At 56.3% G+C, this 56,387-nt stretch carries 54 protein-coding genes, 2 tRNA genes and 1 pseudogene (2 of these 57 cut by a window edge); 19 read left to right on the top strand and 38 right to left on the bottom strand.

What is annotated here, in order from left to right; genetic code table 11:
* The 3 genes from KCG46_RS03425 to KCG46_RS03435 all read right to left on the bottom strand — a co-directional run.
* A protein-coding gene (locus KCG46_RS03425; protein ID WP_218403924.1) for an SH2 domain-containing protein crosses the window boundary here: on the bottom strand, window positions 1-930 show its 5' portion. Its footprint begins 24 nt before the window's first position; the window shows 930 of its 954 coding nt (coding positions 1-930); the start codon lies at window positions 928-930; its stop codon lies off the left edge, out of view.
* 64 nt (window positions 931-994) lie between these two features.
* Entirely contained in the window at window positions 995-1,390 is a 396-nt protein-coding gene (locus KCG46_RS03430; RefSeq protein ID WP_218403925.1) for a hypothetical protein, read from the bottom strand.
* Window positions 1,383-2,084, bottom strand: coding sequence for an EI24 domain-containing protein (locus KCG46_RS03435; protein ID WP_218403926.1), 702 nt, complete (start codon window positions 2,082-2,084; stop codon window positions 1,383-1,385). The genes KCG46_RS03430 and KCG46_RS03435 overlap by 8 nt, the downstream gene beginning before the upstream one ends.
* Window positions 2,085-2,216: 132 nt before the next feature.
* On the opposite strand from KCG46_RS03435, the gene KCG46_RS03440 reads away from it, so the two are divergent.
* Window positions 2,217-3,209: an adenosine kinase gene (locus KCG46_RS03440; RefSeq protein WP_218403927.1), complete on the top strand. Its 993-nt coding sequence runs from the start codon at window positions 2,217-2,219 to the stop codon at window positions 3,207-3,209.
* A gap of 181 nt (window positions 3,210-3,390) precedes the next feature.
* On the opposite strand, the gene KCG46_RS03445 is transcribed toward KCG46_RS03440, so the two are convergent.
* Window positions 3,391-3,753, bottom strand: coding sequence for a hypothetical protein (locus KCG46_RS03445; RefSeq protein WP_255551741.1), 363 nt, complete (start codon window positions 3,751-3,753; stop codon window positions 3,391-3,393).
* 44 nt (window positions 3,754-3,797) lie between these two features.
* Complete coding sequence (purD, locus tag KCG46_RS03450; protein ID WP_218403928.1) at window positions 3,798-5,075, bottom strand: phosphoribosylamine--glycine ligase; 1,278 nt, start codon at window positions 5,073-5,075, stop codon at window positions 3,798-3,800.
* Here purD and xseA point away from each other — a divergent pair.
* The 4 genes from xseA to KCG46_RS03470 are packed head-to-tail and all read left to right on the top strand — an operon-like array spanning window position 5,074 to window position 8,697.
* Window positions 5,074-6,576 (top strand): exodeoxyribonuclease VII large subunit, encoded by a 1,503-nt coding sequence (gene xseA, locus KCG46_RS03455; protein WP_218403929.1) that lies wholly within the window; start codon window positions 5,074-5,076, stop codon window positions 6,574-6,576. The two genes, purD and xseA, sit on opposite strands and share 2 nt — an antisense overlap.
* 24 nt (window positions 6,577-6,600) lie before the next feature.
* Window positions 6,601-6,804 (top strand): DUF2093 domain-containing protein, encoded by a 204-nt coding sequence (locus tag KCG46_RS03460; RefSeq protein WP_218403930.1) that lies wholly within the window; start codon window positions 6,601-6,603, stop codon window positions 6,802-6,804.
* Window positions 6,805-6,809: 5 nt separating this feature from the next.
* On the top strand, window positions 6,810-7,724 hold the full coding sequence (locus tag KCG46_RS03465) for a M23 family metallopeptidase (RefSeq protein ID WP_218403931.1): 915 nt from the start codon (window positions 6,810-6,812) through the stop codon (window positions 7,722-7,724).
* Window position 7,725: 1 nt separating this feature from the next.
* The gene (locus KCG46_RS03470; protein WP_218403932.1) at window positions 7,726-8,697 is read left to right on the top strand and encodes an esterase-like activity of phytase family protein; all 972 of its coding nucleotides are present in this window, start codon (window positions 7,726-7,728) and stop codon (window positions 8,695-8,697) included.
* A gap of 84 nt (window positions 8,698-8,781) precedes the next feature.
* Here KCG46_RS03470 and rpmB read toward each other — a convergent pair whose 3' ends face one another.
* Window positions 8,782-9,069: a 50S ribosomal protein L28 gene (gene rpmB, locus KCG46_RS03475; RefSeq protein ID WP_218405278.1), complete on the bottom strand. Its 288-nt coding sequence runs from the start codon at window positions 9,067-9,069 to the stop codon at window positions 8,782-8,784.
* Window positions 9,070-9,234: 165 nt separating this feature from the next.
* Between rpmB and KCG46_RS03480 the strand changes: the two genes are divergently transcribed.
* Together KCG46_RS03480 and KCG46_RS03485 are read left to right on the top strand one after the other, a co-directional pair.
* Window positions 9,235-9,690, top strand: a complete 456-nt coding sequence (locus tag KCG46_RS03480; protein WP_218403933.1) for a nucleoside deaminase — start codon at window positions 9,235-9,237, stop codon at window positions 9,688-9,690.
* Between the two features lie 2 nt (window positions 9,691-9,692).
* Window positions 9,693-10,310 carry a T6SS immunity protein Tdi1 domain-containing protein gene (locus KCG46_RS03485; protein ID WP_218403934.1) on the top strand — a complete coding sequence of 206 codons (618 nt, stop codon included), beginning with the start codon at window positions 9,693-9,695 and terminating at the stop codon, window positions 10,308-10,310.
* A gap of 58 nt (window positions 10,311-10,368) precedes the next feature.
* Here the strand turns inward: KCG46_RS03485 and KCG46_RS03490 are convergent, their stop codons facing one another.
* The 18 genes and pseudogenes from KCG46_RS03490 to KCG46_RS03575 all read right to left on the bottom strand — a co-directional run bounded on the left by KCG46_RS03490 (window position 10,369) and on the right by KCG46_RS03575 (window position 26,044).
* Entirely contained in the window at window positions 10,369-10,779 is a 411-nt protein-coding gene (locus tag KCG46_RS03490) for a phosphate-starvation-inducible protein PsiE (RefSeq protein WP_218403935.1), read from the bottom strand.
* 89 nt (window positions 10,780-10,868) lie between these two features.
* Window positions 10,869-11,624, bottom strand: a complete 756-nt coding sequence (locus KCG46_RS03495; RefSeq protein ID WP_218403936.1) for a SpoIIAA family protein — start codon at window positions 11,622-11,624, stop codon at window positions 10,869-10,871.
* 55 nt (window positions 11,625-11,679) lie between these two features.
* Window positions 11,680-12,396, bottom strand: coding sequence for a ribonuclease T2 family protein (locus KCG46_RS03500; protein WP_218403937.1), 717 nt, complete (start codon window positions 12,394-12,396; stop codon window positions 11,680-11,682).
* On the bottom strand, window positions 12,393-12,824 hold the full coding sequence (locus KCG46_RS03505; RefSeq protein WP_218403938.1) for a hypothetical protein: 432 nt from the start codon (window positions 12,822-12,824) through the stop codon (window positions 12,393-12,395). The genes KCG46_RS03500 and KCG46_RS03505 overlap by 4 nt, the downstream gene beginning before the upstream one ends.
* Before the next feature lie 97 nt (window positions 12,825-12,921).
* Window positions 12,922-13,353, bottom strand: coding sequence for a hypothetical protein (locus tag KCG46_RS03510; RefSeq protein WP_218403939.1), 432 nt, complete (start codon window positions 13,351-13,353; stop codon window positions 12,922-12,924).
* Window positions 13,350-14,210 (bottom strand): carboxylating nicotinate-nucleotide diphosphorylase, encoded by an 861-nt coding sequence (nadC, locus tag KCG46_RS03515; protein ID WP_218403940.1) that lies wholly within the window; start codon window positions 14,208-14,210, stop codon window positions 13,350-13,352. The genes KCG46_RS03510 and nadC overlap by 4 nt, the downstream gene beginning before the upstream one ends.
* 93 nt (window positions 14,211-14,303) lie before the next feature.
* Window positions 14,304-15,101, bottom strand: coding sequence for a LytR/AlgR family response regulator transcription factor (locus tag KCG46_RS03520; protein ID WP_218403941.1), 798 nt, complete (start codon window positions 15,099-15,101; stop codon window positions 14,304-14,306).
* Window positions 15,102-15,103: 2 nt separating this feature from the next.
* The gene (locus KCG46_RS03525) at window positions 15,104-16,333 is read right to left on the bottom strand and encodes a sensor histidine kinase (RefSeq protein WP_218403942.1); all 1,230 of its coding nucleotides are present in this window, start codon (window positions 16,331-16,333) and stop codon (window positions 15,104-15,106) included.
* A gap of 105 nt (window positions 16,334-16,438) precedes the next feature.
* Window positions 16,439-17,431, bottom strand: a complete 993-nt coding sequence (locus tag KCG46_RS03530; protein WP_218403943.1) for a M48 family metalloprotease — start codon at window positions 17,429-17,431, stop codon at window positions 16,439-16,441.
* Window positions 17,431-18,120, bottom strand: coding sequence for a DsbA family protein (locus tag KCG46_RS03535; RefSeq protein ID WP_255551742.1), 690 nt, complete (start codon window positions 18,118-18,120; stop codon window positions 17,431-17,433). Before KCG46_RS03535 ends, KCG46_RS03530 begins: the two co-directional genes overlap by 1 nt.
* Window positions 18,121-18,185: 65 nt before the next feature.
* On the bottom strand, window positions 18,186-19,565 hold the full coding sequence (locus KCG46_RS03540; RefSeq protein ID WP_218403945.1) for a M48 family metalloprotease: 1,380 nt from the start codon (window positions 19,563-19,565) through the stop codon (window positions 18,186-18,188).
* A gap of 10 nt (window positions 19,566-19,575) precedes the next feature.
* Window positions 19,576-20,526 carry an alpha/beta hydrolase gene (locus tag KCG46_RS03545; RefSeq protein WP_218403946.1) on the bottom strand — a complete coding sequence of 317 codons (951 nt, stop codon included), beginning with the start codon at window positions 20,524-20,526 and terminating at the stop codon, window positions 19,576-19,578.
* 14 nt (window positions 20,527-20,540) lie between these two features.
* Window positions 20,541-21,650, bottom strand: a complete 1,110-nt coding sequence (locus tag KCG46_RS03550) for a phosphatase domain-containing protein (RefSeq protein WP_369410155.1) — start codon at window positions 21,648-21,650, stop codon at window positions 20,541-20,543.
* A 1,428-nt stretch (window positions 21,651-23,078) separates the two neighbouring features.
* Window positions 23,079-23,669 (bottom strand): annotated as a pseudogene (locus tag KCG46_RS12585) (PAS domain-containing protein); the annotation flags it as partial.
* A gap of 193 nt (window positions 23,670-23,862) precedes the next feature.
* Complete coding sequence (locus KCG46_RS03560) at window positions 23,863-24,255, bottom strand: DUF2141 domain-containing protein (protein ID WP_255551743.1); 393 nt, start codon at window positions 24,253-24,255, stop codon at window positions 23,863-23,865.
* Window positions 24,256-24,296: 41 nt separating this feature from the next.
* Window positions 24,297-25,052, bottom strand: coding sequence for a sterol desaturase family protein (locus tag KCG46_RS03565; RefSeq protein ID WP_255551744.1), 756 nt, complete (start codon window positions 25,050-25,052; stop codon window positions 24,297-24,299).
* Between the two features lie 54 nt (window positions 25,053-25,106).
* Window positions 25,107-25,598 (bottom strand): MmcB family DNA repair protein, encoded by a 492-nt coding sequence (locus KCG46_RS03570; RefSeq protein WP_255551745.1) that lies wholly within the window; start codon window positions 25,596-25,598, stop codon window positions 25,107-25,109.
* A 44-nt stretch (window positions 25,599-25,642) separates the two neighbouring features.
* Entirely contained in the window at window positions 25,643-26,044 is a 402-nt protein-coding gene (locus KCG46_RS03575; RefSeq protein ID WP_218403951.1) for a hypothetical protein, read from the bottom strand.
* Window positions 26,045-26,187: 143 nt separating this feature from the next.
* Here KCG46_RS03575 and KCG46_RS03580 point away from each other — a divergent pair.
* From KCG46_RS03580 to KCG46_RS03605, 6 genes are all read left to right on the top strand, one after another.
* Window positions 26,188-26,264, top strand: a tRNA-Arg gene (locus KCG46_RS03580).
* A gap of 676 nt (window positions 26,265-26,940) precedes the next feature.
* Window positions 26,941-27,573, top strand: coding sequence for a tyrosine-type recombinase/integrase (locus KCG46_RS03585; protein ID WP_218403952.1), 633 nt, complete (start codon window positions 26,941-26,943; stop codon window positions 27,571-27,573).
* Window positions 27,574-27,983: 410 nt separating this feature from the next.
* Entirely contained in the window at window positions 27,984-28,736 is a 753-nt protein-coding gene (locus tag KCG46_RS03590; protein ID WP_369410156.1) for a response regulator, read from the top strand.
* Window positions 28,733-29,929, top strand: coding sequence for a CHAT domain-containing protein (locus tag KCG46_RS03595; RefSeq protein WP_218403953.1), 1,197 nt, complete (start codon window positions 28,733-28,735; stop codon window positions 29,927-29,929). The genes KCG46_RS03590 and KCG46_RS03595 overlap by 4 nt, the downstream gene beginning before the upstream one ends.
* Window positions 29,930-30,308: 379 nt before the next feature.
* Complete coding sequence (locus KCG46_RS03600) at window positions 30,309-32,657, top strand: TonB-dependent receptor (protein WP_218403954.1); 2,349 nt, start codon at window positions 30,309-30,311, stop codon at window positions 32,655-32,657.
* 31 nt (window positions 32,658-32,688) lie between these two features.
* Window positions 32,689-33,453 (top strand): SDR family NAD(P)-dependent oxidoreductase, encoded by a 765-nt coding sequence (locus KCG46_RS03605; protein ID WP_218403955.1) that lies wholly within the window; start codon window positions 32,689-32,691, stop codon window positions 33,451-33,453.
* Window positions 33,454-33,463: 10 nt separating this feature from the next.
* Here the strand turns inward: KCG46_RS03605 and KCG46_RS03610 are convergent, their stop codons facing one another.
* Genes KCG46_RS03610 through KCG46_RS03620 form a run of 3 tightly spaced genes read right to left on the bottom strand, consistent with a single transcriptional unit; the run spans window position 33,464 to window position 37,054 of the window.
* Window positions 33,464-34,189, bottom strand: a complete 726-nt coding sequence (locus KCG46_RS03610; RefSeq protein ID WP_218403956.1) for a TetR/AcrR family transcriptional regulator — start codon at window positions 34,187-34,189, stop codon at window positions 33,464-33,466.
* Window positions 34,155-35,150 (bottom strand): VOC family protein, encoded by a 996-nt coding sequence (locus tag KCG46_RS03615; RefSeq protein WP_218403957.1) that lies wholly within the window; start codon window positions 35,148-35,150, stop codon window positions 34,155-34,157. The genes KCG46_RS03610 and KCG46_RS03615 overlap by 35 nt, the downstream gene beginning before the upstream one ends.
* Window positions 35,151-35,203: 53 nt before the next feature.
* Window positions 35,204-37,054, bottom strand: a complete 1,851-nt coding sequence (locus KCG46_RS03620) for an outer membrane protein assembly factor BamB family protein (RefSeq protein WP_218403958.1) — start codon at window positions 37,052-37,054, stop codon at window positions 35,204-35,206.
* A 52-nt stretch (window positions 37,055-37,106) separates the two neighbouring features.
* Between KCG46_RS03620 and KCG46_RS03625 the strand changes: the two genes are divergently transcribed.
* The gene (locus KCG46_RS03625) at window positions 37,107-38,156 is read left to right on the top strand and encodes an alpha/beta fold hydrolase (protein WP_218403959.1); all 1,050 of its coding nucleotides are present in this window, start codon (window positions 37,107-37,109) and stop codon (window positions 38,154-38,156) included.
* Between the two features lie 251 nt (window positions 38,157-38,407).
* Here KCG46_RS03625 and KCG46_RS03630 read toward each other — a convergent pair whose 3' ends face one another.
* From KCG46_RS03630 to KCG46_RS03650, 5 genes are all read right to left on the bottom strand, one after another.
* Window positions 38,408-41,296, bottom strand: coding sequence for a M16 family metallopeptidase (locus KCG46_RS03630; RefSeq protein ID WP_218403960.1), 2,889 nt, complete (start codon window positions 41,294-41,296; stop codon window positions 38,408-38,410).
* A 190-nt stretch (window positions 41,297-41,486) separates the two neighbouring features.
* Window positions 41,487-45,008 (bottom strand): TonB-dependent receptor plug domain-containing protein, encoded by a 3,522-nt coding sequence (locus tag KCG46_RS03635; RefSeq protein ID WP_218403961.1) that lies wholly within the window; start codon window positions 45,006-45,008, stop codon window positions 41,487-41,489.
* Between the two features lie 137 nt (window positions 45,009-45,145).
* A complete protein-coding gene (locus tag KCG46_RS03640) occupies window positions 45,146-46,327 on the bottom strand; it encodes a FecR family protein (RefSeq protein ID WP_218403962.1) in 1,182 nt (393 codons plus the stop codon).
* Window positions 46,324-46,794 carry an RNA polymerase sigma factor gene (locus tag KCG46_RS03645; protein ID WP_218403963.1) on the bottom strand — a complete coding sequence of 157 codons (471 nt, stop codon included), beginning with the start codon at window positions 46,792-46,794 and terminating at the stop codon, window positions 46,324-46,326. Before KCG46_RS03645 ends, KCG46_RS03640 begins: the two co-directional genes overlap by 4 nt.
* A 283-nt stretch (window positions 46,795-47,077) precedes the next feature.
* Entirely contained in the window at window positions 47,078-47,275 is a 198-nt protein-coding gene (locus tag KCG46_RS03650; RefSeq protein WP_218403964.1) for a hypothetical protein, read from the bottom strand.
* Between the two features lie 336 nt (window positions 47,276-47,611).
* Here KCG46_RS03650 and KCG46_RS03655 point away from each other — a divergent pair, with 336 nt between their 5' ends.
* Window positions 47,612-48,037, top strand: a complete 426-nt coding sequence (locus KCG46_RS03655) for a terminase small subunit (RefSeq protein WP_255551747.1) — start codon at window positions 47,612-47,614, stop codon at window positions 48,035-48,037.
* Window positions 48,038-48,051: 14 nt separating this feature from the next.
* Here KCG46_RS03655 and KCG46_RS12710 read toward each other — a convergent pair whose 3' ends face one another.
* The 5 genes from KCG46_RS12710 to KCG46_RS12590 form a co-directional block, all read right to left on the bottom strand.
* Complete coding sequence (locus KCG46_RS12710) at window positions 48,052-48,894, bottom strand: helix-turn-helix domain-containing protein (protein WP_369410157.1); 843 nt, start codon at window positions 48,892-48,894, stop codon at window positions 48,052-48,054.
* Window positions 48,895-49,120: 226 nt separating this feature from the next.
* Window positions 49,121-49,309, bottom strand: a complete 189-nt coding sequence (locus KCG46_RS03665) for a helix-turn-helix domain-containing protein (RefSeq protein ID WP_218403966.1) — start codon at window positions 49,307-49,309, stop codon at window positions 49,121-49,123.
* A gap of 101 nt (window positions 49,310-49,410) precedes the next feature.
* Window positions 49,411-50,142 carry a hypothetical protein gene (locus tag KCG46_RS03670; protein ID WP_218403967.1) on the bottom strand — a complete coding sequence of 244 codons (732 nt, stop codon included), beginning with the start codon at window positions 50,140-50,142 and terminating at the stop codon, window positions 49,411-49,413.
* Window positions 50,139-50,996: a tyrosine-type recombinase/integrase gene (locus KCG46_RS03675; protein ID WP_255551748.1), complete on the bottom strand. Its 858-nt coding sequence runs from the start codon at window positions 50,994-50,996 to the stop codon at window positions 50,139-50,141. Before KCG46_RS03675 ends, KCG46_RS03670 begins: the two co-directional genes overlap by 4 nt.
* On the bottom strand, window positions 50,983-51,300 hold the full coding sequence (locus KCG46_RS12590) for a hypothetical protein (RefSeq protein ID WP_255551749.1): 318 nt from the start codon (window positions 51,298-51,300) through the stop codon (window positions 50,983-50,985). Before KCG46_RS12590 ends, KCG46_RS03675 begins: the two co-directional genes overlap by 14 nt.
* 92 nt (window positions 51,301-51,392) lie before the next feature.
* Here KCG46_RS12590 and KCG46_RS03680 point away from each other — a divergent pair.
* The 4 genes from KCG46_RS03680 to KCG46_RS03695 all read left to right on the top strand — a co-directional run bounded on the left by KCG46_RS03680 (window position 51,393) and on the right by KCG46_RS03695 (window position 53,285).
* Window positions 51,393-51,475 (top strand) — tRNA-Leu (locus KCG46_RS03680).
* Window positions 51,476-51,675: 200 nt separating this feature from the next.
* Window positions 51,676-52,173: a helix-turn-helix domain-containing protein gene (locus KCG46_RS03685; RefSeq protein WP_218403968.1), complete on the top strand. Its 498-nt coding sequence runs from the start codon at window positions 51,676-51,678 to the stop codon at window positions 52,171-52,173.
* A 9-nt stretch (window positions 52,174-52,182) separates the two neighbouring features.
* Window positions 52,183-52,497, top strand: a complete 315-nt coding sequence (locus tag KCG46_RS03690) for a hypothetical protein (protein WP_218403969.1) — start codon at window positions 52,183-52,185, stop codon at window positions 52,495-52,497.
* A complete protein-coding gene (locus KCG46_RS03695; RefSeq protein ID WP_218403970.1) occupies window positions 52,497-53,285 on the top strand; it encodes a hypothetical protein in 789 nt (262 codons plus the stop codon). The genes KCG46_RS03690 and KCG46_RS03695 overlap by 1 nt, the downstream gene beginning before the upstream one ends.
* Window positions 53,286-53,354: 69 nt before the next feature.
* On the opposite strand, the gene KCG46_RS03700 is transcribed toward KCG46_RS03695, so the two are convergent.
* A protein-coding gene (locus tag KCG46_RS03700) for a GMC family oxidoreductase N-terminal domain-containing protein (RefSeq protein WP_218403971.1) crosses the window boundary here: on the bottom strand, window positions 53,355-56,387 show its 3' portion. The gene runs 798 nt beyond the window's last position; only the last 3,033 of its 3,831 coding nucleotides appear in the window; its start codon lies beyond the right edge, outside the window — the gene reads right to left on this strand; its stop codon occupies window positions 53,355-53,357.

Here is a 56,387-nt window from a genome sequence, read left to right on the forward strand (position 1 = left end):
GATCAGGCGCGCTTCAATTGCGTCGATCTGTCCGTCTTTTTTAAGCTGACTTTCCAACCAGGACCGTTCGTTCTCGGTCACAATGTCGCCTGCCTCGAAATCTGCGGAATAGTCATTCTGCGGTCCATCTTCGCCGCGCAAGTGCTTGAACGCTTCCGAGACATTGGAACCGATGTTTGGCGTTTGACGGATCATGCGTCCGAAAAAAGCTGCATGATTGGCGGTGTTGTTCTCTACGAACTTCATCAATTCCAACTTACGCGCATGGCTAAGTTGTGCGTTATCCAAAGCGAAGCCGCGTATGTAATTCGCAATGGCATCCACAAAGAGATCGGCCCAGCCAGCATCGTTTTCGTCTTCCAGGGTCGCGTCTTTCAGACGGAACAGCAATTCGGCATCGAACCGGGTGACCGCCGCAGGGCCATAACCGCCACTTGAGAAAATCACGCGGCGCAAAATCCGCACTTCGGCTCCAGTGATATGTGTCGCTGAAAGCTCACCGCCGCAGCGTGTCGGGCCGGTGCCGCTCATCACTTCGCGCTCGACCTGTTCGAGGATGTAATTCTTAAGCGGGTCGGGCACATTTTCGGCGCGCTCGACAATCCGAACCAGTGTTTCGAGTTCCACTACGCTTTCAACTACGCCGTCATGGTCGACCTGCTGGATAAGCCATTCGGCTTCGGCTTTGTTGCATTGAAGGCGCGGCTGGGTGCCGTTGAGTACATATTCGCCGATGGCCTCGACAAAAAAGTCGCACCATTCATTGTCGCGGTCATCCAGCACGTTGTTGATCGCAAACAGTGCTTCGGCTTCTTCACGGGTGATGATGCCATCGCCCCAACCCTGACGGCGCAGGCCAAGCAATTCTTCAGGCGATACGACGCCGTCGGCTGCGGCGCGCTGCGCCAGTTCGGTGAAATGTGTGGTCATAGAACTGCGTCAAACCTCTTAAAGACTTGAGACAGGCTATGGCACGAATGTGCTTAAGACCCGGTTACCGTGCTTCGACTTCGCCCAGACATTGACCTTTATCGATCGCGGCCCCGCCGGAGCGTTGCCTGGCTTCGATATGGGTGGCGACCGGCTCCGCGCCAGCGGTTAGCGGGTAAAGATAGATATCGAGCACGCAGCTCGTCCCGGCAAACTGGAGCTTCCGGGAATCGCCCTCGGATAAATCGATCCGGGCCTTTCCTAAACGCGACAAGAGCCGGGAGGCCGGTGCGCCAATGATCCCGTCAAGGCCGGCGCGGTCAACTGTCGGCGCACGAAATGTCCCTGTTGGCTGCGCGCTTGGCGTTGCCGACGCGCTAGGCGGTACATACGTCGCACTTGAGCCTGCTGAGCAAGCGGAGAGCGAAATCAAAGCTGCTGGCAGGATGAAGCTACGCATGAGCAGCCTCCTGCCGCCGCATCGCATCATGCGCAAGGTGTGTTCCCGCTGCTGCACCGATTACCGGGGCGATCAGGTTCAAAAACGGCACGAGCATCATGGCTGCGATCACTCCGCCCAGCATCAGGCGCTCGGTGCCCGAAACGGGGCTGGGCAATGGCTGGCCATCGGTATGTCGCAGCCAAGCCATATCGGTCAGTTCACGCCCGAGCAGCACGGCGTTGACCAACAAGAACACGACAGCAGGGCCGAATGCCGTGAATATCAGCACAATCGCGAATGGCAGGGCGAGCAGGTTAAACCCAAGCGCTCTGCCCAGACCTTTGAACGAATTTGCGATGTCCTGCGGAAGAGGCAGCGGCTTCGCCTTTTCAGCGAGGTCGGGATAGTGCTTTGCCTCAACCGCGGCGACGATTTTGTCCGCGAAAAACTGCAAAACCGCCAGCGCGACTATCCGAAACAGGAACCAGAAGCCGAGTATAGCGAGGATCGCAGCGGCGATTGCTTCCAACCATCCATCCTCGCTGGCTGATCCGTACGCTGCGGTGAGACAGACGATGCCGAAATAGAACCCAATTCCCATAGCGATAAACAACAGCACCGTTATCCCGATGCTTTTCGCCGCGACCTTCAGAATCGCCGGATCGCCCAATTGGCCAAACGCTTTGGAAAGGGAGGCTATGACGGCGTTCATGCAGACTGCGATGCTGTTTCACGGGCGTGAAGTCAAACGCGAAGCCGGGGCACATCCACCCCTTGGACTCTGCGTCTGTTCCGGCTAGGCGGTCGGCAACTTCAGACATCTCCTAAGAACAGGACAACTTTTGTGACAGACCCCCGCTATGACGTGATCGCTATCGGCAACGCTATCGTCGATATTATTGCTAGCTGCGAAGACGAAACCATTGCCGAGCTTGACCTGAATCGCGGCGGTATGACGCTGGTAGATGCAGATGGCGCGGATAAGCTGTACGCCGCGATGGGACAAGCGACCGAGAAATCGGGCGGCTCTGCAGCCAACACTCTGGCGGGCCTTTCACAGCTCGGCACGCAGTGCGCTTTCATCGGTCAGGTCGCAAAGGACCAGTTTGGCGAGGTTTTCGCGCATGATATTCGCGCCGCAGGGATCGATTTCGACACGCCGATGCGCGAAGACGAGCCGCCCACGGGCCGCTGTCTGATCTTTGTAACGCCGGATGGCGAGCGGACGATGAACACGTTCCTTGGCGCGGGTCAGTTCCTGCCCGCTACCGCTCTCAACGAAGACCTTATCGCAAGCGCGAGCATCCTTTATCTCGAAGGCTATCTTTGGGATCCAGAAGAACCGCGCCGCGCCATGCGCCGCGCGATTGATGTTGCGAAAGCTGCGGGCCGCAAGGTCGCCTTCACCGCCAGCGAGAGCTTTGTAATCGACCGTCATGGCGATGATTTCCGGGCCATGATCGAAGACGGCGTGATCGACATCCTGTTCGTCAATGAAAGCGAGCTTGCGACGTTGACCGGCGAGGAAGACTTCGAGAATGGCCTGGCTGCGGTTGCAGGTAAAGTGCCCGTGCTGGTCGCGACCAAGGGCGAAGAAGGCGCGGTAGCCATCGCGCACGGCGAACGCGCCGAAGTCGCCGCAGAGCCGGTTGCCAAAGTGATCGACACAACCGGCGCAGGCGACCAATTTGCCGCCGGTTTCCTGTCAGGCTTTGTCAAAGGCGCTCCGCTGGAAACCTGCCTGAAGCGCGGCGCAATCGCCGCTGCGGAAGTGATCAGCCATTACGGCCCGCGTCCCGAAACAGACATGAAGGCGCTGATGTCTGAGAAATTGTAGGACACGGGTGACATATCGCCGAAGTGTCATGTGGTGCCTACAGAGCTAAATTGAGAGAAATCAGGACGTTGCCCGTGTAGGACACGGATGACAACTATCCTATTTTTCCGCGCCTTTTGGACGGGACTGACGATGTGAAAGAGCTTCCAGCTGTTTAGCGCGGGACTGGTGTGTAGGAAAATCAGAGTTCGGGGCGATACTGATCGCTTCGAAGCGCGAGCATATAATCAGCAATCTGCTTCGCCTCTGCTTCCGAAAGCTCGAAATCCATTTGCAAAGGATAATTGTGCGCATCGAGCAGCCATGGGCCCAGCGTTTCTCTTGTCAGCCCATTTCGATTGGCGATCGCGACAAAAGACGGAGCGTTAGGGTTGGGCGAGTCAAAAGCCCGCTCCACGGCATGACAATCGCCGCACACTCCTGAGATCAGCGAAGATGGCTGTAAGGATGCGGTTAGCTGCGGTGATGCAGCAGTGTGGCAGGCGGAAAGCAAGAGTGCTGTCGTGCATATGGCGGCAAAGCGAAGAGAGAAAGATGTGATCATGCTGCTAAAAAAGCATGGCTCACACCAGTGTGCATTGACCTATATCAATTTTGTGATTTTTCCCGCGCAACCTCTCGCCAGCCAATATCCCTGCGGCAGAACCCGCTTTCAAAACTGATCGCATCAACTGCTTTGTAAGCCGCCTTTTGCGCCGCAGTCACGTTCGCACCGGCGGCGGTGACGTTCAGCACCCGGCCTCCATTTACGACCAGCGCGCCATCTTTCACCGCCGTGCCCGCGTGGAAGACCTTCGCGCCGCCCGCCTCGGCATCGCCCAGATCAATTGCGCCGCCTTTCTTGGCGCTGGCGGGATAGCCTTCTGCGGCCATCACTACGGTAAGCGCAGTCTCTTCGGCGAAGTCCGCTCCAACGCTGGCTAGTTGGCCGTTCGCACAGGCGAGCATGATCGCGGCGAGGTCGCTTTGCAGGCGCATCATCAGCACTTGGCATTCGGGATCGCCAAAACGGCAATTGTATTCGATCAATTGCGGGCCGCTCTTGGTGAGCATCAGGCCCAGATACAGCACGCCGGAATAGGGCATGCCCTCGGCGCGCATGGTATCGACCGTCGGCCGCAGGATTTCATCCATTGCGCGCTGTTGTAGCTCAGGCGTTAGCACCGGCGCGGGCGAATATGCCCCCATGCCGCCGGTGTTTGGTCCGACATCGCCTTCGCCAACGCGCTTGTGATCCTGAGCGGTGCCGAACGGGATTATCGTCTCGCCGTCGGTGATCGCGAAGAAGCTTGCTTCCTCTCCGTCTAGGAACTCTTCGATCACAACCTCTGCGCCTGCCTCGCCAAACTGCCCGCCAAACATATCGGCGAGCGCGGCTTCGGCGTCCTCCAGCGTCGGTGCGATGACAACGCCTTTACCTGCGGCAAGGCCATCGGCCTTGAGCACAAAGGGTGCGTTAAAACGGGTAAGCGCACGGTTTGCATCGTACAGAGATGTTGCGCGTACATAGCCGCCAGTGGGGATGTTCGCACGGGCGCACAGATCCTTGGTAAAGCCCTTGGAGCCTTCCAATTGTGCTGCGGCGGCGGAGGGGCCGAAAACGGCTATACCTTCGGCCCGCAAGCTGTCGGCGAGGCCATCGACGAGCGGTGCTTCTGGCCCGATCACGACAAGGCCAATCGTGTTGGCCTTGCAAAACAGCGCCACAGCCTCGTGATTGCTGACATCAATCGACGTCAGCTCCGCACGCTCCGCAATCCCCGGATTGCCGGGGGCAGCGTACAGCTTTGCACACGATGGGGATTGCGCCAGCTTCCATGCCAGCGCATGCTCACGCCCACCCGATCCAAGCAGAAGGATATTCATGGCTCGCGCCCCCTCAAATTACGACGATTCCGAATCTGGCGGGTTGGTAGCGCGTGGGCGGCAGGGCGACAACGCTGAGCCGCTGTCGATCACCAAGATTTCGCAAGCGCTTAAACGCACGGTAGAGGATCGGTTCGGTCATGTTCGCCTGCGCGGGGAATTGTCAGGCGTGAAGCGGGCCGCATCGGGCCACGTATATTGCGCGCTGAAAGACGACAAAGCCGTGCTGGACGGGGTCATGTGGCGCGGAAACACGGACCGTATGGCGTTTGTGCCCGAAGATGGCTTGGAAGTGATCGCAACTGGCAAGCTGACCACCTACCCGGGACGGTCGAAATACCAGATCGTGATCGACAGCCTGGAGCTGGCTGGTGAGGGCGCATTGCTAGCCTTGCTGGAAAAGACGCGTGCCCGGCTAGAGGCCGAAGGGTTGTTTTCCCGCGAACGCAAACGCGCCTTGCCGTACCTTCCGCGAACGATTGGTGTGGTTACTTCACCAACCGGATCGGTTATCCGTGACATTCTACACCGGCTTGCGGACCGTTTCCCCAGTCATGTGATTGTCTGGCCCGTGCTGGTGCAGGGTCAAGGTGCTGCAGATCAGGTTTCTGCCGCGATTAGAGGGTTTTCCGAACTTCCGCAGGGCGGCGCAGTGGCGCGGCCTGACGTTGTGATTGTCGCTCGCGGCGGCGGTTCAATTGAAGATTTATGGAGCTTCAACGAAGAGGCTGTGGTTCGCGCCATCGCAGAAAGTACCATTCCGGTTATTTCTGCGGTCGGGCACGAGACGGATACCACGCTGGCGGACTATGCCGCCGATAGGCGGGCGCCGACCCCCACTGCGGCTGCTGAAATGGCGGTGCCGGTTCGGGTTGATCTTGATGCGACCTTGGCGGACTTCGGTGCGCGCCAACGCCGTGCTATCTATCGGCCGGTGGAGTTGGGGCGCGAACGGTTGGAGGCGCGCGTGCGCCGCATGCCCAAACCCGAACAAGTGCTGCAGGCGCAGGCCCAGCGGCTCGATGAAGCTTCCGAACGATTGCGGCGCGGATTGATGGACCGTGCGGGCCAAGGGCGCGAACGGCTTGCCGGGGTGGCCTCGCGGCTGTCGCCGAATGCTCTGAAGCGCGCGCATGGCGACTCACAGCGTCGGCTTGATAACACACGGCTAACCCCCGCGCTCGTCGAGAGGCCGCTGGTAAGCAAACGTAATGCGCTTGCCGCTCTCGCGAGGCTTGCCGAGCAGCTTCACCCGCGCAAACCGTTGGAACGCGGTTACGCCATCGTCACGGACGCGGGAGGCAAGGCGATGACCAGCAAAGCGCAGGCCGAGTGCGAGGCGGCGCTTAAGCTTCAATTCAAGGACGATGTGCTTGAAGTAACAACAGGCGCTTCCCCAGCGGCGGCCCCCGTTGCGTCACCTCCGCCAAAGCCCAAACGAGCGCCCAAACCGAAACCTGCGGCAGGAACTCCGCCGCGCCAGAACGATTTGTTTGACTGACCCCACGATGTTAGAGACCCACCCATGTTGATGTCTTCCGGCGATAAATCCGCCAAACTCCATTACGGCCCCTCCACCTTCCGCGTTTTGCGGCCGGGCCAGCACGTGTTTTGCGCAGTTTCGGGCGAGGTCATCCCGCTCGAAGAACTGCGGTATTGGAGCGCGGAGCATCAGGAGGCTTACGCCACGCCGGAACTCGCAACGCGCCGCCTGCTCGGCGAAGGGTGAAGCACATGGCATTGAGTTGGATTACCCTCGCGCTGGCATGCGCAGTGACCGGCTGCGCTCCGGGCGAAGCCGAAGTTACGGCTGAAAAGGCGCCGGTAGCAGCGCCAGAAGCGCCCACTTCTACTCAATCCTATTCTATTGCGCCGCCACCGCCCGCGACGCCGCCCGATTTTGATTTTACCGGTGAACTGACCCAGGGCGGCTGGATCAGAGGCACAATTCCCGTTGGCGCGCGCTCCGCCAAACTGGGCAACCAGACACTCACGGTAGACGAAAGTGGCCGAACATTCTTTGCCGCGTTCGACCGCGACAGCCCATCCAGCATCACGCTAAGCGCGACGTTGGCAAATGGCGCGACTTTTTCCGAGCAAATCACCGTTTCTCCCCGCAAATGGAACATCCAGCGGGTTAACGTTGCCAAGCGCGGCGGGGGCAGCAGCGAAGCGTGGTGGAAGAAGCGCGAGCCAGAATGGCTGGCGATCAAAGGCGCGCGTGAGAAAGTCACCGGCGCAGCCGGCTGGCAGCAAGATTTTGTCTGGCCGGTCAAGGGGCGCATTTCGGGCCAGTTTGGCCGCCAGCGTATCTATCGCGGGGAACCCGGCAGCTATCATTCGGGCATCGACATTGCGCCGGGTAATGGCGTGCCGTTTGTCGCGCCCGCCGATGGTGTGGTGGTGCTCGCGCGCACGGGCTTCAGCCTTGAGGGCAACATTATCATTATCGATCACGGGGCGGGTCTCAACAGCGCCTTCCTCCATGCGTCCAAACTGGCCGTGAAAGAGGGTCAGGCGGTCAAGCAGGGCGAATATATCGGCAATGTCGGCTCGACCGGCCGTTCAACCGGCCCGCATCTTCACTGGAGCCTGAAGTGGAATGATGCGCGGCTAGATCCCCTGCTGTTCACCGGCCCGATGAACTGAGATGAGCAGACGCCGCCGCGTGTTTGCGGCGATATTTGTTGCGTGCCTATGCGCACCCGGAACATTCCTGCGGACACCGGTATCATGGGACCCTCCGGCGGAAATAACTGCCGAACAGATTCAAACGGCGAGTGACACCGATGTATCGGGCTGGAGCGTGGAGGGTGTTTGGCATCTCGAGGGCGAAAGCCTGATTTTCGGCGGTTTTTCGTCGCTGATCGCATTGCCGGACAACCGATTGATGAGCCTGTCTGATCGCGGCGCGCGATTTACGCTGGGTGAGCCAGATCAACCGAATTCTGAGGCACATGTTATTCGCCAAACTCTGGCTGTCGCGGGCCCTTCGATGTTGGCGGATATAGAGGCGGCAACGCGCGATCCGGAAAGCGGCATGTATTGGGCTTCGCTTGAGAACAATCACGGTATTCACCGGTTCGCTGCCGACCACACGCCCGAAGGCATATTGAAACTGGATGCCAAAGCCCTTGGCTGGACAAACAATACGGGCGCAGAGGTGATGACGCGCCTGCAAGATGGGCGGTTTGTTATTCTTCCTGAAGGGCGCCGGACCGGCCTGATATTCTCCCAAGATCCGTTGGAGCAAAAGACCTACAGCACCTTCGACTATTTGCCGCCGATCCCGGGGCATGCGGCAACCGATATGGCGCAATTGCCGGATGGGCGCGTAATGCTCTTGCTGCGGAACCTTGATCCAACCGGCGGAATGCCGCCTTTTGAGAGCAAGCTTGCCATAGGACCGGCTCCGCAGGCTGATAGCGAGGAACCTTGGGCACCAAAGCTGACGCTTGATCTGGCTGGTGTAATCCCGCGTGATAATTACGAAGGGCTTGCCGTGCGCGCGCTTGAGGACGGGCGTGTCGCCGTCTGGCTGATTTCGGACGATAATCTATCGGTCATGCAGCGCACATTGGTTGCAAAACTGACATTTGATCCAGGCACAAACGAGGAATAGCCCCCGCGTCTTTTCAGGATACGCAAAAGGCGCGCGAAGTGAACTTCGCACGCCTTTTTGAGCGCTCACTTTCAGCCCTGAGGCTTAAGCGGCGGCAGCAGCTTTCTTAAGCTCGCGCTTCACTTTTTGAGCGCGGTTTGAAAGCTTTTCGTCTTTCGTCTTAAGCAACCAGTTATCCAGACCGCCATTGTGCTCAACCGAACGCAGGCCGTTGGTCGATACGCGGAATTTGAAGCTACGCTCCAGCTTTTCGCTCATCAACGTTACGTTCTGCAGGTTCGGCAGAAAAACGCGCTTGGTCCTGTTGTTGGCGTGGCTGACATTGTTGCCCACCTGGCGACCTTTGCCGGTCAGTTCGCAAATACGCGACATGATATCTCTCGTTTCGTTCACGGTTACAGATCGCACGAATGAATCGGCGGCCCAGAAATTCGGCCAGAAATTACAATATTCCCGGAAAGCGGCGCGCATAACCGGCCACTTGCGAATCGTCAAGCAAAGTTGCGTGCCTGACAAAGCCTCGCTAGCGCCCTCCTTATGACCAGATGGCCAATCCCGCAACCAATGAAGCAGGCGCTGGATGCCGCGCGTGCCGCTGCGGCGGCGGGCGAGGTGCCTGTGGGTGCGGTGGTGGTGAAGGGTGACGCGGTGATTGCTGTCGCTGCCAATGCGACGCGGACGCCGCCTGATCCCACCGGCCATGCCGAAATTCGCGCGCTCAGGGATGCAGCAACCAAGCTGGGTGAAGAGCGTCTGACAGCATGCGATCTCTATGTCACGCTGGAGCCGTGCGCGATGTGCGCAGGTGCGATTTCGCACGCTCGGATTGCGCGGCTTTACTATGCGGCGAGCGACCCCAAAGGCGGCGCGGTCGAGCATGGCGCACGGGTTTTTGAGCAAGAACAATGCCTGCACCGGCCAGAGGTTTATTCAGGCATGGGTGAGGCAGAGGCGGCGGAATTGCTAAGAGCGTTTTTCAGAGAGCGGAGATGAGGATGTCTTTGCGCAAGATGGTCATTGCTGGGTTTTGCTCTTTCACGCTGGTCGCGTGTTCCGGAGCAACCGGTGCAAACGAAACGGAGCAGACATGGGCTCCGATTGAAACTGCTGTGGCAGAGGACACGCTTGAGGATTTCGATCTCAGTCATGGCGATTTGGTCGCGAACCCCTCTGCATTCCGGCTAGATCATTTTATTGAGGAATGGCGCTGGCTAACGGGCGATGATGTCGCGCCGCTTTCGATCACGACGATGGGCGATCTTATATTCAAACGCGCGGACGGAAAGGTCTTGCAAGTTGATACATCAACGGGCGAGCTGCGCTCTTTGGCCGCTTCTCCGAAGCAGCTGGAGGCGATTTTCAGTAATCGAGACGTCGTTGAACGTCTCTTCAATCCGGCGCTGATCGCAGAGTTGCGGGCCAGCGGCGCAGTGCTAGCCGAGGGCGAGGTTTATAGCGTCACCAAACCTGTTAGCCGCGGGGGAACCCGAACGCCGGATAACTATCTCGCGATCGATATGGATGTGCATTTTGTCCTGATGGGCCAGATCTACCGCCAGTTGAAGGATGTATCCGAAGATGCCGACATTGGATCGGTCACAATTTCGGATTGATAGCTTTATCTAGCTCTATCGGGCTGCATTTCCGGTCGGAATGATGGCTTGGCGGTGCCTAGGGGCTTCTTGTCCGCGACAGCACCAGCGCCGCGAAGGAAAGCAGCAGGATTGCTCCTGCTTCGTACAACACGTTTTCAGGTGCCATGTCCTTGCCCTGCAGCACGATCAGCCGCGCCAGCGCGGTGATGGCGATAAAAATCGGGTAAATGAAGAACGAGCCCTTGCCGGTATAGAACACCGCGATCATCCCGATCACTTCGGTATAGAGAAACATCAGCAGGATATCGGCGAGGTCGATGCTGCCGCGTTGATAAACCGAAACGACCTCGGCACCGGCTGCGACCAAAGTCATCACCGCCGCCACAATCAGCAGGATTTTTTCAGCAAGCGAGAAACCGCGACCGGCCAGGTCAGTCTTTTCGGAATCCAGTTCCGGATGCTCTGGTTTGCTTTCTGTCGCTGCCATCGCAACCGAGCATAGCGCATTGCACCCCTGTTGCGCCAGAGGGTTGATTTTCGCAGTGTTTTGTCACTTGTACAGGGCTGCTAGACGCTTCAGTCACCGGCCTCCAGCCACGCAATCGCCTTGTCCTGATCGTCCAGATCATAGCAGCGCAGCTTTGGTTTGATCAGCGCGTCCATGAACCCGGCGATGTTCTTTATCCAACTTGGTCCGCCGACAATCGCATAACGGTCCAGCTGCCGCATCAATTCCAGTTTGCTGGAGAAGACCTGCGCGCTGAACATCGTGTCGGCGTCAAAGCCGTGCCAATTGCGGATGACGAGCATCAGGCGCGAACAACCGGTTTGGTCGAACCGGGCGCGTATCATGGCCGTAGCGCGTTCGGATTCCTCGCGGTCCAGCCGTCCTGAAATCTCGTACGCAGCTATGTCAGGCTTGCCGATATCCAATTCGCGGATTGCGCCTTTATGCGGTGCATCTGCTTTTTCCGTAATCCAGGAAAGCGCTGCATCGGCTTCGTCCTCGTCATAAACCTCGTAAACCAAACCGGGCAGCAGCGCGCTTTCGAGCCGTGCGCCTGTCCGGACCCAGTCATTGTCTGAAACGATTGCAATCCGATCCAGCCCGTATATCCATTTGAACAAGGCGGGCATGTGCGCCATTTCGACGGCCACTGCGGAGAACGAAAAATCGGTCACTGCCGTCAAATCGATAAGGATGTGGCCGCCACCCCTCGATACATTGCAATCGCTTGCGAATTCAACAAGCCGCTCGGCATCTGATTGACGGAATTCGCCCATCACAACGATGCGATGTGCGTTGTCAGTGAGTTTTTCGATGTTGATCATGCAGTGACCGTGCCCGATTCGCCAGCAACCGGCATTGATCGGTATCAAATTGCGATCACAGACCGCGCCAGATTTTCGCCTTCACACCGTCACGCGCGCCAAACCGGTTCGCGTCGCAGCGGGTTGGGCGGAACCGCTTTCCGTAGCAGACGCGCAGCTCTTGCAGCCAGCCACGCTGATTGAGCTTTACGCCGACGGCACTGGCCGAAATGCCGGGATTGGCATCGGCGAAGGCTTTGCGGATGCGGCCAGCGGTCAGGCCGTCTTCGCGGCTAATCCGATCGTAGTCGGGTATCCGGTAGGAATCCCAAAGAATGCGGGTGACCTTGAAATAGGTCGCAGGCCTTTTGACCATGCAGCTGCCGTGCTTGGCCCACTGGCGGGCGACCAACCGTGCCGAGGGCATCATGCACATATTGCGGCGCACTTCCTGAGGAGTGAGCGCGCTGACCGTGCCAGGCGCTTTGCACCATTGCGGCCAGCGACCATTGGCGCCCTGCGGCCACAGGCCGTGGACGACGAGCCCGAACCTGCCATTATCACCGGAGCATTGCACTTTGTGGGATCGGCTATCTGCGCGCGGTTTACAGAACTCCGGCGACCAGCTGAGCGCCATCGTGTAGCCCGTCACCGGCATGTTGCGCGGGCGGCTGTCTGAAGAAACCTGCGGGACGGACGAGACGCCGGGCGCGCGGCATTGATAGGCTTGCGCTGCAAGCTGGCCGGGCAATACGAGCGCCGAAAGCGCGATCAGATAGGCGGCCTGTTTCATTCGAATGTCGAAATATCCGATTGCCCATCTGTGCCTTTGCGATCGAACCAGGCGGCGGCATCCGGCAGCACGAGAAAGACGATTGTCGCGACAGTGAGTGCGGTCTGAGCAATCGAAATAATCAGCTCATTCGTCGATAGTTCAAACAGGGTGACGCCAGTTATCACAACACCCAGTGCCGTCAGAACGATGTATATCCAACGCGCGACATTGTTCGCCTTTTTGGAAATGAGGAACCACAGTAAGATGGAGACGCCATAGCCGAAGACGAGGCCAACAATAGCCGCTCCAAAGGCAATCGCGGCGAATTCGGGCTCTGCCTCCAACTCGGCGCTTAGGTCGCTCCAGGTAACGGCGAGATAGACAAACCCAAGGATCACAGAGATCCAGAACAACTTGTCGAACATTTGGATTGATCTGGGCTTCATTGGTGTCCTCTGTAGCGTCTGATTGCAGGCTAACCCACATCGCGCTCCAATCGCACTCCCTATTGGAAACTTTTACCCGGCTTGCCTGCTATCCGCTTCAATCGAATGTCGCGGGGTTCATTTCCTTCTTTGCGAACCAATTATTGGCTCCTCTGGTAAAAAGCAGGGCTACCGCCGCCAGAGCAATTGACTGTCCTGCCAGCATTCCCGGCAAGGCATATAGAACCGGCAAGTTGGCAAGCACGAGCAGCGCCTTCAATCCGGCCATGCAGCCGATGAAGATACGGGCAAACGGGCTCGCGGCGATCCAGACAAGCGCAATCGGGATCAATTCGATGGTGAACCATGCCGAGCTGGTCACGATGGTCCAGTCACGGTTCCAATCCAGCCCCAAACCAAGTGAGCGCAGCAATTCTTCCTGCGCGGGCAAATCAAACAGCGCGACGGAGAGATTCCAGCAGGCAAGGATCAGCAAGACGCCTGCGAACAGGTTGATGGACCAAGGTCTAGGCCCCTTCGCGATCCTCATAGAGGCGTGAAGTCCAACCCTACGTCGGCAGCGGGGGCGCTTTGAGTTAGCCGGCCTACGGAGCAGTAATCGACCCCGCTCGCGGCTTTTGCTTTGATCGTGTCGAGGTTTATTCCGCCGCTTGCTTCGGTGGCGGTTCGTCCGGCCACAATGGCCACCGCCTTTTTCAAAACCTCAGGCGGCATATTATCGAGCAGCAAGTGGTGCGCGCCTGCCTCAATCGCGGGTTCGATCTGGTCGAGCCGGTCGACCTCGCAAATGATCGGTTTGACACCGGCATCGCGCGCGCGGCGAACCGCCTCACCGACGCTTCCGGCGACCGCGACATGGTTGTCTTTGATCATCGCCGCATCCCACAGGCCCATCCGGTGGTTCTGCGCGCCGCCCATGCGGACCGCGTATTTCTCCAACACGCGCAGGCCGGGCAGCGTCTTGCGCGTGTCCAGCAGTGAGCAGTTCGGGTTGTCCATCGCATCGACATATTCGCGCGCCATGGTGGCGATTCCGGAAAGGTGCTGAACAATGTTGAGCGCGCTGCGCTCTGCGGTGAGAAGCGCGCGCGCATTCCCTTTCAGGCGCATGAGATCGGTGCCTGCATCCACGCTATCTCCATCAGCAACCAGCGTCTCGATCTCGACATTGGGGTCAAGCGCACGAAAGAATGCTTCGGCCAGCGGTAGACCGGCCACAACAACTGGATCGCGGCTGTCCATAACGCCTGAAAAACGCGCATCGGCGGGAATCACGCTGGTGGAGGTGACATCCGCTCCTCCGCCCTCAAGCCCGACGCCAAGGTCTTCATCGAGAGTTTCGCGAACAAATTTGTCGAGGCCAAAGCCGGGGAGTGAAAAGATCATAGGTTCTCAATAAACGGTCGCAAGGCGACCGCAAGGGCGACTGCCCGCCCGAGCCAATGCGAGGATATCGCACCCCGGATGGGGTGCGCAAAATCAATGCACGAAACGCGCGACAACATCCCTATAAGACCGCGAAACTTTCACCTCTGCACCGCTATCCAGCACAAGGAAGCATTCGCCGTTCGTGTGCGGTTTTACCTGACGCACCTGATCAAGGTTCACGATGGTCGAGCGGTGAACGCGCTGGAATTTGCGCGGGTCCAGCCGACGTTCCAGATCTTTCATGGTCTCGCGCAGGATCAGCGAATTGTCGCCGGTATAGATGCACATATAATCGCCAGCGGCCTCGATATGCTCGATTGAACCAACTTCGACACGGAAGATTTGGCCGCGGTCTTTTACATTGATGAGCTTTTCGAAACGCTCTGACCCGGCATCTTCACTCTCGCTGAAATTGGCGGCGCGGTCCGGAGCAACCTCAGCCAACACATCGAGCAATTGCTCGGCATCCTCGGAGGATTTCTTTTCAGCAATCCGTTGGCGCACGCGCTCGATCGTGTCGGCCAGCTTATCCTCGTCCACCGGCTTCATCAGGTAATTGACGGCATTGGCTTCAAACGCGCGGATGGCGTGCTCTTCATAAGCTGTCACAAAAACGAACAGCGGCGGTTCAATTTCCATCACGCCTTTGACGACGGAGAACCCGTCAAAACCGGGCATCTGGATGTCGAGAAAAACCAGATCGGGTTTTTCGGTTTTGATCTTGCGGATCGCCTCGCGCCCGTTGGAGCATGTATCGATCACTTCGACATCTTCAAACGGCTCAAGCCGGACTTGCAGGCCTTGAATAGCCAGTTTTTCATCGTCGACGAGGATGGTGCGAATAGTCATAATCATGATCCAGTGGCGCGTTGGGGGTTTAATTCAATGACATTGTTGGCATCGGGGCTTGCATCGGGGTCTGAGCCAGCAGTGTCTGCTTCATCGGGGTCTTCGGCCGCACCGCCTCTGAGGGGTTGATACGGGATTTCGATCAGAACAGTGAAACCTCCGCCCGGTTCTGAGCGGGTTTCGAACAGGTGGCTATCGCCATAAGCTTGCATCAAACGGTTGCGGATATTGGCGAGGCCAACACCGGTAGAGACAGTCTGACTGGGTGCACGATTGCCGAGATGATCGATAATGGCGTGATCAAGCGGTGCGTCGATACCAGGGCCGCTGTCTTCAACAGCCATCCTGAGCCTGTCACCCACGACGCGCGCCGTAACAGAAATTCGCGCGCCTTCCTCTTGAGGGCTGACGGCATATTTGATGGCGTTTTCAACGAGCGGTTGCAGCAGCATCGAAGGCAAACAGGCGACGCGCGCCTTTTCCTCGATATCAAAATGGGTGCGCAACCGCTCTTCAAATCGCATACGTTCAATATCGAGATAGAGACCCAGCGTTTCGACTTCCTGATCAAGGGTCACTTGACTGCCCGGTTCCGCGATTAGCGTGTGACGCAGAAAGCTGGATAGCCGCGTGAGCATCGCGTTTGCTGGTACTGTTTGTTTAAGCAGCACCAGCGTGCTGATCGAATTCAACGTGTTGAACAGAAAATGCGGGTTTAACTGATACCTCAGCATCGCAAGCTGTGCAGCTGTGGTTTGCGCTTCCAGCCGTTCCAACCGGTCAGCCTGTTGTTCGACCGTCAGAAAGTAATTGATCGCGAAATACAGCGCGCTCCATGCGCCGAGCAGCGTGAGCGGGATGAAAGACAGGCCGATAAAGCGCTGGGCAAAGGTCGCCTCTCGCAGGTCGCCATAATACAGACCCTGAACCCACGTTTCGATCGAGGCGTAGACGATCACCGCTCCGATCAGGACGAGCGCGGTTCCGCCCCATGTCACTAGCGGCCTGCGCCCGATCAACTGGCGATAGATGACCGACAGGACGAGCGTGATGGAAAATCCGGTAATGGTGGTGATCAGGATCAGGATCAACTGGCCATACGGCAGGCCGTTGGCGGCCGCATTCACCGCGCGCAGCAGGAATGCTCCGCCCCAACCGGCCAGCTGGAGGTTCCAAAAGGCGCGGTTCTTACTCGCGAAAAACGGTGCTGGCTGGATTTGAAGCACTGCCATATCACTCACCCATAGACCAATTTTAGCCGGTTAGCAGCGTGTTTCGTTGGGATCAGCGCATACGCGGACCGGCTTGGCGCAGGTTTTGCAGATTTTCGGTACTTTTCACCGCGCGTTTTCGGGCTCGATCATGCGCGCGAAATGGCCCGACCAATCGGCACGCCCCTCTCGCTTCATCAAGGAATGGATGCGCGGCACTTCGGCTTCGACTACCTTTGCGCGCTTTTCCCAATTGTCGTGCGAACCGCGCAGCAAGAACCCTCCACCGCTGCTCGGCTGGTATTCACGAAAAAACCGTCCGGCTGCGGCTGGATCGTAACCGGCATTGGCAAGCAGCCAGGGCATCAGCTTGTCAGCCTCCCGTTCGGTGGTGCGGACATTGCGGCGTTTGCGCCCGTTCTGATCGAGCCAGTCACGATGCCTCAACAGATTGTGCGCAAGCTCATGCGCAACAGCGGCAGCAAACAATTCTTCGGAATAGGTGAATCCGTAAAAGCGCGACCCGATCACGACTCGCTTACCATCGGCTACGGCGCGTTCGCCTTCGCCCGACAATTCGAAACGGGTCCGGCACACTGTGACAGGTTTGACCGTCTCTTTGGAAGCATCGCTGAATCGGAAGGTCACCTCGCCATTGCTGGTGAGGCCAGTATCAAGGGCATCGTGTGCGCGGACAAGCCGCCGCCAGTCGAGACGTTCACTGGCTGGCCATTCACTCATGTTGGCGCCGTCAGCCTCGACAATCTCGCGGTTGCGCCAAAACGCACCGGACAGCGCGGATGGCGATCCTTGCGCTGCAGTTTGCACCGCGAAGTCTTGAATAAGGCCTAGCGCCTTGCGAGCAATGTCAGGAGAGCCGTAGCTCGCCATGTCCTGCAATTGGAGGCCAATTGACGGGGCGGTCTCTTGACAAAAATCGGCATTGGAACGCGCAAGTTTCCAACCCACGTCTTGCAGTCTTTGATCAAGCTCTTGAAACTCTTCGATGGCTGCCCGTTCGGCACCGTAATCGATAGCCCTGCGATCAAGCGCAGTCGCGGAGGCCGCCGCGACCAGCAATACGGCGCTTAATCCGCACAGCGCGAACCCGCGCATCATCAGCTTTCGGCTTCGTCGAGCGCCTCTTTCAGCGCTTCGTATCCAACCATGCCGCCCATTGCATTGTCGCCCGCGATCCAAGCCGGTGTCCCGCTAAAGCCGAGCGAGCGGGCAAAGCTGAGGTTCTTGGCAAGTTCTACAGAAACAGCATCCGATGCGGCATCGTTGCGAGCGCGGTCCAGATCAAGTCCGACTTCGATGGCCGCAGCCTCAATCGCTTCTGGAGTTGTCGGGCCAAGCTTGAACATCGCTTCGTGAAAAGCGGCATATTTTCCCTGAAGCCCGGCGGCGAGCGCCATGCGTGCGGCAGCATCGCTGCCTTCGAAGATCGGCCATTCGCGCATCACGACTTTAAGATCTGGATCTTCTGCGACCAGACGGTTCACATCAGCAAGGCTCGCCTCGCAATAGGGGCAATTGTAGTCGGTAAACTCGACCAGCACTTTGGAGCCATCGGGATTGCCCATCACCGCGCCCGGGAATGCTTCGTAAATCTCGTCGCCCGCCTGTGCCAGCCGTTCGCGCGCTTGATTGTCCTGCAAAGCCATCGCCATTTCTTCGAGGATTTTCGGATTCTCGACCAGATAGGCCCGCGTGCGATTGTCAGCGAGGCCCGCGAGTGACCAGATGCCCGCCCCCAAGAAGCCGAATATAAGCGCGAGCAGCGCGGTGAGAAGCGAAGTACGCATGCCGTTTTCCATGATGGTGTTTAGTAACGCTGCCTATTCAAAACGCCAGCAGATCGTGCCGGTTTTTACCGGTCGCGCAGCTGCTCCAGCTCGGACCGCGCTTGCAGCGCGACGTCTTGCGCGCGCAGCCAATCGGGCGAGCCCACCGGCAAACCAGCCTCGGCGGCCTGCGCGTTGCGCAATGCTTGCGGGTAATCGCGGTTCATCACCTGCTGTTCTGCGCTTGCTAGTTTGGCGCGCGGAATATCGCCTTTGGCGGCGTAAACCACGCCCAGTTGATACCATGCGAACGGATTGAACCGGTCTTTGGCAACGGCAGCGCGCAGAACCTTCTCAGCCTCGGGATAGTTTGCCTTGTCCTCTGTCGCGATCAGCGCATGACCGAAAATGCCAGCGATGAGCGGCTGGTTAAGCGTAAGATCGGTTGCCCTGCGAAGCGGAACAAGCGCCTCTTCAGGACGGCCCGATTCCAGCAGAATTTGGCCCTTCACCTCAAGGAAATAGGGGTTGTCTGGATCGCTGGCGAGCATCGCGGCCGTTTCAGCCAGCGCTTTCTCAACCTGCGCATCCTTGTGATAGGCATATGCACGGGCGTAGCGTGCGGGCATGCTGGTATCGCTTTCGGGATACATATTTAGCGTGCGGCTTGGCTCGGCAAGATAGCCAAACAGCTTTGCCTGTACCCGCAGAAAACGCTCTTGCAGTTCCGGATCCTCGGGCGTGTCCCACGCAGGATCTTCCTGCAGAAGATCGCGCAAGGTCTGAATCCGGTCGCCCGAAAGCGGGTGGGTGCGGGTGTAAGTAGCGTCATCACCTTGGCTAAATCCGCGGCGAATTTCGAGATCGCGGAGCCGGTCAAAGAATTTCAGCATGCCGCGTCCGGAGATGCCTGCGCCCGACAGATAACGCGCACCGGCAAGATCGGTAGAGGCTTCCTGATTGCGATTGAAAGCCAGGAAGCTGCCGATTGCGGCGCGCTGTCCCGCCATGATTGCGCCGATCGCCGCATCGCCCGCACCGGCCAAAGCAGCACCTACGCCGACGAGCAGTGAAAGAAGGGTGATCCCGTTGGCAGCAGTCGTGCGCTCGTTGAAGCGGACCACGTGGCCAGCGGTAATGTGACCAAGCTCGTGCGCGAGAACGCCCTGAACTTCATTGGCGGTTTCGGCCGCGTTGATCAGGCCAGCGTGAACATAGATGACCTGACCGCCCGCGACGAAAGCGTTGATCGAAGGGTCATTGATCAGGACAATATCGACATTGCCCGGTTCCAGCTCAGAAGCCTCAACCAATGGCGCGGTCATATCGCGCAATAGCGCCTCGGTCTCGGCATCGCGCAGGATGGATTGCGCAGCGGCGGGATTGAGCGTGATGAGGCTGCTGGCAAGCAGAGCCAGACAATAGGCGCCAAAGCGCGCGAGCGAGAGGTGTTGGAGCGGGCGCATTGCCCCGCTTCTAACGCGTTTCCTCCTGAACGGGAACTGAAACAGTGTCAGAGCTGGTCACGCCGGTCGCAAATCCTGCGATCAAATCCGCCACTTCACGGCGCGAACGCCACGGGGCGGCAAGGGACGTCAGTGGGTCAATATGGTCTTTGTCCGGAAAGAACACGGTGAGCGCATGGCCGCCTTCCTCTTTCAGCTTTTCTGCGAGAATTCGGCTATTGCGAGGTTTCACGGTTGTGTCCATCTCACCGTGTAAGAACAGCATTTGCGGCGCATCGCCATTGATATGGGCAATTGGCTGAGTGGATTCCGGTTCTGCAGCCTCGCCAAACGCTGCGATCGTAGAATCACTGTCGAACGGGAAGAAATCATAGGGGCCAGACAGGCCAACCACGCCAGCGATATCGCTGGGCGAAAGCCCCTCTGCCGCTAGCCATTTTTCTTCGAGTGCAGCCATCACAACATTGTATGCGCCCGCCGAATGTCCCGCGATTACAATACTTTCGGGATCACCGCCGTGTTTGGCAATCTCGCGGTGGGTCCATCCGATAACGCTTGCTGTATCGGTGAGCATAGCTGGATATTTGCCCGCTTCCTTCAGCCGATATCCGCCTAGTACTACGATAAAGCCGCGCTCTACAAAGGCGCGGCCGACAAAGTCATAATCCTCCGGATCGCCAGACCGCCAGCTGCCGCCGTGAAGGAACAGCAGCACCGGGCGCGGCTTTTCACTGCGCGCTTGCCTTTCGGTGTCGGGGCCCCATACGACCAGCTTTTGCTGCGGATGATCACCGGTCGACACCACAGCCAGCTGTTTCGCATTGCCGCTGCCGCCGGTGAGCCGGTCGACCGCACTGAGCACAGCCGGGCCATTCTGCGAAATTGCATATTGCAGCGCCAGCGCGCCGATGATGCCGATTGATAAGAGTATGCCGAGGGTCCAAATCACGCCGCGTTTCATCCAATCTGTGCCTTCTAAATCTTGGCGGTCGCTGACAACGGGGCTTTGTTTTCCGGCGCAGAACCTTCGCTTGCAGTTTGCACGAGCGCCTCAACGCGCCCATCAAATTCGAGCCCGGTTTGCTCCAGAAACCCATGTGCGCTGGCATAGTCTGCTCCGGTCCAAAACGGCACCTTGGCTTGATCAAGAGCGGCCTTAGCGTTGAGCTCGGCTTCGTTCAAAGGGTCGCACGAAATTTTCCGGATAAAGACTGCAGCAATCCGGTCAGGATATTCCGCTCCGATCTTGCCAAAGACAACCATGTCTTTTTGCGTATCATCTCCGACGAGTACGAATTGTAGGTCTGGGTATGCGGACAAAATCCGTTCGATTGCGACCTGTTTGTGCGAGCCATGCCCCTCTGAGCCGAGCGTCTTCCGGTTAAAGCCCCAATCGCGAAGGGCGATCGGCCCTAGCGGCAATTCGCGCATTTTCTTGAAGGTTACAAGGTAGGAAAAGAGGTTCCACGGACTGGATGACACGTAAAATACCGGCCGCGGCAAGGCCTGAGGAATGCCCTGTTGATTTCCGCCATCAGGCTCAGAAGAATTCGAACCGCCCAAAGCTGAATAAAAGCCGGGCGCGCCCGGCACCACGGAGCGTTCATCCGGCATTTGCGCAACCACTCTTTGCCAATTGCGCAAAATTGCCTTGGCGCTGCCGGTAATCCCGGTCTCCATGATCGTGTCGTCTATGTCGGATATGATGCCGACGCCCGCATTCCTACCTGGTGTCAATATGAACGCGTCGCAGTCCTTTTGGGCACCATCATCACCTTGCCATTCAACAGACGCGCGCTCCCATGCCGAATTGAGAGGGCGCTCGTAACCCGGATCAAGTTTGACCGAAAAATGCGCAAAACCTTCGTCGTCAGTGGTCGCATTCTTTGCAACTTTATCTCCTGCTCCGGTCTTGAAAGTGAGGCGCACTTGAAGGCCAGACACTTCGTGCGACGCATATTGGCGCAGCATCGTTCTTACGTTGGCAAAAAATCCCCGCTTATCGAATGCGGCCTGCTCGCTTCGCAATGCTCGGACCGTCAGAAACAACTGTTCAGAATTGCGATAGCCAAGAAAGGGCTGCACGCGAACGGGGGCTTGTCTGAAAAGTGCGCTGAAAACCATAACGCAATTTCAAACGGAGAAGCGATGAGGTTGGTTCCAGCCGCGCGAGCAGGCTCAGCCGACGAGCTTTTTCGCAGCGCGCTCGATCATCGGGATATCATCGTCAATTTCGCCGATCATCGCAACATTACCGGTGCCATCGCGGCGCACCACAACGAGCGAGAATTCCGCCCCGTCGCCGGAAAGCGCTTCAAAGGTTAGCTCTTCGAGTTCACGAAGTTTCTTGGCGAGAGCGCGGCGGACTTCATCAGCCGCTTCGACTTCTTTGCCAGCTTCTTCGCGGCGGAGACGGCGTTCTGCCGCAACCACGCCTTTGAGACCGCCATCGGCGTTCTCCAGGAATTCGGCGAGCGACCCGCTCTCCATCTCGTGACGGTAAGCATGGGCCAGAACGGCGGCATACTCAGTAAGGCGAGTCTTGTCGTAATTGCTGCCAAACACGAGCTTGACGACCGGGGTCATTGGCGCGCGTTCCTGAACGCTTAGGCCGCTTTCTTCGAGCAGTTCGCCGTATTCGGCAGGCGCGGCTTTGGCAGCGAGCGAGAAGTCATAGGCGCGGCCGACCGCGCTGTAGAGCGCAGCGCGGCTGCGATCTTCGGCTACGTTGGCATGCTGGGCGAGTTCGCGGGCCGATGCGAGGAAATCGTACAATCCAGCATCTTCGCTCAGTTCAGCGACAACCTCATCGGCGATTTCAGCGCTAGCTTCGTCGAGGCCACCACCTTCAACTGGTGCATCTTCTGCCTCGATTTCTGCATCCGAGAAAGCGACTGGTCCCGGAGTAAGGGTATCTTGTGCGAAGACTTCGTCCGCGAACGCGTCTTCATCCACTTCGCTCTCGTCCATTACGGGTTCGCTGTATTCTTCCGGCTCGCCAAAGCTGCTGAGGTCCAACGGCTTCTTTGCCTTTGGCTCGGCTGGTTGCTCATCTTCCGAATATTCATCGGCAAGAGGGGCGTAATCGGCGATTTCTGGGTCGACATCTTCTGGCTGGTCTTCGCTATATTCGGCCTGATAATCGGCGGCATCGAAATGCTCCGCCTCAAGGTCGATTGCCTTCTTCGTCGGAGTTTCGATGTAGTCCGAAAGCGAGGCGAAGCTGTAGCCAGCGCCGCTTTCATCTTCTTCATCCTCGTCCTCATCCGGATCGTCGAGCGAATATTGACCAAAGTCAGGCACCGGAAGGTCGTTTTCGTCTGTGGGGCTTTCGTAATCACTGCCAAGCGACGCAACATTGTCGCTGAAGTCAGGTTCGAATTCCGGCGTTTCTTCGGAAACCTCGGCTTCGGCACCAAGCTCGAAAATGTCGGCGCTGGGCGCGGCGACCAGCGGATCGGCGTGATGCTTTTGCGGCTCGTCCTCATCTTCGGCGGCTTCGTCATCCACCTCGAGCGCCTGATCAATCTCAAGCAGCAATTCGTCAGCTGTGACCTGATCGGCAATCTCTTTCCAGTTGATCACGCCATAGATGAAATCGATGGTTTCATCATTGCTCGAAAATGGCAACAGGATGCCGCGATACATGATCGAGGATCCGCGCTGATTCACGAACTCGGCTTCGAAACCGATTGGCGCCTGATTGGCGAGAATTTGCATGTAGTGATCGGTAATCCGGCTCAGCAATGAACGCGGCGGGACATCCGACAGTTGCTTGATCGACCCGTCAGTGCCGCATTCCTCGGCCAATTGGTCGCCGAGATATTGCACAGCAGGGTCCTCTACCCCGACAGAGAAGTCGAGCAGAACGCTGTTTGGACCGAAGTCGTGCAGATTTTCTGGTTCTAGATCTTCAATCGAAGGGAAGCTGTTATCGGCAAGCAGGCTGGCCCAATGATTATAGGCACGCACCTGCATGCGGCGCTCATCCTGGCCGATTGCCTCTGGCGGCATTTCGCGCGCTACTTCGTCTTCGTGGGCTTCCCAATCCTGATCGTTACCGATCGGATCGCTGGAATCAAAAGTGCCCCGCAGATTGTCCATGGCTTTAACACGCCCCTTGCATAACTTTTACAGTCAGGCGTTCTGGAGGTGCGTGGTAAACATCCCGTTAAGTGCATGGTGGAAAACTGAGTTTGATGCCGGGCGCGCAGCGTTGGCGTCAGAACAGTTTGCGGCGCTTTGCCTTCACAAAGATAAAGAACGGACGCTGGCGTCAGTCATGCACCAAGGCGCGTTAGAGGAAGTAACGCATCTTGATTGTGAACTTCTGCGGCGCGCTGCCCATATCGAAAACTGCGTCTTTGAACTTGGGCGGGGCCATGCGAACCGGCGCATCGCGGGAAAAGCCGTAACCTTCCTTTGGCATCATGCCGAGCGCCCGGTCAGCTTTGCCATTGTTGTTCTCATCATGCAGCAGCGCGATGGCGTATTTGCCCGGTTTCACATCTTTGAACGTGATCGTGACGGTTTCGCCTGCGGGCACGACTGTACGGAGCGACTCCGGATCTTTCTTACACTTGGGAAATGCTTTTTCGAGGGCGGTGATGCAGGCCCGCACGACGCCTTCTGTGGATCGCATATTGGTGACAGTGATGGTGACTTCACTGGCCGCAGCAGGCGCCGCCATTGCTGTCAAAACGGTAGCACTACCCAAGATGGAGGCACGCATCATGCCGGGGCGCTTTCGTGCCTGGCTTCCTTCACGATGCGATGCGAGAAGCCGCGATCGGTCCCGCAAACGCGATCCCAGAAACGGAAATACAAACCGAAGTTGCATCGATACTCCTCGTGATGCTTTTCATGATGACTTGCTGTTATCACCCATTGTCCCAACGGGGAATGAACGACTTGTCGTGGGAAAATCTCCCAGCCCATGTGGTTCGTGACACCCATGATCGTCGCGATGGTCAGAACCACGCCGAGCATCGCAAAATGGATCGGCACTACTAAGAGCATGGCGGGTATCAGGGCCGCGCCGACAATCGACTCCAGCCAGTGAAAGCTCATGGCTGTCCACGCTGTTGGCGGGCGGCTGTCGTGGTGCACCTTGTGCATGATTTTGAACAAACGCGGCGCGTGCATCGCGCGGTGGGTCCAATAAAACCACGTATCCTGCGCGAAGAGGTAAATGAACACCGAAAGCGGCATATACCAAAGCGGATAGTCTGCGAGGCCCGAATAAAGCTGCGTCCAGCCCAGATGGTTCCAGCTCCAAAATAGCATGCCAGCCGGTGCGCCGTAGATTAGCGTGGCAAGTAGCGACCAGCGAATTTCGCGGCCAATTTGCGCTTTCTGACCACTATAGAGCCCAGGGCGAACACGCTGCGTTATCCAGGCAAACAATCCGCTCGATGCGAAATAGCGTACCGCGACAAAGGCCGACGTCACGAGGCTTACGATCAAAAGCGCAAGCAAGATTGGCATGTCGGGCGATAACATGGCGTCACATATGACGCAGAAAAGTTACCGAATACAGCCCTAACCCGCGCTCACCGGATCACCGCAATTCGGATCATGCAAGACGGTGTGGCGTCGCATTGCCATTCTAGCCAGCCGTTCGACCTGCACCTTGCGCCGGGCTGCTGCCAGCGGGTCTAAAGGGGCATGGCGCAGAATCTCTGCATCATAGCCATCGCCGACAATCACTCCGCAGGCGTCAGGCCGGTAGCCCTCGGTCTCCAAAGGACCGCGATCAAGTCTTGGGGGCACCCCCCAGAAAAAGCGGTCGCAAAATTCGAGATAATCGGGCCACTTGGTATCGCCGAGCAGATCGCCGCGCGCGACTTTGATTTCCACGATTACAATCAGACCTTTGGCATCGACACCCATGAGGTCGGCCCGCCGCCCGTTTTTCAATGGCACTTCGGTCAGGCACCAGATATCGTTGCGCGCAAACAGGCGCATGATACCGCGCGCTACGTCTTGCGCGGTGGCGGGCGAGTCAATCGTTTCAGAAGTCGGTGTGATCATGCACCATGGTTGGAACATACCACGAACAAGGTCAAGCTACCCGGTCAGATTCGGGCTACCGAGCGCCTATCGGTTACGAGCAAGTGCAACACACCCTCGCGCGCAGCATGAAACTCTCGCCATAAGGCCAGAGCGGGCGCGTTCGCATCCATTCCGCGGGATGTAATCACTTTCAGTGCGGTCAATCCGGGCTGCATCATCGCATCAATATCCTCGATGCTCTGCCACGCCAGCTCGCGTTGCCACTCATCCGCATTCCCAAGTATTGTTGCAAACGCCGCGCCGTCGGTCTGCGATGCTTCCGGGGCTAGCTGTGCAAGAGTTGCTAGCTCAGCAGCCTTGCGGTGCAGGTCTTCCCAGCGCTGCGCAAGCGATCCAACGGGCCGTGCGGCCTGCTCGGCAGTCGCGCGCATCACGCGCATCTGTTCTGGTGGTAAAGCTGACATGGTTCGGAGGTTAGACGCGAACGCCTTGTTTTTTCGTTAAGCTCAAAACTGCCAATTGACAGCGAGTGGTGATTATTGGCTGGCGAAGGAGCGCAAGCCTTGCTAATCGGCGCGCCTGGCGCGATCATCGCGTGCGGCAATTAGCACCCGTAGCTCAGCTGGATAGAGCGCTGCCCTCCGAAGGCAGAGGCCAGAGGTTCGAATCCTCTCGGGTGCACCAGTTTTTCAATGGTTTAGTGATGCTCCGCTCGTTGCGTATGGAATGAGTATGGAAAACAGGGGGTCTGGCTGGCTCGACTTCCCGGTGGCCCGCCGAGCTCATAATCCGGTACCTTGGCGTGGCTAGCGGTTTGGATAATCGCGGATTCTACCTGCCGGATGCACCCACATGAAGCGCTAGTTGAACGCTTATTCTCCGACTGGGCGTATTCTGAGCGATAGTTTCAGTTGGAAGTTACAGTTTGGGTCAGAGCGAATTGGTTCTTGAGACGACCAAATGTGTGGATCGCAAACAACTCGCCTTCATTGGCGGATTTCAATCTTAACTTCAACGACTTGTCGCGCGGTGAGTTGGCTGCGGATCGGTGCAACGCTGCTCAACTCGTTGGCGGGTTGTTTCCGCCCAAACCGCATTTCATCAATGACTAGAATGGCTTACGCCCCGAATTCGCGGGGTAGGGTGTGCTCGCCAGATTCCGATTAACGCCAGTATGTCGGAGTCTTATCAAGGTCCTCCGCTAAAGGGCATTGACAGTAGATGCACTGAACGTGAGCGGCGCGGCGAATGAGCGCAAGCGTATGACCGCTTTGCGCCTCAACCCAAGACGTAGCGATTCCAGATCTTAGCTACCAATAGCGGACATTCTTCTCGGCCATTCCGGCCAAGGAGAATGAAGATGACTTACTCACAATTTGATCCCGCAGCTCAGAACCGAGTTCCGTGGAATTTCGGCGCGAAGATTGGTCCCAAACGACCTTTCACCCAGAAACAAATCTGGGCAGTTAGGTTCTTTCTTGATCGCGAAGAGCGCATTCGTGATCGGGCGCTCTTTGATCTAGCAATCGACAGCAAATTGCGAGGCTGTGACCTAGTCGAACTTAAGATTGGCGATCTCGTGAGCGGCCCAGACATCAGAAAGCGAGCTGCGATCACCCAACGCAAGACTGGAAGGCCCGTTCAGTTTGAGATCGCAGCTGACGCGCGTGATAGTTTGTTTGCATGGCTCGAACTTCGAGGCGGCTCAGTTGAGGACTTTGTGTTCCCTAGTTGGATCGATCATTCGCGGCATTTAAGCACTCGCCAGTACGCTCGGCTAGTTGACGAGTGGGTCGAGGCGATCGGATTGCGACCTGAGGAGTATGGCACTCACTCGCTGCGACGGACAAAGGCCTCGATCATTTACAAGGCGACGGGGAACATCCGCGCGATCCAGATCCTTCTGGGTCACTCGAAGATCGAGAACACGGTCCGATACCTCGGGGTCGACATTGAGGACGCTCTTACGCTAGCCGAGAAGACCGAGATCTGACCGGTGTTGGGCGCTGGCTCTTAATGGGCTGGCGTCCGCAATTGGGGGTGAATGCGGTTATTGGTCACCACAGCCAGCCTGGTCGCTTCAGCGATACGTTGAAGTAGCGGAATGGATTGGCCGGTGTGCGAGGTCTAAGCATACGCCTTGCCCTAGCCCAATCGCTTCATTTCTCAATCAGGCACATTTGCTCTGACAGTACCCCGAGCACTCCAGACAGGCGCAAGTTTGATTGTAAACATAGAGGTCCAATCTCGCGGCTGGCACCGCACTATGGGTGTCCACTGGCATCGAAACGCATGTCAAGAGCGCTCAGCTGCGCAACTAGACTGTTCTTGTATAATGTCAGGAGTAATGGCTAGCTGTAATGAATTCTGAAATCGCGCAGTAGCGCCACCACCGCCAATCGAATGCGTAGCACGATGATAAATTCACGGCCAATCTCCATCCTTCTTGCTGAAGATGAACCTGCAATGCGCGCATATCTGTCCAACGCACTATTGCGGCAGGACTACTTTGTATACATCGCGGACAGCGGCCTCGATGCGCTAATGATGTATGAGTTTCTTCAGGGAGAAATCGACCTGCTTGTGACTGATATTGTGATGCCCATGATGGACGGAATTGAACTGGCGCAAAGGCTAAAACAACGCTACCCAAACTCCTTTAATTGCGTATTTTGCACTGGATTTGCTGCGGCGTCTTTGAGGGCCGAAGAAGAATTTGGAAGCAATTCCATTCTTACAAAACCATTCCATTTGCGCACATTTATTGAAGTTGTCGAAAGTAAGCTAAATCGTTGGGAGTCATTGGACGCCCGAAAGCCAATCAATCAAAGAAAAGGGGGAAATGAAATTGACTTAAGCCACGTCGGCTATGGCGAAATTTTCCCTTTCGACCCGAAAGACCTCTTCTGCGACAACGCACAGTTCTTTGCAGAATTGGAGTTTCTTGGTTGCACGGCAGAATCTAGGAGCGCGCTGGTGAGAGCGATTGAATTGGATCAAGGAGATTCGCGACGGCCGAGACTTGGTCACCAGACACAGGTCTGGCTTTCGGCTACCGCCCTTGATCTTCAAACCGCCCTATCGGCTGAAGAGCGGGCATTGTCACTCGGAAAGCTCTTCCAACTATCAATGGGTTTCTTTGGGCATTTTAGATGACGATTAACGACCTAAGCACATTAATTATCATGAGCTCACCCGAGGGCGCGGAGCGACTCAGGGTTGATGTAGAGGCGCGCGTACTGGAGGCAATCGCGGACAAATCAGCTCGAACCATTAGCCCTTTTAAGATCATCCATGCAGCTCGGCCCAAAGATGTGTTCGAGGCTCTTTCGGCAAAACCTTATTCCTGTGTGCAATTTTCAGGACATGGTTCGCCATCAAGTGTCTTTCTAGAGGACAACGAAACAGCTTCCGGCACAGCTATCGGTTTAGATGTGTTGGAACGAATACTAATTGCAGCCCAACCGCATCTATCCGTTGTAGTTTTCATGTCTTGCTACTCGGCAGAGATGGCGGATTCTCTGATTCAGTCCGTGCCGATAATCATTTCTTGCGACGGACCTGCAGACGACAGCGAGTGCGTATCGTTTCTTGAGCGTTTCTATACTGCACTGTTTAACTCCAACGATGTTGAGTCTTCATTTCAACGTGCTCAGGCCGCAACTTACGCGGGCAAAATTCAACCCATCCTCCAACGGCGTTCAAACCTGAGCGAGAACAATCCGTCGCTCATTAGAGTGGACTCGCGCATGGGATATGTTCTCTACGTAGACGTTTCGAATGTGCAGGATCAGGCACAGGAATTCGGGATGTCGACTGACGAGTTACTGAGGCTCGTCGCTCGTAAAATTCGTTACCACCGATGGGCTTTTCGGTACCCGCGTGACAGAGCCTTGTTCCCTGTGGGCCATCTGTTTGGCCACTTCTCCTGGACGAACGCGCAAGACGTTGTTCGCTGCGATCAGCTTTACAGCTTGAGCTCAGAGGTAGAGGACGATGCATGCGCAGCCTGGATTGAACTGATGATGCGATACCACGATTGCTATGTTGCTGATTACAGAAGCCCAACACAGGATATGAGGCTGAACGAAAGATCCAGCTTAGACGATGCGATAGCAACAATAGAGCGCCTAAATGCGAACTTCTTTTATGGTGCCTATTTCGCACTTATGTGTGACTACGCCCCTGAAAGCGCGAGAATGGCTCGTTCGATTTGCTTAACTTCGATCAAAATCGCTCGAGAAAAGCTGATCATAAATGACACTGCAGGAAGCATTCAAAATTTGGAGGCGGCGCTCAGTGCGATTCACGATCTAATCGAGGGATTTGGCAGGAAAGTACTGAAGTGACCTTTCTTCGACCCGCCTCGCGGATTTGAGTTCACCAATTGGAGCACTGCCGATGTTTCAGCGAGTCATCGAACCTCTAGTTCGGATTCGCCGGTAACCGCCGTTACGTCGAGCGGCAGGAAGTGGGTCGACAGCTGACTGTCCGCTTTTGGCGAGCCCAGACTCGAAAGCAGTCGCTTAGCCGCCTGACTATGTCTGTTTGACCTCGAACGTCCAGCCAATCGTATTTTGAGGGGGCGAAGTTGCACAGCGTTGTCGAACGAATTGACAGTGTGGGCAATAAGACTTGTAGAAAGCTTCGGCTGGATGCGCATTTCTGCTCCTTATTGACTAATTATACAATACGTGGCAACTCTCTTCCCATAAGGGGAGAGGAAGCATGACAAACAATCTCAAAGCACCATTGTGCTCATTTTTCGCTCTGGCTTCAGCACTCGCTGCGTCGCCAGCTGTAGCTCAGGACGGCGAAAGCGAAGCTGTGTCTCAAGATGAGGGCAACGTCATCATAGTGACGGCCCAGTTGCGAGAAGAGGATATCCAAGATGTTCCGATCTCGATTACCGCCATTACTTCGGAAACGCTGTTGGCGGCGCGGATCGAGGACTCGCAGGATCTCCAGTTCAATTCGCCTAACGTCATTTTGTCGGCCAACCGCAATCTGACGATCCGGGGTGTCGGTTCCCAGAGCTTTGGCGGCAGCGCGGACACGAATATTGGCGTGCTCGTAAACGGCGTGTTCTTGCAGCAAGGCAGTACATTCGGCGAGTTTTTTGACCTTGAGCGGATTGAGATTTTGCGCGGGCCGCAAGGCACGCTCTTTGGCCGCAACACAACAGGTGGTGCGATCAACATTGTGAACAAAAGGCCGACGGACCAGTTCGAAGGCTATGCGCAGCTTCAACTGGAGAACTTTGATGGTGTTCGCGCCGAAGCCGCTATCAACCTGCCAATTGCCGATGGGCTTTATCAGCGTTTCTCCGCCCATGTTCTGAAACGCGATGGCTATACGCTTAATCTCAAAAACGATCAGCGTATCGATGGGCGTGACCAATACAGCCTACGCTCGAGCACCCGCTTCGAGCCGACCGAAACGACAACGGTTGACCTGGTATTGAATTACTTCCGCGAGGACTCCAACCGCGCAAATGCCGTCAAAAGCCTGTGCACCCCCGATACGACTTTCGGGTGCTCATCGCAGACTGTTGATTTCGACTTCCCAGATGCGTTTGGTCTTGATGGGCTGCTAGGCGGCGCGGTGCGGCCCAGTACGTTTTCCGATAACCCCACCGATTTGCGCGAAGTGCGCATCGATATCGAGCCGGAGCAAGACATTGAGGATTTCCTCGCAACGCTTCAGATCGAACAGGAGTTAGGTGCGCTCACGCTGACGTCTGTCACTGGCTACCGCGTTGGAGATAATGCCTCTTTTCGAGATTTCGATCAGGGAACACGGCCTGGTGCTTTTGAACCAGGAACATACACGACCGCATTCGGTCCGCTGACTGTTGCCGATGCGGGCAACGGCAACGGGGTGTTGACCTACAACCTCCGTAATCAGGGTGAGGCGGTCACGACGACTGATTATCGCACGTCTCAGGAGGCGTTTGGCAAGCGCGAGCAATTTAGCCAGGAATTACGGCTCGGATCCGACTTTGATGGCCCTTTCAACTTTCTTGTGGGTGGGTATTATCTGTGGGCTGAAAGTTCGGGCGAGGTCACAACATATCTGCCTGTATCGCGCACCCTTGGCTTTACCACCAGCGGGAATACCAGCGACGCCGATGTCGACAGCTACGCTGTTTTTGGTGAGGCCTACTTCGACATTACGCCTGAGCTGAGCATCCTCGGTGGATTGCGGTACACCAAGGACGACAAATCGATCACGACCGCGAGTGGCTTCATTGCTTTGGGCGCCCCGTTTGTGGGTGAAGCAGAATTCGACGCCGTCACAGGAAGGGCCAGTGTCAGCTGGCAACCAACGCCTGATAACAATTTCTACTTCACCTATTCTCGCGGCTTCAAATCGGGCGGATTTAACCCGGGCAATTTGGGGACACCGACCTTCGATTCCGAAACGATCGATTCCTACGAGCTTGGGACGAAGAACCAATTCATGAATGGTCGTGTGACCGTTAATGCCGCAGTCTTCCAGTACGATTACTCTGATCTGATTGTTGGGAATATTGTCGGAACGCTGGCCACTAATGTGAACATTCCGTCATCGCGCATTCGCGGGTTTGAACTGGAGGCTGTGGCTGAACCACTAGACGGGCTGCTACTGGAAGGCTCGCTCGGCCTGCTTGACACCGAGGTGCGCAGCGATTTCCTTTCATCGGATCCTTCTCGCGGTGGCGATTTCTTCCAGTTGCAGGGCAACTCTCTGCCCAATGCCCCCGAACGTACGCTTAAGCTTGCCGCGGAATACACCTTCCTTGGCGGTAGCAACTGGACCATTCGTCCACGCGTGGACTTTTACAGCCAGACCGGGTTTTTCAGCCGGGAGTTCAATGTTTCAGCGGACCGGGTTGATGGTTGGGAGCAACTTGACCTGTCTGTTCAATTCGCACTTGAGGACAGACCCTGGAGCCTCACTGGATTTGTGAAGAACGTGACCAACAATGACGATATCACATTCCTTGAGGTCAATTCGAACCTTGTTGGAAGTTTCCGCAGCGCGTTCTTGATCGATCCACGCATTTATGGCGTCGCCCTGCGCGTCGGTTTCTGATGCAATCATTTATTCAAAGGGGACGCAATTGATGAATGGGTTGTTCGATTTGCAGGGTCATGTCGCGCTCGTAACGGGCGGGAACACCGGTCTTGGCTTGGGAATGGCGCGGGGGCTCGCGAAGGCGGGCGCAAGTGTCGCGATCTGGGGGCGCAACTCGGATCGCAACACCGCTGCCGCTAAAGAACTCGCATCGCTGGGAGTGGAGGCGCAAGGGTTTGTTTGCGATGTGACGGACCCTGCCGCTATCAACGCGGCTATGGAGGCAACGGTTGATCGGTTCGGCAGGCTGGATAGCTGTTTCGCCAATGCTGGCGGATCAGGCGTGCGCAAGCCGTTTGTCAATCACACTCCCGCCGATTGGCAATCGACCATAGACTTAAACTTCAATTCTGTGACGGCCACGATGCAGGCCGCCGCGAAGCAATTTATTTCGCAAGGTAGTGGCGGAAAGCTTATCGTTTCTTCTTCCATTGCGGCATTGATGGGTATTCCAGGTGGCGGTTATTCTGCAACCAAAGCCGCCGTATCCGGTCTCATCCGCAGCCTCGCAATTGAATTGGCTCCTGCAAATATTCAGGCCAATGCCATACTGCCCGGATTCATTGAAACCGATATGTCAGTTCAAACACCGCAGGCCTTTCAGGACGCCTGTTTGCGACGCACAGCCTCTGGCAAACTCGGCAATCTTGAAGATATGGAAGGCATCGCGGTCTTCCTTGCCTCTCAGCAGAGCAATCTGGTGACTGGTCACTCGCTCGTGATCGATGGAGGGCAATCGATCTTCCCGATGTGATTGGCCGCGTCTACTCTGACGGCAAGGATTGCTGATTCCGGATGTAGTCGTCTTTAAGCGAGAGAATGGCACCAACAATCATTTTCACGGTGATGTCTTCGACCTGTTGCCAGCTCATTGTGTGCCGACTTTGATCGCGGAGCAAATACATGCCTGCCGATGCAGGAAGGCCGAAGCTGATATCGACGCCAGCTTGGGCGATATCTGGCGGTAAATCGAGATGTTTTCCGATTATTTCGGCCAGATAATCGACGGCTGCATCTCTCCCATATTCGGTTGGATCGTGAACGGCGCTCAGGCTCGGTTCGGCTTGTAGTCGATCAATAATCAACCCGCGCTCATCGATGTATTTGATGTAAGCATGGGTAATACCGCGAACGAGCCCCTCAAAAGTCTCCGCACCTTTGGCTGCCTCATTTTGCTCGCGCCGCAGCATGCGCAACTCGCGCTCCAGCAGCTCACTGAGCAGCACTTCGAGATTTGGGAAGTAGTTATAGACCAGCGATTTGCTGACGCCTGCCGCCTGCGCGATAGAATCCATTGAGATCGCTGCAACACCGTCGCGCCCTACCATTTCGGCTGCGTGATCCAGGATCGATCGGCGACGTTCTGCCGGATCAAGCCTTGTACGAGATTTTTGCGCTTTGGATGCCATCGCTTCAGCAATAACAAAGGCTGACAAAGAATCCAGCGCTGCCAAATCAAAGGGGTGGTAGCGGATAGGACGCTGGATCATGCCAGCGCTTGTCGTAAATGGACCGTTCCCTTCCAGCAATAATATTTTGCTGAAACGCAAGAAGGTTGCCTTCCGGATCACGCGCATAGCGCATCTTCCATCCACCAAGCGTGAAGGCGGGTCCGGCAAATTCGATGCCCTGAGGCTCAAGACGCGTTATCGTGCCATCAAGATCAGTGACTTCGAACGACAGACTGTTGTAGCCGATCCGCTCGAGCGTCCAGTCGGTGCGCGATACAGGTGTGGGCGGCGTTTTGAAGTTCCAGAATTCAAGCTCGAAGTTCCATGTCGCAAACCAGCTTGCGGTGACGACAGTGCCATCAATGTCCACCACATCATCGATTGTCGCTATGCGCGTCTCTTCGAGTTCGCGATGCGGGCCATAGCCAAGAATTTTTGTGTAGAAATCAACCATCGCAGCTTTGTCGCCCGGTACATTTGCGATGTGGGTAAGCCACGCATCGTCCTGTCTGCGAGGTCGCTCCAATTGCTCCATCTCGATCATGGTTCCGTCGGGATCGAAGCCGTATGCATACGTAACCCCCTGACCGAGCAGATCAATCGCACTGTGTCCGCGCGAGAGCATTTCCATACCGGCTTCGCGAAAGCGCTTATAACCCGAATTGTCCGTTTGGGTTTGCCAGCAGATGTGAGTGTACCCCGGCCCAGACACTGACCGCCGTTCGGCTTCGGCAGCGCCGTCCGGCTCAATATCAACAAGCACGAGAAAGACCGTCGGGGTTTCGACAAGCGCCATTTCAATCTGTCCCTCGCGCTTATTCAGAATTTCCGAGGGCAGCGCTGAAGCATCAACCATCGTGCGCTCGATGACATCGAAATCGACAGCAGCGCTGTAGAATGCGACGGTCTCATCGATATCAGAGACCGTGATACCGACGTGATGCACTCCCAGAATTGCCTCTGCCGCGGCCGGAGCGGCTTGGGCTGGCTGCGTTTGCATGTTTAAACATCCTGCAAGGGGCAGGCTGATGACTGGCAGTACGATCCAAGCTCTCAATTGGTTTCTCCCCTTGGGCGATAAGCAAGCAGGACATTGCCACCGATTTCGCCAAACTTGTCATATCCAGAGTTCACGAAGACCATGCCTCCGGCGACAACGACCCCCGCACTGTCAATCGATCCGCCCCTTGCCTCGACGCCATTGACGGTTGTGAAAGCCTTGTTGGTCTCTTGCATCCACAACACACGCCCATCATGAGCGGAATAGGCGAGCAGCTTTCCATTGTGCGCCCCTGCGAAAACGACACTAGGAATGGCGGTCAGCGGCGCAGACAGCGCGGTCTGACACGCATAACCAGGCTCTTCGCATGTGGGCTTTTCGATGCGAGACCAGAGCTTGCGCCCTGTCGCCGCCTCGAAAGCATGAATTCCAGGGCGGGCCGGACCGACTGTGAATCGGTTGCCCGGCGTATCGGCAATCGGAACCCACAGGGTTTTGCCATCGCTTGCCATCCCCCAGTGAATGCCGCCGTTAAACCCGCCCATCCCGGCGCGTTCGCGCCACACAATGCGGCCCTTATTGTCAGGGTCCATGCCAAAGACCTCGCCGGACTTTTGACCCGCGAGGATCATGTCTTTCCCGGATGGCAATTCGACAAGAATCGGTCCGGCACCGAAATCAAAATCTGGCCCGTCTTCTTCGGGGCAATTTGCTTTTGGATCGCGTCCGCAAGAGGCATTCCAGGCATCTCCAGCGATTGTTTGGGAGACCCAACGCAAACTACCACTTGCAAGGGACAATGCTACGATAGCATCGCTGTTGCCGTTAGCTGGCGAGCTGTAATTTTCGCCTGTTCCAACATACAATAGTCCACGTTTTTCATCGATCGCGGGGGTCGACCAAACTGGTGCACCACTAGGTGCGAGTATATTCACCCCGGCCCGGGTTTTGCCTACGATCTCTGGTTTATCGACCGAGTACCAGCGCCACTTTTGCTCGCCGCTGTCCGCATCGAGAGCTGTGATCCCACCCCTGAAAGTGCAGCAAGCATATTGATCGTCATAGGCCGATACGACTTCGAGCGAGGACATTGGCACGAAGAGTGTTCCCTCGTGCCAGGCAATACTTCCGGTTATCGTACCGTCTGGATGATCCCTTAACGATCTGGACCAGCGCTCTTTGCCTGTGCGGGGGTCAACAGCGTGAACCACCGCATCAACATCGCCGAAATAAAGGGTTTCGGGTGTGCCATCCGATCCAGTTGCGATCACGGGCGCATTGCGCACTTCGGCCCGCGCATCATAGCTCCACCAGATGCAACCCGTCTGCGGATTCAATGCGTATACGTGACCCGATTGGCTGCCGGTGAAAAGCGCCTCTTTGGTCACTGCGGGCTGGGACCGCGCCCGTTGTGCACCGGGAAAGCCGAATGCCCATGCGAGCTCAAGCCGCTCGACATCGCTCTCGTCCAACCCTGCGTTTTCACGGGTTTGGAAGCGGGTGTTGGCTTTGCTGTTGCCCCAACGGTTCCACAAAGGCGAACCAGAGAAACGCAGTGCTCCTTCGCAGCGCGGGCCGGTTGCTTCGCGCGACGATTGCCCTTTTCCGAGGTATTCAGACAATACGATGCGATCAATTGCGCTTAAAGCCGCAGATTGAGCCTGCATAATACCGCCGTTCATGGAGGCGAGAACTTGAGCTTGGCTACGCCCTTCAAGCGCTTCGCGGGTCGGAGCGCCATTGATGCCCCCGTCATGGCATGAAGCGCAATTTTCGGCATAGAGACGCTCTGCAAGCGCCGCTTTCCCACTTTCGGGTAGGTCGGTGGCTCTTTCAACAACTGGCGGTGAGCAAGCAGCAAGCGCGGCACACAGCATGCCAAGTACCGCAATTGAGCTTTTCATTCCTCACCCCATTCGTTACTGACGAATAATACAATAGTGGAGGTTGCTGTCAATGCGAAGGCTTGGTTTGATTCTGGCAGGCAGCCTGATTGCGACTTCCGCTTGTGCCCCGACGCTGCCAATAAATGCAGAGTTACCGGTTCAAGCTGAAAACCCTGTGTCCGCTGACCCTGCTGCAGAATATGCCAATGCGCTTGCTGGTCCCGGGGCGCCCTATCGCGAAGGATATGTCGGCGAAGGCGATAATCGTATCCACTACGTTGAAGCAGGCGAGGGGCCGACGGTCCTTTTCGTTCACGGGTTCCCTAGCTTTTGGTATGTGTGGCGCGATCAGATGGAGGCGCTGCGCCATTGCCGCCGCGTGATCGCGATCGACGCGCTGGGCGCGGGTCTATCTGCGAAGCCCAAAGCAGAAGAAGCGTATCGGGTCGAAATTCTCGCCCGGCGTTTACACACCCTTATCGGTGAGTTGGCTCCCGGCGAGAAAATAATGCTTGTTGGACATGATTGGGGCGGCGCGCTCGCTTGGAGCTACGTTCAATCGGATGCGAGCAGGGTGGAAAGACTAGCCGTGTTCAGCGCGCCTTCCTACAATCTCTTGCTTGACCTGCTTGCAAATGACCCTGAACAACGCGCAGCGTCTAGCTATATGCCAAAGCTTCTGGAGATCGACCGCCAGACGGCGTCCACGACTGCTTTTGCGCAATCATTTTTCGATCTCGCATACCAACGGATGCTGGATACAGACGTGCTGGACGCACGTGAGGGAGAGCTTTTTAAAGATGCACTTCATCGCGAGGGTGCGCTTTATGCTGGAATTCAGTGGTACAAAGCGAATATCCCGGCATTTGATAACCTCGATCCCGCAAGCGCCTATTGGCCAAAGGCGGGCACCAGAACCGATGTGCCGGTCTTGCTCGTTCGCGGCGCACAGGACCGTACCTTCGTCCAGCGAATGGAATTTGATGCACTCGATGAAGCAACCGACTTGACCACCTTAACGATAGACGGCGTCGGTCACTGGACACCATTCCAGGAGCCTTTTGCTTCAAATGAGGCGCTTGCTGAATTCATTCTCGGTCAAGGCAGAACTTGTCGTTAACTCACTGCACGCATTGTCGGGCCTTCGTGCCGATCTAAGTCTTGGGAGATGCCGACTTAAGCGCCGCAGAGCAGGTATTTGTCGTGATGTCAGGCAAGCTAGGATGGCTTTTTGTGGACCGTTAGCAGACAATCTGCTCCTTTCCGAAAAGCTCGAAAAGCTGCCGTCCAGTCCAAGGCATAGTTTGAAGTTCCAATGGGCTAACGCCATCGAACCTCTGTGTCGCTGCACGGATTCTGGCAGTGATCATTCTAGCGCTGGTCCAGCTCCGCAATTTCGATGGCGGGCAAGATGAAAGCAGTCACGCTGTCTTCTTGTTTGAAAACCTCTTTAGCCAGAACATTGATCTCTTCGACGGTTGCTTCACGGTAAGTTTTCTCGTGCGCCCGGAAAGTTGCAAGCCCATCGGATCCCGTTTGTGCGTCTCCGAGCACATTTAGCCAGTATCCGTTGTTCTCAAATATGCTGTTTAGGTCTTCGATCAGCGGAGTGAGGGCACGATCAAATGCGTCTGAGTCGATGCCCGTTTCTGCGAGCTCGGTTGCGACGCGCAAGATCCCGCCTTGCACTTTTCCGACGTCTTCCGGTTTTGCGGTTACTCTTGCCAAAGCATAGCCGTATCCATCGAAAATCGAATTCGAGAATGCGCCAGCACCAGGAGAATAGGTCGCACCCATCTCTTCGCGCAGAACGTCAGTCAGGCGGTTGCGGAACACTCCGCGCAGCACCCGCATCCGATACGCATTGGCAGGATCACTTGCATCGGGCGCAGGCCAATAAACATAGACCAAGGCCTGCTCTTCATTGCCGCGATGGTAAAAGCGGTTGGGAGTCTCGCTGCCAGATGGAAAGGCAAGGTCGGCGTTAGCGCCAAAATCGGCCTTTTGGTCAGCGCGCATGGGCAAGGCTCCGAATGTTCGAGCGATCTCACGCACGACAGCTTCCTTGTCGACATCACCGACAACAGTGATCTCAATGAGACCGGTCTTGAATTCAGGCTCGACCCACTCGCGCACTTCGTCGAGTGTCGCCGAGAGAAAACTGTCGATCCCGTCATAGCCGTAACGGGTGTCGCCTGACCTGATCAGTCGTGGGAGATACTTGTTGGCCACCGCACCCGGAGAGGAATCATGGGTCGGGTACCAAGCCTCCATATTGCGAAAATGCCGCTCCGCGATCACTTCACGAAACGCAGGAGCGGCAACCTTTGCAGCCATCAGGTTTAGCTGGTCAGATAGATCATCGGCGCCGGTTGTACCGAGAATTTCGAACGCGTCATTGTCGATCATAGTCCGCGTTAACGCACCCACCCGTTGCCCGGCGAACAGAGTGCGCAAATCATTCGCTGTGTGGCCGACGACGCCGCTCCGGCTAAGGACGTTTAGTCCAAGCCGCCGCAAACCTTCGTCCTTACGGGGCATGGACATAAAGCCTCCGCCGACGCGTACTCGAATGTTGATCGTACCGGTATCGAAATCGGTCTGCTTGAAATTGAGCCGCACATTGTTTCCAAATTTGATCAGGTGCGCATCCGCATCTTCAACAAAAATATCCGATACCACTTCGCCCGCAGGACCGAAATCTGTGTAGGCGAAGCTACCAACATCACGCGCTTCAGGTGCAACTACGGCGACTTGCTGAGACTGTTTCAATGCTTGTGCCAGGACCGTCTCGGCATCTTCCAATGGTTCGCCCGACACAAAGTAGACAGCCGGATTTTCATATCCTCGCCAAGCATCGCGAAAGGCGGCGTTGATCTCCTCGACGGTCAGGCCTTCGGCGATAGCGTTGAAGCGATCGAGGCTCGATTGCGGCGAAGTAAAAACCCGCTCATCAGCGAAAGCGGACACCAGCGCCTGCGCATAATTGTATTCAAACCCGGCATAGGTCTTACGGGTATTGGCACGCTCGACGGCGGTCCCCAACGAACGGCGATAATTTGCAATCTGCTCATCCAGCTCCTCTTGAGAGAACCCGAACTGAACCGCTCGGCGCAATTCCTGTTCGGCTTCGGAAAGCGCTGCTCGCCAGTCATCTGGCGTGGTCCGAACGTTCAACAACATCCCGTCGACTACATCATCGACACTCGAACGAGATGACAAACCTGCAAGATAGGCGGCGGTTCCATTCTGAACAGCGCGAGACATCCGTTGATTGAGGATGCGGGTCCCTAAAGAGATAATGGCATTGTCGCGCCTGGTAGCAGCCGTATCCGGGCGCTTAGTATAAGGACGCAGTGCGGCAATAGACACCGAAGTCATCAAGCCTTCATCGTGATAGGCGTATACAGTTCCAGGGACGATGCTCGCCTGATTGCGCGGTCTTTGCGGCAGAGCCGCCCCGGCTGGCTGCCAGTCGCCAAAATACTCCTCAATGCGGGCAATCGCGTCCTCGGGTTCGAGATCGCCAATGACCGCAATAAAGGTGTTTTCGGGCCGATAGTATCCGCGATAATAAGAAACAAATTCTGCTCGCGGCATAGTTGCGATGGTCTCGTCAGTGCCGATGGGAAGGCGATCAATCAGTCCGCTCCCTCGTGTTAAAAACCCAAGGCGATCGACAAACGCCCGAAACTGAAGCGAGTCCCGCGCAAGTTTCTCTGAAGCGATCACGCCGCGCTCCCGTTCTATCGCGCCCGCGTCAAGGAGCAGGTTTTCGGCGGTTTCTCGCATCAAGAAGAAAGCCTCGTCAAGCACCTCGTCTTCAACCGAAGGAAGGTTGAGCTTGTACGTAGTCTGGTCGAAACCGGTGCTGGCATTCGTATCTGCGCCAAAAGATAGGCCATACCGTTCGAGACGTTTGATCATCTCTCCTTCGGGAACATTCACTGATCCGTTGAAAGCCATGTGCTCAAGAAAATGTGCAAGGCCTAATTGCGCCTCGGTTTCATTGACTGAGCCGGTGTTGATCTGCATTCGAACTGCGGCAACATCGCTAGGCGTTTCGTTCTTCATAACGGCGTAGCGAAGGCCATTGCTAAGGGTGCCGTAGATCACGCGCGAATCGGGTTCGAGATCACTCGCTTCGTGTGCGAAAGCCGGGGCGTCCGGCTCCTGCGCGACCAACAAAGCAGCGGGAGCGCCCACCAGAAATACTGCTGCGGCAGGCGCAATGATATGGCGAAAGAGAGTGTTTGGCATCGCTGGCTCCTTTTGAGTGCGCGCGGATTCGACAACCCGATAAATCGCATTCGGTTCGACCAAGCATGATGCGGTAGCTCGCGTCTTCCTCAGTCAAAGAGCGAAAAATCTTGCGACAAACAGAAAACGCCGCGCCCGCTTGAACGGGATGCGCGGCGCCAACTGGTCTAGTTTGGTCAGGTATCTAAGTTTAGAACCTCGCTCTGATACCGCCTGTAACTGTCCGCCCGCCGTTAAACTGATAACCGTCCGGGAAGAAGAAGGGGCTGCTCCCGCCGCCGAACTCAGAAGAAAACGCGCGCCTCAAATCGATGTCCTGCGATCCGCGCAGCAAATCATCGCCCTGCAGGTAGACCGAGAAATTGGTACCGCCCACATCAAACGAATAAGACAGCCGGACATCAAACGTGTCGTACGATGGGAGCACCGTGTCGATACCATTCACCTGAAACGAAGAGGCCGTTGCGGATTGATGGGTGTAGATTACTCGGCCTTCAAATCCGCCTTCGGCATAGCTGAGCGAAGCGTTGTAAATCCATTCAGGCTGATCTTCGAGGAAGCGATTAAGTTCAAACTGGGCAAGGTCTCCGTTGTCATCGCGCCCAGAAACTAATGTGGGGAAATCCCCCTGAGTCCACGTCAGATTGCCTAGAACCGTAAAGTTCGAAAGACGGCCCGGCAAGAAAGTCAGCTGGCGAATGGCTTCAAGCTCAATCCCGTAGATCTTACCTCCACCTCCGTTTTCAGGACGATTGCGAAGGAATTCGGTCTCATCATTGAATGCCACCAGATCCGGACGGGTGGTCGCAAGATCACCAAAGCTGTCGAGGATCTCGTCGCGGACGGTTGTGTCTGATCCATCTTGGAAGAACACATTCGTGAAATTGTTTTTGACGTTCTTGTAAAAGAAGCCGGCTCGGATCAACCCCGGCGTATCGGTAAAGTAATACGCCACATCGAAATCGAAGTTGTCCGTGATGGTCGGGCTGAGATCAGGGTTTGCTTCACGAATTATCGCGCGATTGACGGTTGGACGCAAGTCGAGCGAGACCTGCCGTGGACGCCTGATGAGGCGCAAATCTGGATTCACGGTAGAGCGGAAATAGGCGAACCGTGCGACCAAATTATCTTGTGGCCGGTAATTGATGATCACGCTGGGCGTGAACACTTCCTGTGCTCCAGCCAGATTTGTGAACTCAACCAGTCCGGCGTTTACGAAGGTTTCGCGCGGCTCAGAGGGCCCCGTTGCTGGCCTGACGCTCGGTACGTTGATCGCTTGCCCAGAGCGGAACACTCTTTCATATCTGCCGCCGCCGACGAACTCGAACTTGCCTACATTGATCAAAGCTTCAAAATAAGCAGCTGTGCGGTCCTCGATGGTCTCGGTTGGCACAAGCCCGCCGGAGTCGAGGATCGGATCCAGGTTGCGCCGGTCGACAAAACGGAACCGCTCCTCGTTCTCGGGTGTGTTCGGATCGTCTGCCAAAAAGTTTGGCAAGCCGTTGAAGATTGCATCAACAGCCGCGCCTGTCAGAAATGGCGATTGGAACGTCTGTGCCCCGATATCGCTCAGCGCCTGATTGTCGACAAGGCCGGTGCCGAAAGCGTCTAGTCCGGTGTCTCGCCCGAAGATTCTCGTATAGCTTTCAACAGATAGCAGCGCGCCGGTCGAAGTTGTCGCAAATACATCGTCATTGGCATCACGCTCTGATCGATCCCATTTAATCCCGGCTTCGACATATTCGAGCCAAGAAAGTGAAGGCAGATAACGCGCGCTTCCCTCCAAGGTGTAGGCCTCAGTCGGGCTGTTAGTCAGCGTGCGGCTCGCAGATGTGACGTTGTAATTTGCGGGATCATTAAGGAAATCCGACCCAGCCTGACTTAGCGATAGGATCGGCAGGCCATTTGGCTGGAAGATGACTCCGCCTCCGACAACACGATCGGTCAGAGCAGCATCGTCATCAGGATTGATTTGGATCGTCGTCGGATCAATCAAGTCCACGAGGTTATTTCCTCTATTCCCCAGTGCGCTCAGATTTGCGTTGTTGGATTGCGATTTCGCGAACTGATACCCGGCCTTGTAATTGAAAACCCAGCGATCAAGATTTGTCGAACCGCGCAGGCTAACTGTATCCTGACGCGCTTCGAGATCTGTCACGTTGAATGACAGGTTTGGGCGAAGAGCGCTTAGAGTGGTTCGGCGGCGCACCTCTCCGCCAAGTTCCGGGATCGGCAAGTCAATGCCGGCCGTCAGAAAGCTAGCCGTAGAGCGTGCTGTTTCGGCGTAGGAATTCCGCTGGATACGCTGCAGATCGAGCCGCAGATTCGTCGTGTTGCTGACGTCCCATGCAACATTCAATGACGCGGTCAGGTTTTCCTCTTCACGATCACGGCGAAGATAGCTGACCCCGCTTTCGAGGCGGCTGTTAAATTCCTCATCGAACGGAAATTGCTGCGAAGCCGGGACGCGGAACAAGGATGTAAAACCCGCGGGCAATACTTGTGGAATGACACCAGCGACGTCTGCGTCAAAGTTCCGGCGATCAGTCTTCCTATACTGAACATTGGCAACCACGCCGAAGCTGTCGGTCAGCCGTGCCGAGAACAGCCCATTGATCTGATATTCTTCGCCAAAATCTGGATCAAGGCTGGTTTCGCCTTCAACCCCGATCTGTGCTGTGATGCCATCATAGTCGAGGCCCGACTTGGTCTCGATCTCAACAAGACCGCCAGACCCAGTGGACTCCATGCTCGGCAAAAGCGACTTCTGGATTGTGATTTCAGAGATGTTGTCAGCCAGAAATCCGGACAAGTCGATTGTGCGTTCGAAGCCGGTTCCTTGCAATTCAAGGCCGTTCAGCTGGACGTTGATTGCCTCCGAAGAGAACCCGCGAACGGTGATCCGGTTGCCCTCGCCAGTTGCATCATCTCGGCCAAAGGCCACACCTGACACCCGCCGCAGCGCCTCGGGCACGTTCTCGGCCGGAAAACTGCCCAGCAGGTCAGATGAAATGACTGTGGAGTTGTTCGCTGCGCGCAGCTGCTGGTTGAGCGATTTTTGAAGACTGCTAGCATAGCCGAACACGGTGATGTTGTTCGAAGTCTCGCCGATCGACACATTCAAACGGGCACGCTGGTATCCGTTGGCAGGGATCGGGAATACCTCTGCCGGTTGGCCAAGATAGGTCACCCGCAACTCGGTCGCCGTTATCGGCACCGCAGGAATATAGAAAAAGCCCCGGTCATCGGTCGTGGCACGCAAATCTGTTCCCAGAATCTCAACTTCCGCGCCCGGTAGCACCGTGCCGCTTATCGCGTTGCGAACCACTCCAGCTACCTGCGAAGCATTTCCTTCGTTTTGCGAGCTGGCGTCGTTTGGGTCCTTGAGAGAATAGACATTCGCCGAAACTTCGGTCGCGACCAGACCTGTCGAGCGAAGGAGCCGCTGAAGAGCATCTGACACGGTGAAGGTGCCGTTGAGCGCCGCCGATTGCTTACCATTGACCAGTTCTGAAGGGTAGAGAAGGTCAGAACTCGTGGTTTCTGCAAACGTGTTCAGCGCCGATTCCAGCGGTTGCGCCGGAATATTATGGGCCTGCACCGCATCGTTTGCCGATTGGTTCGCGGTATCCTGCGCGTTCGCAGCGGTGGAAATTGCTGTCAGGCTGCATCCTGCAACCAATGCTGCCAGTGCAATTCTCGTATGGATCATGAAAAGCCCCCCTAGCTGGCTCTTTTTTAAATAGACAAACCGGTTTTGTCCGACCTTAAAGAGTCAGATGCACCGGGTTGCCTTTTCCTCAGCATGGTTGAGAAATTAATGCAGGGTGAAGCGAGTTTTAGGGAAACTTACTTGTTCGAAACCCGCGAAGGTACGGGCGAATCGTGCGCAGCTGTAACTTCAAGTACCGAACCTCCGGAACGCGGAGTAACTTTAACGGGGAAGCCCGCTTCGAGCGTTGCTGCAAAATGCTTACTCGATTGAATCCGGAACGTGCCGTTGACCAGATAATCACCGATGCTTTCGTCCCTTAGAACGTGCTTCTCGACCGAGTACCGATTAAATTCTCCAAGCACTTCACGTAGTGGCGTTTGCTCGAAAATCAGTCTTCCTTCTCTCCAGCTGGCGACCTGTGACAATTCTGCCTTGGTTATTACGAACGGAGCGTTTGGAGCGATGCTGAGTTGTTGACCAGGCGTCAGTTGTGCGCCTTTCTCCGTGTTTGACCGACCATTTCGATCCACACGCACACGGCCCTCGATCAATGTTACCTTTGCCTCTCGGTCTGTCGTGCGAACCGAGAAGATGGTTCCCAGCGCGACCACCTGGCTTTCGCCCGCTGCCACTACGAAAGGCCGGTCGGCATCTTTCGCAACAGTGAAGACGGCTTCTCCGCGTACCAGTGTAAGGTTGCGACGAGCGGCCGAATATTCGACCTGAACCTCAGAACCGGTGTTCAGTTCGATTACCGATCCATCAGGCAATGAAAACTCCGCGACCTGACCTATTCTCGTTGAATAGCCGGAGCGAAAATCAACTGCCTCAAGAGATTCTTCAGTCACATCCTCATCTTGCAATGCAGCTTGCGGAGGCAACGGATCGTCGGTCTCACCCACGGCTATCTGCCCGGCTGGAGCGGCGGACCCGTTGTCGAATGGCGCGCTCCCGTTCAGCATAACAAATGATGCCGTGACTATTACCGCGACCGAAGCAGCGATTGCCGCAAATCCCGGCATCCTGCGAGAAACACGCTGCATGTCCGGAGCTTCTGCCAGTGTTTCAACACGCATCTCGAGAATTGAAGGCGCGTCGGCATGCTGTCCGACCAATTCCCAAGCAGTAGCAATCCGGTCGTATGCTCGCGCGTTGGCCAGAGAGTTTTGACGCCAATCGAGATAGGCCCAGTGATCAGTATCACTCACATTGTCTGCAGAAAGGCGAGCAAACCACTTTGCTGCTTCCGCATCCGCGCAATCGAGCTGATCTGCATGCGACAAGGAGTCTTCAGGATCCGGCGATCTCACCGTCATTTCCGATCCAATCGAGCGGCTATGTGGTGCGCCGCCGCTGCAATATGCTTTTCAATCGAACTTACCGATACATCGATTCGATCCGCGATTTCCCGGTACTTGAAACCTTCGAAACGATGCAACAGGAATACTGTCCGGGTCCTAGGCGGTAATTCGGCCAACGCTTGCTCCAATAGACGAAGTTCGTCTTTACCTTGCAAGATGCGTTCGGGCGTAATTACCTCATTGCCTGCGTTGAAAAAGGGCAACTCCGACATTGCAGCATCGCGCGTTCCGCGATTGCGATATCGCTCTTTCAATAGGTTTGCCGCGGCTTGAAAAATGTAACCGTCGGGATTCTGGATATCCCGCGCGCCCTTTGATGCCCACACCCTCCCATACAGTTCCTGCACCAAATCATCAACGTCTTCGTACCGATTCACCCGCTTGGAAAAATATGAGCGCAGTGGGGCATCATAGCGTTTCACGAACACTATTCGTTCATCGTCGTCGGGCGTGCTGGATGGGTCGCTAATCACATAAGGGGCCTTGCCGTAATCCCATAAAGGTAACGCGCCAATCGAGCATGGCAACCACTGGCTTTACGGAACATTGATCTAAAGAAGCGAAGAGGATGGTTGCGGACCGAGTCCAATAGGATAAGGAGCGTTAGAACTTTCAGCAGTTGAATTGGACGCCCAGTGCTTCGCTGGGCAATTGCTGCACGCTTCCAGACCTGCCTCCTAGACAACAAGACGCCAATCGCCAGGCTTACCAGGTCACGACCTCTAAGTTGCTGTGGATCGCCAAGTTAAACAATGCGCGATCGCGGATGTGCTTCTTACAATCGGGGTGGAAACGGATCGCCCAGATCTGCTTTTGATTAAAGGGGCGCTTCGGGCCGATCTTCGCTCCAAAGTTCCAATGGACTCGGTTCGCAGCAGCAGGATCAAAGTTTGAGTAAGCCATTGTCATTCTCCTTGGCCGGAATGGCCTCAGAGAATGTCCGCTTTCGGGAACTAAGATCTGGAATGGCTACGTCTTGATCTAGGGCGCTTTGCTGCCGCTGCAGCAAGGCTGAACGAATGACCGCTTTCGCAGCGCGGCAAGAAGTCTAAGTGTTGACGCTGTATGTCATACGGGCCACGTCGGCACGACGTGCCAAGGACGTGCCAAGGACGTGCCAAGGACGTGCCAAGGACGTGCCAAGGACGTGCCAAGGACGTGCCAAGGACGGGCCAAGGACGTGCCAAGGACGTGCCAAGGACGTGCCAAGGACGTGCTAGAAACAGTCTCTGCATTGTGATGGTCGAACCAATTGACCCGCTACCGGAGCGTATTCCTCAAGTCATGCAATCGCTTGGAGATGGCTTTTTCCGCCCTCAAAATTGGTACCATCTTGCTGCACCAGACGAATTGAGCAAAGATGCCGATATGACGCCAAAGCAGGAAGCCTTTGTTCGCGAGTATCTCGTCGACCTGAACGCGACCCAGGCCGCCATTCGTGCTGGCTACAGCAAGCGCACGGCACATGTCATCGGCCATGAGAACCTGACAAAACCTGAAATCGCCGCAGCCATTGAGGTTGCGATGAATGACCGGGCCAAGCGGACCGAGATCACGGCCGACTATGTCCTCGAAGGCATCAGGGACACGATCGAGCGGTGTCGCGGAGAAGATGACGCCTTTAACCCAGCACAGGCGCTCAAGGGTTTCGAGTTGCTCGGCTAAGTTCACTCCGGCACCTATCTGCCTCTGTCCTGTCGATCCGGGCCTTGGCGCTCTAAGGCTCTTGCCAGCCGGTCATGGTATGAAGCTGGTAGGTTTCTGCCATTGATAAATTTGCTCAGTGTGCCTCCCGGGACCTCAAGGTCCTTTGCCAAACGCGACTGGTGGCCCGGTTCGCTTGCGCGAAGGTAATCAACTAGACGTTGCCGTAATTTTGCCAAATCGACCCCGGAGGGAGGATTGGCTTGTTTCCGTCGTTTAGTTTCAGGGGTGTCATCATCTCCTACCTGGTAAACTGTTTGTGGCGCAGAATCTGAGCCAGCTGGAAAATTGGAAACGTGGCTTGTTTCCGTCTCGACCGTGTCAGGAATTGAGCCACTCCTGGCGCGTGTTTCCATGCAAGTGTCAGATTTTGAGCCGAATGAAGTCAGAAGTTGAGCCTGAGAATTTCCATCCTTCCACCTCTCAAAGTCTCGCGTCGGTGCTGATGGGCTGCATCCCGGTGCCGCAACCCAAGTGAGTCGATAGGTAGCCGCCGACAAGTTGTTGCGATTGAACGCGCCCGGCTTAGTCTGAGCGATGAAGCCCTTCTCCATTAGCTCGTTGAGACAGCGTCTAACGGTGTTGCGGGACAGCCCGGTTGCCTTCGCGCCGGTCCTTTCGCTGAAATAGATCCGACCGTTGCTGCTACCGTCATCATGTCGCGCGAGCGCGATCAGCACTTTCACCGCATTTCCAGAAAGAGCCAACCAAGCTTCGGACCCTGTGACTGAATGAAAGAGCCTCGTATGACGAGGCTCTTTCTTGCGCCGGAATGGGTCAGTCACGGCGATCGATCCTCTTGGGATTGGCCGCAACATAGCGGATTGGTGGCGGCAGATGACTATCTTTTGGCCAGCAATTTCCTCGCTCTCGAGACTTTGGATCGAGAGAGCTTCGCTCGCGCAGAATCGGCTTCCTATTGTGCGCCGGAAGGAATCGAACTTGTCCGGCCAGACGGACGGCAGTGTTCTTGGACAGTCCCTTGATGCGGGGTTGCGAAGCCCACGCTTCGCTCGCGCGGACTTCGTTTTCCGGAGATATGGTTCAAGCCTCCGACTGATACGTTGGCAAATTCGCAAGGTATGCCTCTAGATCAGAGACCGCGATGAGCGTTCGGCGCCCTGCCTTTCGAGCCTGAAGGTCGCCCCTCTTAAGAGCGAGGTAAATTGCGGAGCGAGACATGCCAGAAGCGTTTACGGCTTCGGGCACGGTCATCATGAGTCTTTCCGTCATCTTTTCTATCCCGCAAGGTCCGAGCGGGATTGCCCGAGCGTTGCGGGACAATCAGGTGACTTCACAGACTTGCGGAAGCAAATCGAAAACCCGAAAATTCGTCAGAGGCTGAGCAAGTCGTCGATCCGCCTATTCAGCAGTCGATCCCGCGCCTCTGGGCCCTGCGCGACGAGCAGGACAGCTCGCATTTCGCTGACTATGGAGCGGATGCTCTCGGCGGCTATTTTCTTGGACGGATCGGGTAGAGATCCCGATTTTCCCTTGTTGAACAGCTTGGCGTGCCACTCTTTGATCGTAGTGACCGACGGGAGCGCTTTTTTGCCTTTGAGATGCTTCACCGCTGGATCCTCGCCGTTAATCTTCGACAACAAGAGCGCCAGCTGAAGCGCTGCAATGATCGGCACCCATTCTGCCTCCTTTGTAGACAAAGTATAATGCTGTTTAGACGGATCGGCCTGCAACCAATGAAGTGTCCTTCCTTTCTCTACGCTTGCAATCTCGGTGATCACGAATTTGAGGGGCTCAAGTATCTGTGGCTGTTGCTGAAAGAGTGGCATTGCGTGGAGCATTTGAAATATCTCAGACAGATAATCGTTCACGGCTATGCGGATTTTGGCTTTGGACTCCGCGTCTATCTCGTCCGTGCTGTCGCGCGTCGGGTCATCGTAAGCGGCTCGCGAGTTCGCGAGCCTTCCTGCGGGTGCAATTAGTCGTTGGTTGAGTTCTGCGACCCAATCTAAGGGGCCTGCGAGCCCGAAGGCGAAGACGAAAGCGTCTGCTATTTCTTCCAGCCCCTCCTCGGAGGCTAATTCATCGTCGTCGGGCGACGTCACAGCGCCAGCTCCCCGAGCGCCTTGACCGCTGCATCGCTCGCAAGGTGCCCATAGTGGCGCTCAATCATTTCAGCGCTGGTGCCGGAAATCTGAGCGATGGTGAGCAGTGGCAACCCGGCGCTCACGAGGTCGGTGATAGTGCTATGTCGCAAGGTGTAGGCGGTGGCATCAGCTGGCAGTTCGGCAGCGGCAACGGCGGTTGCAATGGGCCGTTTCCAGCTATCCTTGTCCCAAGCCTTGCCGTTGGCGCGCATGAAGAGCGGCGCGCCTGGCAGCTTGTTCTTGGCCTGCTTGGCGAGCAGTTGCGCTGCCTCTTGCGGCAACTGAATGCGGCGCGGCTTGCCGGTCTTGTCTTTGCCGATTGTCAGTTCCGACGTGCGCTTGTCGAAGTCGCCAGCCGTGAGCGCTGCCATGGCGCCCGGACGAAGCGGCAAGAGGCATAGGGCGCGGACAAACGGCGCTGCCTCTGCATCGCTGCTTTCGATCAGTGTTTTGCGCTGTGTGCGGTCCAGATAGAGCGTACGGCGTCCATTGGCGTTGGGGATGGCCTTCAAGGCTTCCTGCCAAGCCGCCTCGCTATTAGGAGCGCCGGGTGACAGTACCTTGCTCAAGGCCGCTCGCAGCACAGCCATGTCGCGATTGACGGTCGACGGTGCCCGCTCGCGCTCAACTGGATTGCCCTTCTTGCGTCGGCTAACCAGTGCCGGCTGCGCCGCCAGCCGCTCGCGCCATCCCTTCACGTGGCGACGACGAAGCTTGTCCAGCTTCACCTTGGCGATTGCATCCTCATAAACGTAGCGCTTGAAGCGCTGCTCAGCCTCTGGGCGGTCCTTGGCATACTCACCGGCAGGCATCGGCAACGGTTTCGATCTTGGCGCGGATTTCGCCGCCAGATTCGACAAGCTCGGCCAGCTTCTCGGCTTCCTTCTTTGCCGCCGTGAACATCTCGTTGCCGGGCAGCATTCCGAAATCCCCGAGCGATTTCACCTGATACTTGCTCGTGTCCTCGTCATAGACGCGAGCGATCCAAGTTCCTTTGCTGCCACGCTTGGAGGCGCGGAAGCCAAGGAAGCATCCGGCGCGCAACCTTTGCCAGTGCGGTTCACGCTGCACTTTCAACCGCTCCCGGTTGCCGACTTTGCTCAGATCCAATGCCATCGCCAATTCCTCCATTCCGTTTTGTATGGAATGCGTATGGGGATGAGCAGATACAAGCGGGGATACAGAATAACGCTAATTCAATAGTTTCGGTGTTTTAGCTTGTCCCGGATTGTGCATAAACTCTGCCCTCAGAAGGCAGAGGTCACTGGTTCGAATCCAGTCGGGTGCACCATTTTGGCGAAAAACCGTTGCTTTGTTTGCTCAGGTGAGCGGGCCATTGCAGTGAAGTGGCGCGGCTCGATAGCCTGCTTTCTGTTGCCTTTCCGGCACCTCAAATCTTGAACGCCAAGGGTCTGTAACCACACCCTTGCAGGTCACAGCCGCGTTATGAGACTGTTGGTGCTGTTCCGAGAACTGCTATGTCAGCCCCACATGGATGAGAATCGCGCCTCTAACTTGCTTTCATCGCTTACCCGGCGTCAGACGCAGGTGCTTGATCTTGCGCTTGAAAGGCTGGAGAACAAGGTGATCGCTGCCCGATTGGGGATAAGCGAGCGGACGGTTGAAACGCACATCGAGAAAGCGGCAAGAAAGTTAGGGACCGCGCGAAAAAACCCCACTGTCAAAGAGTATGAAAGGCTGTTGGAGGCATTCGGAAATGCCGAACGTGGTTTTTCCCGACTAGGAAACAAAAGCGGTGATCGTGCAGAACGCGGTCAAGTCGCAACGGATCAGTCGATACCCGACGTTCCGGTCTCGCGTCTTGACGTTTTGGATGCCCAACTTGGTGGAAAGTGGTGGCGGCTTGCAGGCATCGTATTCATCCTCGTGATGGTGCTCACAGCCGCCCGGACAGGCCTCGACTTTGCCCGCTACCACAGCTCTTATGTATCTCAAACGTCTCAACCTGAATCGCGCTCTGCGCAGTAGGAAAAGACTATGAAAAACCTCGATCAAATGGGCCACGAAATGAGCCACCGTTTCCATGCCGCAATGGACAACCTTGACCGGATGCAAAACGAACTGGATGAGCTTGCAATGCTTGCTCGCACCATCCGCACAGAAAGCTCAATGGGCCAACTGGATGGTCAGCGCACGCTTAATTTCCTGTCAGGTTCGCAATCGCGCTTGAACGAAGCACGTGAAAAGCTCGCCCTTGCCCATGCACGCGCCGAACATGATGCGGTGAAGGCCGATATTCCTTGGGATTGCCCTGCCGCTGAGCACGCGACGCTGAAACTGGTAAACGGCTGATGACACTGCCCAACCTTGAACAAACCGGTGTCGCCGTTTTTTTTGGCGCCCTGTTGGTCTCGGTTGGGCTCGTCGTTTGGGATATGCTTGGAAGCAAGGGCGAACATCCAAACTATACAGCGGGTGGCGCTCCGGAACGGTTCGGCGTCCTCATTTTCCTTTATATGATTGTGGTTCAGGCCATCGGTTATCTGGGTGAGAGCGCTGGCCCTGAATATTCGACTGTAGATGATGTCTCCGTGTTATCGGACTTGATCGGATTGACGGGTTTCCTCGCTTTGGCATTGAATGCGCGGCGGTTCTGGCCATTGTTTTGCGCTGCACTGCAGGGTTGCAGCACGATCTTCCACTACGCCAGAGAGATCATTCCGGACATCATTCCGCTTGCCTATTCGATCCAAAAGAGCACGCCGACTACTCTGGCGCTGCTGATCGTATTGGGTGCCTTGATATACCGGCGCTGGCGGGTGAGCCGGCAGGGGTGGGATGTCGACTGGTCTGTTGCAGGCTATTCCCAACTCTACCGCAAAACGGACAATCGAACGATGCTGTGGGACTATCTGAAGACATTCGGCCGTTCTTGGTTCGGCATCCCGCTAATGATCTGGGGTTTTCTGGTCATTGCCTATTGTGTGTTGGTTTTGTCTGTAGGGGGAGCGTTCCCTGCCGCTTTTGCATTGCTGGGTGTGGCAACTTTGGTCGTTGGCTATCGATACCATGACCATGAGAGCAGGCGCGTCGAAGACAAAACGAAGTTATTCAACGCCAATTACGGGGCGCAGAGGTAACAAGCGGAGTCGCTGCAGGCGACCACTATAATGGCCGCCCACAGCTGGAACCCAACTCACCTCACGGCCTTAGGAAGTTGCTTGTTCCGCCTCTGCGCCAGATTGCCGATCAAGCCGGTCCAGCTCTTCCAATATGCATGGCGTCACATCGCGGTGTGCGTTCCTGCCGATAAACAGATCCATATGCCCGTAATCGGGAATAATTCGCTGGTTATATAGGGATTTGCCATTGTGCTCTGATAGCCAGACGCGTGTGCGCTGGCCGCTTTCCGGATAGAATATCTGGTTGGTCGCGCCGGAGAGAAAACTGATTGGCATCGCGAGACGCCGCGCGGCCTCATCATCGGTATATGCTGACTTGCCATCGCAATCGACCGCCAGACCTTTGCGCATGATATCCTGCAATTGCTTGAACGGTGACAGAGAAACGCGGCTGAACATGCTGCCCAGCGCCAGATGCGTATCGTGGCCCAATTGGCGGTGATCCCAGCTTGGGCCGAAAACGCCAAAGACACGGCGGCATGTCGGGTTCTTGCAAGCCTGACCATCGGGCACGGGGATTTGATAGGCGACTGCATCGATCTCATTGTCGGCTTCGGTGCCATGGCTCACAAAATCCATATGGCCGTCGAGCAACGAAATTTCTCCAAGCATGCCGGCGATGCCGAGATCGGATTTCATGTAATTGAGCCAATCCGTCACCGGATGCAGGGTAAGCTGCGAACTGATGAGCGAGCGGACATGCGTGACCCAGCCTGCCCCGATGCCCATAAGCAAGCTCATGGAACCGACGCAGTGGGCCAGTGCTTGGACGCTGTCAGCGCCGGTGACACTGCGAATCTTCTCAACCGCGGCTGGCCAGTCGTAGCGGGCAATATCGTCGATCGAAAATTCTGGGGGATGCTCGGTATCATTGCCCGAATCCGCGCTGGCGCGGTAATCGAACAGCCACACGTCATACCCTTGTGCCACGAGGCTTTCGGTGAGGTTTTCATTGACCGTTGGCGTCGCAAAGCTGGACGCGCGTACCGAAAATCCGGGTGCGAGGACAAGCGGGCCTCGCGCTCCGCCGCGATAGCGGGTGAGGCCGATATTCACGCCGTCGCCGGTTGCAACAATATGCTTTTCAGATGGAGGGAGGTGCATGGCACGCGGCGATAACAATTCTGCATCTTTGGCCGCAAAATCGTTCAGCGTCGCCAGCATTCCGCCATAGGCGCGGAACACAGTCATCGCGAAGAAACCTGCATATTTTGCGACGAAATAGGTCTCGATCGCTTTGCGAGCTTTCGGGATCAGACTAATAACATGGCCGATCAGTGTGTCCGCGTCGTGCACTGTGATCGTGTTCAATTGCCGCATGAACTCGTCAATGCCGAGCTTAAGTACGCCACGCCCGATCAGATCGCCATTGGCATCCTCGCCATGACGCAGAGTGACAAACAAAGTCGTGAGATCAGTCCACGGATCGGACGTTCCGCTTCCTTGGCCGCGCTGTTCCAGCGTTTTGAAGCCATGGAAATGGATCGGTCCCTCGGGTCCTTCCAAGATCATGTCATAGAGCATTTTCCAGCTCTCTGCCTTGTCAGGGTTGGCAACCAACAGGCGGAATATCCCCTCGCGCACCGGCATGGGATCTGGAGAGATCGCGCTCACCAACACGTCTCCGGTAATCCGCGAGATGTGTTGCGGATCGTCAATCATCCGGTGGAGGTTGTCTGTCGTAACGGTCAGCTTAAAGCTGCACACGCTGTCTTCGGATTGACCCCAGGCTGCCCCGTTGGCGTAATCGTCGCGGATACGCTCGACATGGCCGCAGGGGCGATGATGGCCGCCGGTCGAGCTGATGTGGCCCGCCATAGTTTCGGTGAAGGCGAGGCCGGGGCTCATCGCTTCAGGGTGATCCTTGACCAGCTGGCGGATAGCCGCCTTGCCCTCATCAATCGCGCCGCTTTCGAACTGCTTTGCCGCTTTGGTGACGGCATCAGAAACCGGACCGATGGCATGGCCGCCCACCCATTTGGCGATGGACAGCTTCAGGCTGTCACCATGCGGAACCAATGGCTGCTCGACAGCAATTCTTTCTTCCGCAGGCACTTCTTTTGGCAGAGGTTTTTCCTCGCCAAGCGTATAATCGATGGTCCACCCTTGGCGCTGCGCCAGTTTCTCAACCGCGCGTTCTGCGACGGCTGTGATCGTCAGAAGTGGGTTCACTCCAACGGCAGCCGGGATCGCGGCACCATCACAGACATAGAGCCCTTCGTGGGTGCTCGTGCCGCTATTGCCAGCGAATACGCGGCAGCTGTCATCGACAACGCCTGAACCTGCATCATCACCCATGCCGCAACCGCCAATTGGATGCACCGTGATGAGTTTCTGTCCCATCGGTTCAGACCAAAGCGGATCGGAGAAATATTGCGCTTCTATGGCTTCAGCGGCTTCGCGCATTTTGTCATCGTCGCGGCGGAATGTCCGCTGCTTGCCCGCATCGGCCCATTGAATGGAGATGCGATCATCCTGCAAGGCAAGCCTGCCCCCGGAATCGTCGACACTCATCACCAGATAGGTCAGCGTACGCGCCATCGGACCTTTATAGGCCCACTCGGCGATACTGCCCGGATCGGTCTGCACCGCTTCACCCATGGCTTTGGCATCCAGCAGGCGCGGTTTGACCTGATCAAATCCGAAGCGGGTAAATCCGTCGGCCAATGCCTCGCCGAAGAAGAAGGCGGGGCCCAATCCGGCGGCGAGGATTCCGGGCGCGACGCCTTCTTCAATGACCAGGCCCTTGGCCGGATCTTCATTGTCACGCATGTCGATGATGCCGGTGATGCACGGGCCGGGATAGGCTTCTTGCGCAACATCATTTGCACCGACGCCCATCGCGTAAATCGGTTTGGCGGTGACAACATCACCTTCCTTTTCCGACTTAAAGTAGCTGTCATAAGCAAAGCCGAGCGCGTCGCCATTGCCCGAAAAGCCTGTGCCGAGCCGGTCGGAAACGGGCAGTCCCTTTTCGCGCGAACGCAGCAGGATCTCTGTCGAACCTATCGCACCCGCGCCAAGCACCACATGGTCTGCGGAAATGGTGATAGGAGCTTT

It is taken from the genome of Erythrobacter crassostreae (assembly GCF_019204045.1).
GTDB classification, from domain to species: domain Bacteria; phylum Pseudomonadota; class Alphaproteobacteria; order Sphingomonadales; family Sphingomonadaceae; genus Erythrobacter; species Erythrobacter crassostreae.

What these genes read in the sequence shown, in the direction of transcription:
- KCG46_RS03585 (WP_218403952.1), top strand. Translation starts at nt 26,941, where the DNA reads ATGACTTACTCACAATTTGATCCCGCAGCTCAGAACCGAGTTCCGTGG.
- KCG46_RS03665 (WP_218403966.1), bottom strand. Translation starts at nt 49,309, where the DNA reads ATGACGGAAAGACTCATGATGACCGTGCCCGAAGCCGTAAACGCTTCT.
- KCG46_RS03490 (WP_218403935.1), bottom strand. Translation starts at nt 10,779, where the DNA reads ATGGCAGCGACAGAAAGCAAACCAGAGCATCCGGAACTGGATTCCGAA.
- KCG46_RS03570 (WP_255551745.1), bottom strand. Translation starts at nt 25,598, where the DNA reads ATGATCACACCGACTTCTGAAACGATTGACTCGCCCGCCACCGCGCAA.
- KCG46_RS03620 (WP_218403958.1), bottom strand. Translation starts at nt 37,054, where the DNA reads ATGAAAAGCTCAATTGCGGTACTTGGCATGCTGTGTGCCGCGCTTGCT.
- KCG46_RS03650 (WP_218403964.1), bottom strand. Translation starts at nt 47,275, where the DNA reads ATGGCTTACTCAAACTTTGATCCTGCTGCTGCGAACCGAGTCCATTGG.
- KCG46_RS03635 (WP_218403961.1), bottom strand. Translation starts at nt 45,008, where the DNA reads ATGATCCATACGAGAATTGCACTGGCAGCATTGGTTGCAGGATGCAGC.
- KCG46_RS03595 (WP_218403953.1), top strand. Translation starts at nt 28,733, where the DNA reads ATGACGATTAACGACCTAAGCACATTAATTATCATGAGCTCACCCGAG.
- KCG46_RS03655 (WP_255551747.1), top strand. Translation starts at nt 47,612, where the DNA reads ATGGTCGAACCAATTGACCCGCTACCGGAGCGTATTCCTCAAGTCATG.
- KCG46_RS03500 (WP_218403937.1), bottom strand. Translation starts at nt 12,396, where the DNA reads ATGAAACAGGCCGCCTATCTGATCGCGCTTTCGGCGCTCGTATTGCCC.
- KCG46_RS03615 (WP_218403957.1), bottom strand. Translation starts at nt 35,150, where the DNA reads ATGCAAACGCAGCCAGCCCAAGCCGCTCCGGCCGCGGCAGAGGCAATT.
- KCG46_RS03465 (WP_218403931.1), top strand. Translation starts at nt 6,810, where the DNA reads ATGGCATTGAGTTGGATTACCCTCGCGCTGGCATGCGCAGTGACCGGC.
- KCG46_RS03505 (WP_218403938.1), bottom strand. Translation starts at nt 12,824, where the DNA reads ATGAAGCCCAGATCAATCCAAATGTTCGACAAGTTGTTCTGGATCTCT.
- KCG46_RS03545 (WP_218403946.1), bottom strand. Translation starts at nt 20,526, where the DNA reads ATGAAACGCGGCGTGATTTGGACCCTCGGCATACTCTTATCAATCGGC.
- KCG46_RS03525 (WP_218403942.1), bottom strand. Translation starts at nt 16,333, where the DNA reads ATGGCAGTGCTTCAAATCCAGCCAGCACCGTTTTTCGCGAGTAAGAAC.
- KCG46_RS03690 (WP_218403969.1), top strand. Translation starts at nt 52,183, where the DNA reads ATGAAAAACCTCGATCAAATGGGCCACGAAATGAGCCACCGTTTCCAT.
- KCG46_RS12710 (WP_369410157.1), bottom strand. Translation starts at nt 48,894, where the DNA reads ATGTTGCGGCCAATCCCAAGAGGATCGATCGCCGTGACTGACCCATTC.
- KCG46_RS03625 (WP_218403959.1), top strand. Translation starts at nt 37,107, where the DNA reads ATGCGAAGGCTTGGTTTGATTCTGGCAGGCAGCCTGATTGCGACTTCC.
- KCG46_RS03590 (WP_369410156.1), top strand. Translation starts at nt 27,984, where the DNA reads ATGCGTAGCACGATGATAAATTCACGGCCAATCTCCATCCTTCTTGCT.
- KCG46_RS03640 (WP_218403962.1), bottom strand. Translation starts at nt 46,327, where the DNA reads ATGACGGTGAGATCGCCGGATCCTGAAGACTCCTTGTCGCATGCAGAT.
- KCG46_RS03535 (WP_255551742.1), bottom strand. Translation starts at nt 18,120, where the DNA reads ATGCGTACTTCGCTTCTCACCGCGCTGCTCGCGCTTATATTCGGCTTC.
- KCG46_RS12590 (WP_255551749.1), bottom strand. Translation starts at nt 51,300, where the DNA reads ATGGCATTGGATCTGAGCAAAGTCGGCAACCGGGAGCGGTTGAAAGTG.
- KCG46_RS03675 (WP_255551748.1), bottom strand. Translation starts at nt 50,996, where the DNA reads ATGCCTGCCGGTGAGTATGCCAAGGACCGCCCAGAGGCTGAGCAGCGC.
- KCG46_RS03510 (WP_218403939.1), bottom strand. Translation starts at nt 13,353, where the DNA reads ATGAGGATCGCGAAGGGGCCTAGACCTTGGTCCATCAACCTGTTCGCA.
- nadC (WP_218403940.1), bottom strand. Translation starts at nt 14,210, where the DNA reads ATGATCTTTTCACTCCCCGGCTTTGGCCTCGACAAATTTGTTCGCGAA.
- KCG46_RS03520 (WP_218403941.1), bottom strand. Translation starts at nt 15,101, where the DNA reads ATGACTATTCGCACCATCCTCGTCGACGATGAAAAACTGGCTATTCAA.
- KCG46_RS03685 (WP_218403968.1), top strand. Translation starts at nt 51,676, where the DNA reads ATGGATGAGAATCGCGCCTCTAACTTGCTTTCATCGCTTACCCGGCGT.
- KCG46_RS03495 (WP_218403936.1), bottom strand. Translation starts at nt 11,624, where the DNA reads ATGATCAACATCGAAAAACTCACTGACAACGCACATCGCATCGTTGTG.
- KCG46_RS03480 (WP_218403933.1), top strand. Translation starts at nt 9,235, where the DNA reads ATGACCAGATGGCCAATCCCGCAACCAATGAAGCAGGCGCTGGATGCC.
- xseA (WP_218403929.1), top strand. Translation starts at nt 5,074, where the DNA reads ATGGCTCGCGCCCCCTCAAATTACGACGATTCCGAATCTGGCGGGTTG.
- KCG46_RS03460 (WP_218403930.1), top strand. Translation starts at nt 6,601, where the DNA reads ATGTTGATGTCTTCCGGCGATAAATCCGCCAAACTCCATTACGGCCCC.
- KCG46_RS03540 (WP_218403945.1), bottom strand. Translation starts at nt 19,565, where the DNA reads ATGCGCCCGCTCCAACACCTCTCGCTCGCGCGCTTTGGCGCCTATTGT.
- KCG46_RS03435 (WP_218403926.1), bottom strand. Translation starts at nt 2,084, where the DNA reads ATGAACGCCGTCATAGCCTCCCTTTCCAAAGCGTTTGGCCAATTGGGC.
- KCG46_RS03600 (WP_218403954.1), top strand. Translation starts at nt 30,309, where the DNA reads ATGACAAACAATCTCAAAGCACCATTGTGCTCATTTTTCGCTCTGGCT.
- rpmB (WP_218405278.1), bottom strand. Translation starts at nt 9,069, where the DNA reads ATGTCGCGTATTTGCGAACTGACCGGCAAAGGTCGCCAGGTGGGCAAC.
- KCG46_RS03530 (WP_218403943.1), bottom strand. Translation starts at nt 17,431, where the DNA reads ATGATGCGCGGGTTCGCGCTGTGCGGATTAAGCGCCGTATTGCTGGTC.
- KCG46_RS03695 (WP_218403970.1), top strand. Translation starts at nt 52,497, where the DNA reads ATGACACTGCCCAACCTTGAACAAACCGGTGTCGCCGTTTTTTTTGGC.
- KCG46_RS03565 (WP_255551744.1), bottom strand. Translation starts at nt 25,052, where the DNA reads ATGCCAATCTTGCTTGCGCTTTTGATCGTAAGCCTCGTGACGTCGGCC.
- KCG46_RS03575 (WP_218403951.1), bottom strand. Translation starts at nt 26,044, where the DNA reads ATGTCAGCTTTACCACCAGAACAGATGCGCGTGATGCGCGCGACTGCC.
- KCG46_RS03630 (WP_218403960.1), bottom strand. Translation starts at nt 41,296, where the DNA reads ATGCCAAACACTCTCTTTCGCCATATCATTGCGCCTGCCGCAGCAGTA.
- KCG46_RS03605 (WP_218403955.1), top strand. Translation starts at nt 32,689, where the DNA reads ATGAATGGGTTGTTCGATTTGCAGGGTCATGTCGCGCTCGTAACGGGC.
- KCG46_RS03610 (WP_218403956.1), bottom strand. Translation starts at nt 34,189, where the DNA reads ATGATCCAGCGTCCTATCCGCTACCACCCCTTTGATTTGGCAGCGCTG.
- KCG46_RS03445 (WP_255551741.1), bottom strand. Translation starts at nt 3,753, where the DNA reads ATGATCACATCTTTCTCTCTTCGCTTTGCCGCCATATGCACGACAGCA.
- KCG46_RS03470 (WP_218403932.1), top strand. Translation starts at nt 7,726, where the DNA reads ATGAGCAGACGCCGCCGCGTGTTTGCGGCGATATTTGTTGCGTGCCTA.
- purD (WP_218403928.1), bottom strand. Translation starts at nt 5,075, where the DNA reads ATGAATATCCTTCTGCTTGGATCGGGTGGGCGTGAGCATGCGCTGGCA.
- KCG46_RS03485 (WP_218403934.1), top strand. Translation starts at nt 9,693, where the DNA reads ATGTCTTTGCGCAAGATGGTCATTGCTGGGTTTTGCTCTTTCACGCTG.
- KCG46_RS03560 (WP_255551743.1), bottom strand. Translation starts at nt 24,255, where the DNA reads ATGGCGGCGCCTGCTGCGGCCAGTGAAGTCACCATCACTGTCACCAAT.
- KCG46_RS03430 (WP_218403925.1), bottom strand. Translation starts at nt 1,390, where the DNA reads ATGCGTAGCTTCATCCTGCCAGCAGCTTTGATTTCGCTCTCCGCTTGC.